Genomic DNA, 57,224 nt, shown 5'->3' with positions numbered 1-57,224 from the left:
GCGCGCTGTACGGTCTGCCGGAGGACGAGGTGCGGGTGGTCGCGGGCCGGGTGGGCGGCGGCTTCGGCGGCAAGCAGGAGATGCTCACCGAGGACGTCGTGACGCTCGCGGCGCTGAAGCTGCGGCGGCCGGTGAAGCTGGAGTACACCCGCGCCGAGCAGTTCTACGGGGCCACCACCCGGCACCCCTTCACGATCGGCGTCAAGGTCGGGGCCCGTGCCGACGGGACCCTGACAGCCGTGCGGATGCGGGTCGTCTCCAACACCGGCGCGTACGGCAACCACGGGCCGGCCGTGATGTTCCACAGCGTCGGCGAGTCCTTCGCCGTCTACCGCGCCCCGCACAAGAAGGTCGACGCCTGGTCCGTCTACACGAACGCGGTCCCGGCCGGCGCCTTCCGCGGCTATGGCCTGGGGCAGGTGACCTTCGCCGTCGAGTCCGTCATGGACGAACTGGCCCGCCGCCTCGGGATGGACCCGCTGGCCTTCCGCGAGAAGAACATCATCGGGCCGGGCGAGGCCATGCACAGCCCGATCGGCGAGGAGGAGGACCTCCACATCGCCTCCTACGGGCTCGACCAGTGCCTCTCCGTGGTGCGCCGGGCGCTCGCCGAGGACCGCAGCGCAGAGGAGGTCCCGGAGGGCTGGCTCGTCGGCCAGGGCACCGCGATGGCGATGATCGCCACCGGGCCGCCCGGCGGCCACTACGCCGACGCGCGGGTCTCCCTCCTCTCCGACGGCACGTACGACATCGCCGTCGGCACCGCAGAGTTCGGCAACGGCACCACCACCGTCCACCAGCAGATCACCGCGGGCGTCCTGAACACCACCGCGGACCGCCTCACGGTCCGGCAGTCCGACACCGACGTGGTGCGCCATGACACCGGGGCCTTCGGCTCGGCCGGAACCGTCGTCGCCGGCAAGGCCGTCCTCCTCGCCGCGCAGTCGCTCGCGGAGCGCCTGCGCACGCTCGCCGCCCGGCACTCCGGCGTCGCCCGGCACCTGTGCGTGCTCGGCGCCGAGGCCGTCGACTGCGCCGGCCGTACGGTGACGCTCAAGGAGCTGTACGAGGCGGGGCACGCGCTCGGCGCGGCGGAGGAGCTTGCGGCGGACGGGCACTGGGGCGGCTCGCCGCGATCGGTGGCCTTCAACGCCCAGTGGTTCCGGCTCGCCGTCGACCCGGACACCGGGGAGATCCGGATCCTGCGGAGCGTGCACGCCGCGGACGCCGGCAAGGTCATGAACCCGATGCAGTGCCGCGGCCAGGTGGAGGGCGGGGTCGCCCAGGCGCTCGGCGCCACCCTCTTCGAGAACGTGCGGATCGACGAGCGGGGCGAGGTCACCACGGCCGCGTTCCGCCGCTACCGGCTCCCGCAGTACGCCGACGTGCCCCGCACGGAGGTCCACTTCACCGAGACGTCCGACGCCATCGGGCCGCTCGGCGCCAAGTCCATGAGCGAGAGCCCGTTCAACCCGGTCGCCCCCGCGTTCACCAACGCCCTGCGCGACGCGACGGGCATCCGCTTCACCGAACTGCCCGTCACCCGGGACCGGGTGTGGAGGGCGCTCGACCGCCGGGCGCGGGGCCTTGGTGAATGAACCTGGCGGATGCGTCCGGGTGTCTCGTAGCAAGCTCACAATTGCACGGAGAAAAGGCCGATGTGATGGGCAATCACGGTTCCCGCCCCGCGTGGTCGGGTATCACTGGGCGCAGTCGCCGGACCGCTCGCCCGAGGGAGATTGACGATGAGTCGCCGCACCGGAGCCTTCGCCATCTGGGGAGACGTGGCCCTCCCGGCCACGCTCACCGTCGCGGACCTGCGCAGGGACTGGATCCAGCGCCGGACCGAGGTCGTCTTCGACTGTGCGACGGACGGTCCGCAGGAGCACACCTTCGAGGGCCCGCTCCTGCGGGATGTCGTGGCGGCGGCGCGGCCGGGCTTCGACCCGGCGCGGCGCAAGGAGCGGTCCCGGTTCCTGCTCGCGGTCAGCGGCGGCGACGGGCATCACGCGCTGCTGTCCTGGGCGGAGATCGACTCCGACTTCGGTGCCGCCCCCGTGCTCCTCGCGACCCGGATGGACGAGGAGTGGCTGGACACTCCGGGCACGCAGCTCGTCGTCCCCTCCGACCGCTGCGGCGCCCGGTACGTCAGCGCCGTCACCGGCATCTGGATCGGTGCCTTCCGGGCACCGCGCGCCCCGGAGGCGGGCGTCACTCGCGTATCCGGTAGAGCCTGATGTCCCGGTTGACGAACAGGTGGACGTAGCCGCACGTCCAGCAGATGAGCCCGGTCGCCGACTCGTTCGCCCACGCCATGTTGAAGAACTCCATCCCCGTGCTGTTCAGCTTCACCTCCCGCTCGCGGAAGGTGTCGTTGTCGCACACCTGGCAGCGGATCGGCTTCTCACCGATCGCCGCGTGGACCGGCTTGGCCATGCTGGTTCTCGCTCTCTCCGCCGGTTCCGGCGGGGTTGGGGGAGGGGTGGCGCGCTTCGGTCGCGCGGGTGATCGCCGTCTCGACGGCCGTGACGCGTTCGGCCAGCAGGACGAGGGCGTCGACCGCCCGGACCAGGGGGTCGCCCTCGGAACCCCCTGGTGAGAGGGCGCGCGATCGGGCGGCGGTCAGCTCCGTCCGGCGCGCGGCCTGTTCCGGCGTGAGCGTACCGCGCAGGGCGGCGAGCCCCAGAAGGTTGGCCTCGGCCTCGGTCGTGAGCGTCTGGGCCTCGGCGGTGTAGTGGTCGTCGAGCAGGGCCGCGAGTTCGGCGTCGTCCATGACGGGCGAGATGCGGGCCGTGATCTTGTTCATCGTCCGGTACGACCCCTGGAGCCGGAACGGCGGTTCGGTCCGGGCCTCGTCGGCGGTGGCGGCGGAGGCGATGTAGGCCTCGTTGACGGCGAGGACCGTCTCGCGGGCGGTGAGGAGGTGCCGGAGGACGGCGAGGACCTGGTCGAGTCCGGCCGGGTCGTAGGGGTGGGTGAGCCGGTCGCGGCGCGCCGCCGGGTCCCCGGCCGCGAGGCGGGTCAGCAGCTCCAGGTCGGCGCGGTCGCGGCCGGCGAGCGGGGCGAGGACGGGGTGGGAGGTGAGGGCGTTCTCGACGAAGCTGAACGCGAAGGCCTCCTCCTTGCCGGTCAGGACGTCTCCGAGGTTCCACACGTCGGCCCGGTCGGCGAGCATGTCCGGGACGCGGAAGGCCCGCCCCGACTCGGTGTACGGGTTGCCGGCCATGCAGACGGCGAAGCGCTTGCCGCGCAGGTCGTGCCCGTTCAGGGACCGCGTGGCGTCGCAGAGGGGGATGAACCTCTGCAGGAACTCCGGCGAGGTGTGCTGGATGTCGTCCACGTACAGCAGCACGTTGTTGGCGGCGGCGAGGGCGAAGGCGATCTTCTCCAGCTCCCGGCGTGCGGTGGCGTCGGGCGCCGCGGCGGGTTCGAGAGAGGTCGTCCGCCGGCCGAGGGCGGGGCCGTCGACCTTGACGAGGAGCAGGCCGAGGCGTTCGGCGACGTACTCGATCAGGGTGGTCTTGCCGTAGCCGGGCGGGGAGAGGAGCAGCAGCAGCCCGTGGGAGTCGGTGCGCTTGGCGGCTCCGGCCGCGCCGAGCTGCTTGGCGAGGTTGTCGCCGACGAGCGGGAGGTAGACCTCGTCGACGAGCCGGTTGCGGACGAACGAGGACATGACGCGGGGGCGGTACTCGTCCACGCGGAGCCGGGCGCGCTCGGCCGCGAGGAGTTCCGTCCGCCGCCGCTGGTAGGCGCGGAAGGCGGGCACGTCGGCGGCGGCGAACTCCGTGGTCCTGGCCAGGAACTCGTCGAGGCGCAGCTCCAGTGACCGGGCTCGCACCCTGGGGTGGCCGCCCAGGAGTCCGGTGACGGTCGTGGTGGTCGGGGCGGCGATCTCGTAGCGGTCGAGCCCGGGGCACAGTTCGAAGGCGACGGCCTCGGCGAGCACGCCCGCGTCGTGTCGCTCCCCGGACACCGCCGCGTACGAGGTGAGCCAGGCCTCGACGAGCTGACGGCGTGCGGCCGGTTCGGTGACGGCGGCGAGGGCGTCGTCGTAGGCGGAGGAGCCGACGGTGCGGCGGAACTTGTCGAGGAGCGTGCGTGCCTCGTCGGAGACGGCGAAGCCCGGCGGACCGGAGGCCAGTTCGGCGATCAGGTACGCGGCCGCCGCCGGGTCGCCGAGCTCCTCGGTCAGCTCCTTCCTCAGCCCGTCGAGGGCCGCGTCGGTGCCGAAGAGCTCGCGGGCCCGGGTCAGCCCGACCGCGCGGTGGGTCCACTGCTCGCGGGCTTCGGCGGTGGTGGAGTGGGCCCAGAAGATCTGGGCGGCGGCGCGCGCCGCCCCGGGGTGACCGAGCGGTCCCGCGCCCTCGCTCAGCGCGAGTACGGATGCCAGGATCAGTGCGGCGTCGTGGTCGTGGACGCCGCGCTCGTAGCCCTCGTCGTGGGCGGTCTCCGCCGCCCGCCGGGCGAGCGCGCCGAGGTCCGCTCCGGCCAGTCCGTCCGTACCGTGCTCGGCCAGGAGGCGTGCGGCCAGGTGTTCGGACCGGTAGACCTCCGGGGACTCGGAGGGCAGCGTCCGCCCCCAGTGGGGGCGGGTCGCGGTGAAGTCCGGGTCGGTGACGGGTGCGCGGTAGTCGGTTCCGGTGAGGGCGAGCGCGAGGGTGTCCTCGTGCGGTACGAGGGTGAGCTCGGGGGCCTGCCGGGTGACGGCGAAGCGGTGGCGGCCGAGCCGGATCGTGTCGCCGCCGTCGGAGAACAGCTCGGTGCGGTCCCGCAGCGCCCGCCCGGCCTCCTGCCGGGCGGCGCCGAGGCGGCTCTCCAGCTCCTCCGCCCTGACCTGGTCGCCGAGTTCCCGCAGCTCGGCGGCGGTGCGCCGGATCCTGGCCACCATGGGGTCGGAGGCGAACCAGGTGTGCACCTCGTCCAGGTCGGTCAGGCTCGCGGTACGCCGGGCGACGGCTTCCAGGACCCGGCCGGCCGACGCGGCGAGCCGCTCGGCGCGGCGGGCGCGGTCGTCCTGGAGGGTCTGCCTGCGTGCGGTGAGGGCGTCGTGGATCTCGGTGCGCCGCTCGGCGACGGCGGCGAGGAAGCCGTCGTGTTCGGCGAAGCGGGACTCCAGGTTCTCCAGTTGGAGCAGGAGCCGGCCGAGCTGCTCGTCGCAGCCTTCGGGGGTGTCGGCCGCGGCCAGCGCGCCCGTGACGGCCTGGCCGAGCAGGGCGAGCTCGGCGGCGAACTCCGCCCGGCCCTCCTCGTCGAGGAGTTCGGCGCGACGGGCGGCGAGGAGGGCCCGGGCGCGGTTGAGGGCGCCGAGGACGTCGGCGATCCGCGCCAGGATCGAGGCGCGGACGGTCGCGTCGCCGATGTCGAGGCCGGCGATGACCTCGCTGAGCGTGCGCAGTTCGTGGACGGCCGCGTCGAGCCGTTCGCCGGCCGGGCCCGTCGCGGCGACGGTGGCGAGCGCCCCGGCCTCCACGGCGAGCCGTTCCGCCTCGGCGTGGTGGGCGGTGAAGGCGTCCTCGCCCCGGAGGAACGCGACGGCCCGCCGGGCGGCCGAGACGATGTCGGCCTCGACGTCGGCGGCGAGGGTGTCGATGCCGTCCGTGTCCGCGTACCGCAGGTCCCTCAGGGTCACCAGGTGTCCCTGTGCCCGGCGGAGTTCGCCGATGCGGGAGATCCACTCCCCGGCCGTGGCGGGTGCCTCGCCCCGGATGCGCCGGACGAGGCGGCTGATCTCCTGCGCGGACTCGGCGAGGGCCTCGGCGGCCCGCCGGGTGAGCGCCGTCACGGTCCGGAGCTCGTCGAGGACCTGCTCGGCGGTGGCCCGCAGCGCGGTCAGCGGTGCCGCCAGGTCGCCGGCCTCCGGGTCTCCCAGCCAGTGGTGGGCGTCGGCGGCGCGCACGCAGGCGGCGGCGAGGGCCTCGTACACCTCTCCGGCCGGTGCCGGCTCGGTGGCCTGCCGTGCGATGGAGAGGCAGTCGGCGATCCCCCGGACGAGATCCGCGTTGCCGACGCGGGTCAGGGGGCTGTCCCCCGCGGGGCGGACGTGGGTGTCGGAGACGTACGGTGTGCTCCAGATCTGCACCGGATGGACCCGGCCGGGCTCGCCGGACCCGTCGCGGAGCACGGCCATCGTCCCGTCGTCGAGCAGGGCGTACCCGCGGCAGACGACCGGGTTCGTGATCTCCTTGCCGATCACGTCGTACGGGAGGAGCAGGGTCCGGCCCTCCGCCGGTGCGCGGAAGACGTGGAGGAGGTGCTCCCCGTCGGGCGAGCGGACCACCCGGTCGAAGGCCAGTCCCGCCGTGTCGGTGCCGAAGGTCTTCACGGTGCCGGAGGCGAGGCAGTAGCCGCCGGGGAACACGATCCCCTCGTCCTCGGGCAGCCGCAGACACGCCTGTCCGATGCCGTCGAGCCTGACGACGGCACCGGTCAGCGTGTTGAGGACGAGGTGGCGGCGGACCTCCTCCTTGTACGGGCGGACGCGCACCAGGACGAGGGCGCCGACGACCGCGTACGCCACCTCGGCGTCGGCGAGGGACTGCAGCGGCTCGTCGACGGGCTCCCTGTGGATGCCCCCGGCGGTGTCGGTGTCGTCGTCCGTCCTCAGCGTCAGCGACCCGCCGACGGTGGAGACGAACAGGTGCCCGCCGAGCGAGATGTGCGGGTGGCGGCCCGGCACGTGGTCGTCGCGGGTCGTCTCCACCCAGTCGACGTCGTCGGAGGGCGGCAGGACGTGGTCGCGCTCGCCCCGGGCGTCGAGGAACCGCGTCTCGCCGGAAGGTCCGACGGACCAGCGGAGGACCCGGAGGTCGTCGCCCTGCTCCCCCGTGCGGAAGACGGCGAGGATCCGGTTCTCCACCCTCCGCAGCCGGAGCAGCCGCGCGTCCCGGTAGTAGCGGTGCAGCGCGGAGAACTCCCTGAGGAAGTCGGGGTCGTCGAGCAGTCCTGGCACCGTCCGCGCGGGCAGCGCGTTCAGGTCGCGGTCGTAGAGGGCGAGGACGTCGGCGACCGGCACCTCCTCGGTCCCCGTGCCGGACGGCCGGGAGCCGAGGAGCAGCAGGTCACCGACGGCGACGAGGTCCTGGGGGACGCAGGCGCGCCCGGTGGTGATGCGGCGCGTGCCGGCGAGGGCGAGCTCGCCGGATCCGAAGGCGGCGATCCGGGCCTCGTTGAGGGCGCCGGCGCGCCGGGCGAGTTCGGCGGACTGCGCGGTCAGCCGGTCGCGCAGCACCGTGTACGTGTCCTGGTCGATTCCGGCACCCATCTCGTCCCGTTCCTTGTACCGTGGTGACTACGGGTCCGGTGCCGCCAACTCCCCCGTTTGCCGGCACCGGACCCTCTGCGACCGCTCCCCCGGGGCGGTCAGCCCTTGGTCGCACCGTTCAGCGCCGCCGTCTCGGCCGGGGCCGCCGCGGCCGGGCCGGGGACGTGCGCGTCGAGCACACCGGACTTCATGACCTTCGCGAGGAGCGCGGAGACGCTGAGGTTCTGCACGTCGGACGTGGACAGCGAGCCCAGCACCTGGGTCAGGTCCTCGGTGAAGGACGCCGAGCCGTTCAGCCACGGGCCGGCCAGCCCCCGCGCGGTCGCGGAGTGGTCCATGAACCCGTCGACCGACCTGCCGAGCGCGATCGACTCCACCAGGCGGTCGAGGAAGACCGACTCCCCGCCGACGATGCTGATGTCGGCGTGCTCCAGACCGGTCGCGAGGACGGTGGCCTGCGCCTCGGCGACCTGCCGCTGGACATCGAGCCCCGCGAGCCGGATCTCCTTCTCGGCCGCCAGGCGCAGCCGGTACTCCTCGTGGGTGCGCGAGGCCTCGTCCAGCGCGGCCATCGCGGCCGCCTTCTCGGTCAGGCCCGCGGCCTCGGCCTTGAGCTTCTCGCCGATGGCCGTGGCCTCGGCGAGCGCCTTCTCCCGGGTGCCCGCCGCTTCGGCCAGCGCCTTCTCGCGGGCTCCGGCCGCCTCCGCGCGCAGCCGTGCCTCGGTGGCCTCCGCCTCGGCGCGGCCGGCCTTCTCGATGACGTCGGCCTCCATGTCCCGCACGCGCACCGCGGCGAGGCCCTCGGCGGCGGCCTCGGCCTGGACGCCCTCGGCGAGGCGGATCTTGGCACGGGCGTCCATGTCGGCCGCCCTGTTCCGGGCCTCGGCCAGGGTGAGCTGCTCCGCCGCCCGGTGGACGGCGGCCTGCTCGGCCGCCTCCGCCGCCTTGATGTCCTTGACCAGCCGCTCCTGCGCCTCGGCCTCGGCGGCGATGACGACGGCCTGCCGGGTCCGCTCGGCCTCCTCGACCGCACGGAGCCGCTTGATGGACTCCTCCTGCTCGGCGACCGTACGGTCCACGGCGACCCGCTCCCGGATCACCTCGGCGATCTCCCGGCGCTCCGCCTCGACCTCCTTGTCGGCCGCGATGCGGGTGAGTTCGGTCTCCCGGTCCCGGGCGATGACCTCCAGGAGGCGGTCCTTCTCGATGCGCTCGTTCTCCACGGCGATGACCCGCTCGCGGTTCTTCTGCGCGACGGCCACCTCGCGGGCCTGGTTCTCGCGCTGGACGCCGAGCTGCTCCTCGGTCCTGAGGAAGGCGCTCTGCGCCCGCAGCCGCTCCTCCTCCACGACGCGCGCGGTCTCCGCCTCCTCGCGGGCCCGCGCGGTGTCGATCTCCCGCCGCTGCCTGATCTCCGCGTCGGCCTGACGCCGCTCCAGTTCCAGGATGGCCTCGCGGGCGTCGACGTTCTGCCGGGTGATCTCCTTCTGCTCGTTCTGCCGGTACTCGTTGGTCCGGATGTTCTCCACGGCCGTCAGCTCGGTGATCTTGCGGATGCCCTGGGCGTCGAGGATGTTGCCGGGGTCGAGCTGGCTCAGCGGCGTCTGCTCGACGTGGTCGATGGCGGCGTCCTCCAGGTGGTAGCCGTTGAGGTCGATGCCGATGAGCTCGATGATCCGGAACCGCAGTTCCTCGCGCTTGGTGTAGAGGTCGGTGAAGTCGAGCTGCTTGCCGACGGTCTTGACGGCCTCGGAGAACTTCGCGTGGAACAGCTCCTCCAGGGTGTCCGTGTGGCTGGCCCGGGCGGTGCCGATGGCCTGCGCGACCTTGATGACGTCCTCGACGGTCTTGTTGACCCGTACGAAGAACGAGATCCGGATGTCCGCGCGGATGTTGTCCCGGCAGATCAGCCCGTCCCGTCCCATCCGGGAGATCTCGAAGGTCTTCACCGAGATGTCCATGACCTCGGCCTTGTGCAGGACGGGCAGGACGATCTGCCCTGTGAAGGTGACGTCCACCGTGCGCGCCTTGGAGACGATCAGTGCCTTGCCCTGCTCCACCTTGCGGAACAGCCGGCCGACGACGAGGAGCACGGCGACGGCGACGAGGAGGACGACGGCGACCAGCACGCCGATGCCTCCGGTGATGGCGTCCATGAGAATCCCCCCGTGTCCATGTGTCGTGGCGTCGCGGGAAGGGGCGGGTGCCGCTCGTGGTTTCCGGCTCCCGGCATCGGGTCCGCGCCCGTGCCCTCCCGTGGGGCCATCCTGAAGCGTGATCACCTTCGGGGCACTGCCGTGGTCCGGCAGTCTTCGACGACTTCTCGATGCCGGTGGCAGACCTCCGCGACCCGCATGCCACTCTTGATCACCGCGCGTGGGGAACGTGTGGGGGACGTGTCGGGAACGGGGAGGGACCGTGACGGTGAGGGAGCCGGCGGAGGAGTACCTGGAGGGGTACGCCGAGATCCTGGCGGCCGTGTGCGCCACCCGGCGCAGGCTCACCCGGGAGGAACGCGAAGCCCTGGGCTCGCTCGGGGAGCGGGCGGCGGAGGCCGGAATCGGACTGCGGGCCGGGGTCCGGGCCCACCTCGCGGCCGCCCAGCGGGTGCGCCCCGGCCTGCCGCCGGCGGTCGCCGACCACCTCCTGAGCGCTGTCGAGCAGGCCGTGGACGCCTTCGCCGAGGGCCACGAGCGGGCCCAGCATCTGGCGATACGCCAGGAGGAGGCGGCGCGGCGGGAGTTCATCGAGGATCTGCTCTACGGCCGGAGCGACCTCGGCCGCCTCGCGGAGCGGGCCGAACGCTTCGGGCTGCTCCTGTCCCACGCCCACGCCGTGGCCGTGGCCCAGGGCCCGGAACCGTACGGCGACGGCCACCCGGTCTTCCGTACCGTCGAATCCTCGCTCGTCGCCCGCTTCGGCAACCGCCGGATCCTGCTCACCACCAAGGACGGACGGCTGATCTGCGTCGCCCCGGCCGACGAGCCCGAGGTGATCACCCACTTCTCCAAGCAGGCGTACGCGGCGACCGACGGCGGCCGGGTCGCCCTCGGCCGCGCGCACCCCGGCGCGGGCGGCGTCGTCCACTCGTACGAGGAGGCCCTCAACGCCCTGGACCTCGCGGACCGCATGAACCTGGACGAACCGGTCCTGCGCGCCGCCGACCTCCTCGTCTACCCCGTCCTCGCCCGCGACCGGCAGGCCATGGCCGACCTCGTGCGCACGGTGCTCGGCCCGCTCCGGGAGGCCCGGGGCGGCGCGAAGCCCCTGCTGGACACGCTCACGGCGTACTTCGACACCGGCTGCGTCACCGCCCAGGCGGCCCGCGCCCTCAGCCTCAGCGTGCGGGCGATGACGTACCGCCTCGACCGCATCCACCGGCTGACCGGCGCGGACCCCGGCGATCCCGTCCAGCGCTACACCCTCCAGACGGCCGTCATCGGCGCCCGCCTCCTGGACTGGCCGGACCAGCCCCTGTAGACCGCCTCAGCGGCCCCAGAAGGATCGTTCCTTTACGCACGTGATCCCGAACTGATCGTCAAGCATGGAGAGTTGTCGGTTTCCGGCCGTCCGTGGCGGGCAGGTTTGGAGAGCCGCAGGACGGGCAACGCCTGCCTCGCGGCGCACCGGTGCGGGTCGAGGACAGAAGGAGGCCGGTCCCCATGACAGTACGTACCGTCGAAGCCCCCCTGCTGTGGATGCCCTACGCGCTGCGGGTGAATCCGCATCTGCCGGACCTGCACGAGGAGAGCGAGTCCTGGGCGCGCGCGATGGGCATGCTGGACGGCCACCCGGGGCCGTCGGCCCAGCCCGCCATCTGGAGCCGCTCGAAGTTCCACGCCATGACCGTCGACCAGCTGACCGCATGGACCCTCCCCGACGCCTCGCTCGCCGGCCTCCGGCTCAACCACCGGTTCAATGTCTGGGCCCTGGCCTGGGACGACTACTTCGCCACCGCCTTCAAGCAGACCGGCGATCTCCCCGGGGCACGGACCTTCACCACCCGGCTGCACGCCTTCCTGCGGCCCGAGCGCGGCGCCCGCATGCCCGAGCCGACGAACGCCGTCGAGCGCGGGATCGCCGATCTCCAGCGGCAGCTCTTCCCGCCGCGGCTCGCGCACTGGCGGGTGGAGTTCAACCGGGCCCTGGCGCGCTACATCGACGCGGGAGTCGAGGAACTGGCCAACAGCCGCAGCGGCCGCATTCCCCATCTGATCGACTACGCCCCGTTCCGGCGGGAGAGCTTCGCCGCCTATACGGCCCCCTACTCCGTCGAACTGGCCACCGGCGCACGGATACCCGAGCGGATACGGCACAGCCGGACCGTCCGCGCCCTGCTCGACGCCTTCATGGATTTCATGGGACTGGCGAACGACATCGCCTCCTACGAGAGGGAGGTGCACGAGGAGAAGGACGTCAACAATCTGGTTCTCGTCGTCGCGACGTCCCTGGGCATCTCCCTCCACGACGCCGTACCCGCCGCCCTGCACCTGGTGAACGCCCGGCTGCGGGACTTCGAGCACCTCCGGCGGGACGAACTGCCGCCCCTCGTCCGGCGGGCCGGCCTCGACCGCGACGAGCGGGACGAGCTGGAGACCTGGCTCCGGGGGGCCTGCGGCTTCCTCTCCGGCCTCCACGCCTGGTACACCGGGGCGCCCCGCTACGCCTCCTCCGACGGATCGTTCACGGAGTGAGCGCGGCGGGGCCGCCCCGGCGCGGGCCTACCGCCTGCGCAGGAAACGCCTGACGCGCGTCAGCCACGAGGCACGGGGCTCGAGCCTCAGGGCCGGCGCGGGCTCGGCCGCCGGCCGCGGAACCGCCGCGGGCCTCCCGTCGCTCTGCGCCGGCGGGGCCGGGAGCGGGGCCGGGACGTCGTCGGCCCGGGGCGGGCGGGCGGCGAAGGTCACGGGCAGGGCCGTGAGGTGCCGGGCCCAGGTCGAGGAACGCCAGCTGAGGCTCTCCTCGGGGACGGCCAGGGCGATGTCCGGCAGCCGGGTGAGCAGGACGTCGATGCCCGCGTCGGCGATGATGCGGCCGATGTCCTGGCCGGGACACTCGTGCGTACCGGCGCTGAAGGACAGGTGCGCGCGGTTGTGGTGCACAGGGGTCGCGGCATCCGGGCGGATCGCCTGGTCGACGTTGCCCGCGGCCAGACCGAGGAGGAGCATGTCGCCCGCCTTGATCTCCTGTCCCCCGAGGGTGGTGTCACCGTTGGCCCAGCGGCCCGGGCACACCATGAGGGGCGGCTCGTCCCAGAGGACCTGCTCCACCGCCTCGGGCAGGGTCATCTGGCCGCCGGCCAGCGAACCGCGGAACCGGGGGTCGGTGACGACCATCCGCATGACGTTGGACATCAGGTTGGCGGTCGTCTCGTAGCCGGCGAGCAGGATGAGCCGCAGGTGGTGCTGGACCTCCTCGTCGGTGAGACCGGCCGGGTGGGCCATCAGCGCGGAGGCGATGTCGTGGCCGGGGCGGGCGCGCTTCTCGACGACGAGCTGTTCGAGGCACTCCAGCACATAGGCGTTGCTGGCGAGGGAGGTCTCGGTCGCCTTGAAGAGGTCACGGGCGGCGTGCACGAGCTTGGGGGCGGACTCGTCCGACATCCCGAGCAGATGGGTGAGGGTGAGCATGGGCAGGTGCTCGGTGAACCGCTCCACCAGCTCCGCCTCACCGCTCTCGCAGAAGGTGTCGATCAGCTGGTGCGCGAAGCGGGTGATGAGGCGGCGGACGCCACGGTGGTCGAACTGGCTGAGGCCGGCCGTGACCGCGCCGCGCAGCCGCTGGTGCTCCTCGCCGTCCGCGCAGACGCAGTCGGGGCGCCAGCCGATCATCGGGACGAGCGGGGAGGTGGCGGGGTCGATCTCCCCGCTCCGCCAGCCGTGCCAGACGCGGGGGTCACGGGAGAACTGGGTCGGACGGCTGGCGACGTCGCGGTTCTCCAGGTACCCGAGGACGAGCCAGGCGCGGACGTCGCCGTCGAGCAGCACGGGCGCCACCGGGCCGTGGGCGGCGCGCAGCTTCTCGTACAGCCCCATCGGATCCGTCGCCGCGGCGGGGCCGTAGAGACGGGTGGCGCCGCCGGGTCCGTCGGCGATGTGGGCGGGGCAGCCCGGGGGCGGGATCGATCCGGGCTGTGCGGTGTCGTGTTCGGTGGGTGGGACGGTCATGCGGTCTCCTGGGCGGCGGCGAGGGTGCACAGGTAACCCATCAGCGAGAGCAGGGCGTCGCGGCAGGACGCCCGGTCCCGTGCGTCACAGGTGACGATGGGCACGGTTTCGCTGAGGGCCAGAGCGGTGCGCAGATCTGCTACGGGGTACTGCGGGGCCTCCGGGAAGGTGTTGACGGCCACGACGAAGGGGACGCGGCGGTCCTCCAGCCGGGTGATGACCTCGAAGGAGACCTCGATCCTGCGGGTGTCGACGAGGACGACGGCGCCGAGCGCGCCTTCGAAGATGCCGTTCCACAGGAACCAGAAGCGCTCCTGGCCGGGGGTCCCGAACAGATAGAGGATCAGCTCCTCGTTGATGCTGATCCGTCCGAAGTCCATCGCGACGGTCGTGCTCTTCTTGCCGCGGACGCCGGGGTTGTGGTCGATCCCGACGCCGGCCTGCGTCATCGTCTCCTCGGTGGTCAGCGGCGGGATCTCGCTCACCGCGCCGACCATGGTCGTCTTGCCGACCCCGAAGCCGCCGACGATCACGACCTTGACTCCCCTGGCGCCGTGCGGCAGCGGCAGGTCGATGTCGCGCCGGCCGGCATCGAGTACGTCAGAGCTTGCGTAATCCATGGATCACCGCCTCCAGTAGGCCGCGTTCGGGATAGGCCGCCACGGGCACGGGCGCGATGGCCTCGACCCGCTCCTCCTCGACGAGTTGGGAGAGGAGCGCGGTGACGACGCTGAACGGAAGACTGAGGTGGGCCGAGACCTCGGCCACCGAGAGCGGGTACGAGCACAGCGTGAGGATGGCCGCCTGCTCGGGCTGCATGGCGGGGTCGGGCTCGGACCTCGTCGCGATGAGGGTGACCAGGTTGAAGGTCCCTGCCGAGAGGTCCGGGCCACCGGTAATGACGTAGAGCGGGACGGGTGTGCCTTCATTCCAGGGGCCCTGGTTCTCCGATGTCACATCGCCTGCCCGACGTCCTCACGAGGCGGGCTGGTCATGTGCTGACCGATCCGGATCACCAGCGTCCGCATGCGGTCTCCGAGGAGACCGGCGTCCACCTCCTGGTCGGCGAGGACCGCGAGATAGGCACCGGGGCCGGCCGCCATCAGGGAGAAGTAGCCGCCGTCGGCCTCGATCCCGACCATCCGCGTCGATCCGTCCCCCAGCGGGAACATCTGCGCGATGGCCCGCGCCAGGCTCTGGATGCCGGAGCAGGCGGCGGCGATCGCGTCGGCCGTGTCGGGGGCCGTGTTCGCCTGACCGATGCACAGGCCGTCCGACGAGAGGACGACCACGTGGCGCACGTACGGGACGCTGCCCACGAGCTCCGTGAGCATCCAGTCCATGTTCGGCAGTGGCTGCATGTTACTCGTCCTCATCTGACGGCTCGCTGGGGGAAGGGGAGGGTTCGGCGACGGCTCTCCTGTCGCCTCTCTTGTCGCCGTTGAACGCCTCCCACATCAGACCCGGCTGACGGGTGCTGCCGGAGGTGCCCCGGGAGGCCGCCGGATCGGCGGAGGGCGCGGGCCCGGTCTGGACGACGGGGGTCGGAACGGGCGACTCGCGCCGTCGCTGCGGGAGCGCGGGCGACTCGCCTCGTCCCTGCGGGAGCACGGGCGACTCCCGTCGTCGCTGCGGAAGTCCGTTGGCGGTCTTCCTGACCTCGACGGAGCCCGTGGCGGCGTCGGGCGCCGGGGTCGGCCGGGGCAGGAGGGGGCCGCCCACACGCCTCCGGAGGAGCTCCGGGGTCCGCAGGGCGGACTTGGGCACCGTGGTGATCAGACGCCGCGGGACGAGCACCACGGCCCGAACGCCTCCGTAGGCGGAGGTGCGCAGGTCGACCTCGCAGCCGTGCTCGCGCGCCAGCCGGCTGACGACGGGGAGGCCGATCTGCGTGAGCTCGCCCAGACCCGACAGGTTGATTCCGGTCTGCGACTGCGCCATGACGCGTTCGACGCGCTGCCGGACCTCTTCGGTGAGGCCGACCCCGCGGTCCTCGATCTCGATCGCGATGCCGGAGGGCACCTCGCTCGCGGTCACCTCCACCGGGGTGTGCGGCGGCGAGAACGTCGTGGCGTTGTCGAGGAGTTCGGCGAGCAGGTGCATCAGCGGCTCGGCGCCGGGACCGATCACCGCCACCTCGGTCACCGACTGCAGCTTGACCCGGGGGTAGTCCACGATGCGGGACATGGCCCCGCGCAGCACGTCGTAGAGCGGGATCGCCTTCGACCACTGGCGTCCGGGCCGGGCGTCGCCGAGGACCGCGATGCTGGCCGCGAGGCGGCCGATCAGGGCGTTCCGGTGGTCGACGTCCTGCAGGCCGCGGGAGACCACGAGGTCGGTGCCGTGGAGGATCTGCATCGCGTGCAGGTCCTTGGCGAGCTGGTGCACGATCGCCTGGACCCTGCGCGCCACCGCCACGAGGGCGCGCTGCGAGGCGTCCCGGGTGTGCTCCTCGGCCTCCACGGCCTCCAGGAGCGTCCGGAGCGCGTCCTTGAGCGCCACGGTGTAGTCGGGGTCGAGGTGCTTCCCGAAGGTGACGGCGTTCAGGATCTCCGACGGGGGGTCGCCCTTCTGCAGCCGGGCGACGGCGGCGGGGAGGAGTTCCTCGGCGAGCCAGACCACGGTGGCCCGCTGGTCGGCCAGGCGCCCGAGCAGGGCGGCCTCGCGCTGGGCGTGCTGCTCCGCCGCCTCGACCCTGGCCCGCGTGTGCCGCTCCGCCTCCGCCGCGCGTGTTCGGCGCGCGGCGGAGGCCGAGGTGGCGACCGTCAGGAGGACCGCGGCGAGTCCGCACCAGGCGACCGGTGTCCGTATCTGCGCAGGAGAGACGAGCAGCGCTATGGCGGTGGATACGGCGAGAACTCCGGGCGGGAGGAGCCATACCCGGGCGACCGCGGTCGGCCGGGGTCTGGAAAGTGAGCCTGCACGAACCATCAGGGGGTCCCTAAACCGTCTGAAATGAACGGACTGAGGTGATGCGGTGCGCGACGGGTCGCTCCGGAATCGCACGGATGACCGCTTCTTTTCGCGGGCCGCGCTCCGTCCACGCGCTCGCAGCGTTCATGACTCGCTGTGAGCGCGGCGCAACACATCGGGGAGCATAGTCAGTTCGTGTTCGCCATGTGACCTTGCTGGAAGGACAGCCTCCAGCGGTCATTCCGGGCTCATAAAACGACCTAACGCCGAACGAAAATGCAATGAACCGATCACGTTCTGGCGTTCACGCAGACGAATCCGCCCCCGACCCGCCGCGTGGTGCGACGGAATCGGGGGCGTGGACCTCTCCGGTACGGGCGGGACACCCGCGCGTGCTTCAGACGGACGTGCGGGCTCCCCTCGCGCGCCGGCGGAGGTGGACCGCGCCGCCCGCCACGGCACCGGCGAGCAGGACGCCGCCCACGGCGAGCGGGGTGCTCGTGGAACCCGTCGAGGGCTCCGCGGCCGTCGCCTTCGTCGCGGCCGGGCCCGCGGCGCCGGCCGCCCAGCCGAAGCCGGCCTCGACGCCGCCGTGGGGGCGGCCGGAAATGCGGTAGGTGACGGTCTGCTTGATCCGCGGCGGGCACTTCAGGGTGACCGTGTCGGTCCCGGACGTCGCGCCCTCCGGCACCACGAACTCGCCCACCAGGACACCCTTCCGGTTCCCCGGCAGGAGGTGGAACTTGCCGCCCGCGTCCGACTCGCCCTTGCCGTACGTCTCCTTGCCGCAGGCGGTGGTGGTGACGGTGACCGTGGTGCCCGGAGCCGCGTTCAGCGGGCTGATCCGGACATCGGGTTCCCCGGCGGCGGCGAGTGCCGTGGGGGCGGACAGGACGACGGCGCCGACGATCAGGGTGACCTGCAGACCGGCACGTGCGCGACGCATGCTTCTCTCCTTAGGTGGAGCGTCCCGGCCGGCTTCTGCGCGCGGCACCTGTGCTGTGCTCCGAGCACGAGGCAAATGCCGGTGCGCGGTCCCCGCAACGCGGGGACCGCGTTCGGCCGTCCTCCGGTCGGCCGCACGACCGCGACCGCCCGGAACCGTCACAGCAGGTCACCGTGGTGGGGATACCGCCCCCCGGGTGATCCCGGCCGGCACGCGAACGGACCAGTGCCCGTACGGCCGCGCGCCAGGGGCCCTCGGTCGGCCCCGGCCCACCCGGGGGATCAGCGGTGGCGGGCCGGAACACGCGCTCATAACTTCGCGATATGACGAAACGACAGATCGCCCTCCTGGCGTGCACCGCGGCCCTCACGGCATCGGGGCTCGGCGCCGCCGCGCCGGCGGCCCACAGCCGGTCGGTGCACCGCGTGAAGCCGGGCGAATCGATCCAGAAGGCCGTGGACGCCGCGCGCCCCGGCGACACGATCATCCTCGCCCCGGGCACGTACCGCGAGAGCGTCCGCATCACCACGTCGAACCTCACGCTCCGCGGTTCGACCGTCTTCCCCACCGTCATCGTTCCCGCCGCCACCCCCGGCACCGACACCTGCGCGCAGGCCGGCAACGGCATCTGCGTCACCGGCACCGAGAGCCGTCCCGTCGAGAACGTGACCGTGCGCTCGCTGACCCTCAGGGGCTTCGCCAAGAACGGCCTGTGGGCCAAATGGACCGACCGCCTGGTGGTCCAGCGCGTCACCGCCGAGTCCAACGGCACCTGGGGCATCGCCCAGGAGCGGTCCGTACGGGGCGTGCTGCGCCACAACGTCGCCCGGGGCAACGGGGACGCCGGGCTGTTCCTGGCCAACACCGTCACCGAGGAAGGAGGAGCCACCGACACCCGGGGCACGGTCGTCAGCGGCAACCGCGTGTCCGACAACCGGATCGGCATCACGGTGCGGCGCCTGCGGAACCTGACCGTCGACCACAACGAGGCGACGGGCAACTGCGCCGCCGTGTTCGTGGTCGGCGACGAGTCCACGCCGCGCGCCGGGGCGATGACCCTGCGCCGCAACCACATCCACGAGAACAACAAGCTCTGCCCGAAGACCCCCCGCCTGCCCGCCCTCCAGGGCTCGGGCATCGTGCTCACCGGCGCCGAGGACACGGTCGTCGCGCACAACCGGGTCGAGGACAACGTCGGCAGCTCGCCGCTGTCGGGCGGCATCGTGCTCTTCAAGAGCTTCGTGGGTGTCCCCAACGAACGGATCGAGATCCACGACAACGTGGCGCTGCGCAACGGCACCGCCGACCTGGCCGACCGGGACACCGGGAAGACCAACACCTTCCGGGGCAACACCTGCGGCGTCTCCGAGCCCGCGGGCATGTGCTGACCGCCCCCTCCCCTCCCCCACTCGTAGGGCACGACAGCAAAGGCAAGGCGAAACAGATGACGACCGTCGATTCCGCTCCCCCGCCGCCCATGCGGCTGAGAGAACTCGTCTTCGGCGCGGCCTGCGCCGCCGCCGTGCGCGCGGCCGCCCGCCTCGGCGTGGCCGACGCGCTGGGAGACACCCCCATGACCGCGGAGGACCTCGCGGCCGCGGTGAAGACCGAACCGCGCACCCTGCGGCGGCTGTTGCGCGCCCTGTCCTGCCAGGGCGTCTTCGCGGAGCAGCCCGACGGCACCTTCGCCCACACGGAGATGTCCCGTCTACTGCGCGAGGACGACCCGCACAGCCTGCGCTACATCGCGCTGTGGTGCACCGAGCCCTGGACGTGGGACGTCTGGCCCAAGCTCGACGAGGCCGTGCGCTCCGGCCGCAACGTCTTCGAGGACGTGTACGAGCGGGAGTTCTTCTCGTACCTCAACGAGGAGGCGCCCGAGTCCGCGTACGTGTTCAACCGGGCCATGACGACGTCGAGCCGCCAGTCGGCCGAGGACGTCGCCGAACTCCTCGACCTGCGCGGGGCGTCCTCGGTCGTGGACATCGGCGGCGGTCAGGGCCACGTCCTGGCGAGTCTCCTGGAGAAGCACCCCACGCTCCACGGCACGCTGCTCGACCTGCCGGCGGTGGTCGGCAACGCCGATCCCCGGCTCCGCGACGGCGGCTCGCTGGCCTCCCGGGTCCGGATCCACCCCGGCGACTGCCGGGAGGACATCCCCGTCGAGGCCGACGTCTACATCATCAAGAACATCCTGGAGTGGGACGACGACAGCACCCGCCGGTGCCTGGCGAACGTCCGCAGGGCCGCGAAGCCCGGTGCCCGCGTCGTCGTCATCGAGAACCTCGTGGACGACACCCCGTCGATGAGGTTCACGACGGCCATGGACCTCCTCCTGCTGCTCAACGTCGGCGGTGCCAAGCACACCCGGCAGAGCATGGTGGAGCGGCTCTCGGACGCCGGTCTCGTCATCGGCGAGATCCGTCCGGTCAACGCCTACCTCCACGCCTTCGAGTGCACCGTGCCCGGCTGATCCCGGCCGGCGCAGAACTCAGGCCGCCCGCTCCGCGTCGTACGCGGGGCGGGCGGCCTCGGGTTTCACCGGGTTCCCGGCTCAGGAGCCTGCGTCCCGCTCCCAGCGGTAGAAGCAGTGCGCCATGGCGTCCTTGGGACCGCGCCAGGTCGTCGGGTCGTACGCGCTGACGTACGCCGACAGGCGCTCGCTGACCCCGCGGAACTCGGGGTGTCCGGCCAGCCTGGCGACGTTCGGCGCCGGGTCCTGCTCGGACTCGATGAGGTGCAGGTAGACGTCGCCGAACTGGAACAGGCTGCGCCGGGCGACCCCCACCAGGTGCGGCAGTTCACCGCGGTCGGAGTCGGCGAACACGTCCGCGATCGCGGGCGCCGAGCCGGGCGCCATGCGGGCGACGATCAGTGCGTGGTGCATCGTTTTCCTTTCTGGGGGTGCCCGTCAGGCGGGCCGGACCGGCGCGCTCCGGCCCTCATTCGCGGCCTGGACGAGGCGGTCCCGGATGAGGGCCATCTGGGTGCGGGAGTTGCGGTTGATGTTGTCGGTCATCCACGCGTCGTCGACGGGGGCGTCGGGCTTCATCGCGAAGTCCTGGACCCAGCGCATCTGGACGCCGCCGGGCAGCTCCTCGTACTCCCAGGCGATGTTCATGTGCGCGAACGGCCCCGTCTCGACCCGGTGGGCCCGCACCTTCCGGTTCACGCGGTCGGTGGTGCGCTCCGACACCCAGCTCCAGACCTTCCCGTTCTCGTCCGGGTGCATGGTCAGGCGGAACTTGGTGGTGTCGCCCTTGCGTTCGAGGACCTCGACGGAGGCGTACTCGCTGAAGAGCTGCGGCCAGTTCTCGATGTCGTTGGTCATGTCCCAGACGAGGTCGAGGGGGGCGGCGATGGTGATGCTGTTGTCGGTGTGTCCGGACACGTCAGACTCCTGCGAGGGCGTTGTTGACGAGAGCGATGAACTCCGCCGGCGTCTTGCAGCGCTCGGCGTCGGTGGGCAGCGCCACCCCGTGGCGGTTCTCCAGCTCACCGACGATGCCGAGCAGGCCGAGCGAGTCGACGCCGAGGCCGCTGAAGGGCGTCTCGGGAGCGTCTTCGAGCTGGGAGGGGTCGACGGTGACGCCGGCCGACTGCTTCATCAGCGTGGCCAGTTCACCGAAGGTGAGTTCCGTGGTGATCATCTTCGATTCTCCTTCCTCGCCCGGTCCTACCGGGCGAGTCCGCCACCGCGGCGCACGACGAGCGCCGCGTTGGATCCCATGAGTCCCCGGCTGAGGACGAGGGCCGTGCGCAGCTCGGCGGGCCGAGCGCGGGACATGACCACGTCGAGGTCGCAGTCGATGTCGAACACGTTGGGTGTGGGGGGCACCAGGCCGTGCTCCATGGCGAACACCGCGGCCGTGACGTCCAGGACGGGCGCCCCGCAGTAGGCCCGGCCGTAGCCGGTCTTGGGTGCCGTCACCGGGACGCGCGTGGCGTGCGCGCCCAGGACGTCCGCGATCGCCAGGGCCTCGGCGCGGTCCGCCTCCGGTACGCCCAGGGCGTCGGGGAAGACCACGTCGATCTCCTCCGGGGCGCAGCCCGCCTCGTCGAGGGCGACCCGGATGGCGCGGGCGAGCCCCTCCCGGGACTCCTTCCAGCGGGAGGCGCCGGTGAAGGTGGCGCCGTGGCCCGCGATCGTGGCCCGGACGGTCGCGCCCCGGTCGAGGGCGCGGGCCTCGTCCTCGACGACGAGCATGGCACCGCCCTCGGCGGGGACGAAGCCGCAGGCCTTGGCCGTGAAGGGACGGTAGGCCCGGTCCGGGTCCTCGACGGTGCTGAGCTCCGGATAGCCGAGCTGGCACACCATCGAGTACGGGGCGAGGGGCGCCTCGGCGGCTCCCACGACCACGGCACCGGTCCCGCGCCGGACGGCGCGGGCGGCGTGGGCGAGGGAGTCCAGACCGCCGGCCTCGTCGCTGGCGACCACCCCGCACGGGCCCTTGAACCCGTGCCGGATGGAGATCTGGCCGGTGCTCGCGGCGTAGAACCAGGCGATGGACTGGTACGGGCCGACGAACTTGGAGCCCTGTCCCCACAGCTTCTGCAGCTCGCGCTGGCCGAACTCGCCGCCTCCCGACCCGGCGGCGGTGACGACGCCGATGGAGAAGGGCTCCTCGGGGTCGTCGTCGTGGCCGAGGCCGGCGTCGTCGAGGGCGAGCGCGGCCGCCGCCATGGCGTAGTGGGTGAAGCGGTCGGTCTGGACGAGGAAGCGCTCGTCGATGAGGTCCGAGGCGTCGAAGCCCTCGACCTGCCCCGCGACCTTGAGGGGCAGGTCCTCACAGCCCTCCCGGCTGATCCGGCCGAGAACGCCGAGGCCCTCCCGGACGGACTTCCAGTACGCGTCGGCGCGCAATCCGTTGGGCGCGATCACACCGATCCCGGTGACGACCGCCCGCCCTGGCCGCTGTGTGCTCATCGTGTCCTCCCGCCCGGCCCGGTCAGGAGCACGGCGGACTGGAAACCGCCGAAGCCGCTGCCGACGGAGAGCACGTTCCTCAGCTTCCGGGGGCGGGCGGTGCGCGGCACGTAGTCCAGGTCGCACTCGGGGTCGGGAATCTCGTAGTTGGCGGTCGGGGGCACCACCTGGTGCTTCAGGGCGAGCACACAGGCGGCGACCTCTATCGCGCCGATCGCGCCGAGCGAGTGGCCCACCATGGATTTGATGGAGCTCATGGGCGTGTCGTACGCGTGGGAGCCCAGGGACCGCTTGACGGCGGCGGTCTCGTGCCGGTCGTTCTGGCGGGTGCCCGAGCCGTGCGCGTTCACGTAGTCGATCGACGTGGGGTCGAGCCGGGCCTGGTCGAGCGCGGTGTCGATCGCCCGGGCCATCTCCAGGCCTTCGCCGGTGAGACCGGTCATGTGGTAGGCGTTGCCGTAGGTGGCGTAGCCGCCGATCTCGCAGTAGATGTGCGCGTCGCGGGCCCTGGCGTGCTCGTACTCCTCCAGGACGAGGACCGCCGCGCCCTCACCCATGACGAAGCCGTTGCGGCGGTTGTCGAAGGGCTTGGAGGCGTGCTCGGGGTCGTCGTTGTCGGGGGACGTGGCCTTGATGGCGTCGAAGCAGGCCATGGTGATCGGGGAGATCGGCGAGTCCGACGCCCCGGCTATGACCACGTCCGCCCGGCCCTCCTCGATGGTGTGGAAGGCGTAGCCGACGGCGTCGAGGCCGGAGGTGCAGCCCGTGGAGACGGTCTGCACCGGGCCGCGGGCGCCGAACCGCTCGGCGACCACCGCGGCGAGCGTGCTGGGCGAGAACGCCAGGTGCAGCTTGGGGTCGGCCGCGCGGTGGTCCACGTCCCACCGCTGTCCGCGCTCGCTGACCAGGACGTAGTCGTGCTCCAGTCGGGTCGTGCCGCCGACGGCGCTGCCGAGGCTGACGCCGACGCGCCAGGGGTCCTCGGTGGCGGTGTCGAGCCCGGAGTCGCGTACGGCTTCGCCGGCGGCGACCGCGGCGAACTGGACGTACCGGTCGGTGTGTTCGATCAGGTCCACCGGCAGCCCGTGGTCGTACGGGTCGAAGTCGCACTCGGCCGCTATGCGGGAGCGCAGGCCGGCGGGGTCGAACAGGGTGATGCCGCGGGTCGCCGTACGTCCCTGGGCGAGGAGGTCCCAGAAGGCCGCCGTTCCGGCGCCGCCCGGGGCGACCACGCCGATGCCGGTGACGGCCACGCGCCGGGTCACTCGAGGGCCCCCTCGACAGCCTCCTCGGTGTCGACGTGGCCGAGGCTCGGGTGCGGGGCGAGGGGGCCCAGGTGGAAGACCATGCGGGCCTCCTCGTCGCCGACGTTGCGGAAGCGGTGCCGTACCCCGATGGGGATCAGGAGGCCCTGATCGGCCACGAGCTCGTGCGTCTCACCGTCCAGGTCCACCTCGAACCGGCCCGAGACGACGTACACGAACTCCTCGGAGTACGGGTGGTAGTGCTCGGCGATGCGCTCGCCCGGCTGGGCGATGGCCATCCCCATGAAGCCGCTGGTCGACTTCACCGTGGCGGGCGTGAGCATGGCCCGCACGTCACCACCGCGTCTGCGGTTTGGCTCCGTGTCGCTCAGGTTCACGATGAGCCGAGTCTGCTCGAGCATGGTTGATACCTCCGGGTGTTGCGGTGAGATGTGCTGGACGGCGGGGGCCGTCGGCCTCCCGGGGCGGTCGGGCCGGTGGCCCGGGGCCGTCCTCTCAGGAGTCGCCCGAGCTGCGGTCGGTGACCGGCAGCATGTCGGCGTGCGACAGGAGCCGGTTGAGGTTGCGCTCGGAGTCCAGGGACCCCTCGACACCGATCGCGGCACCGTCGAGGAGACGCTCGAGCACCTTGGCCTTCCTGGCGCCCTTGACGCCCAGGGCGGCCACGGGGTCGAGGTCGAGGTCGCCCTCGACGTCGACGAGGCGCACCACGACGTCGTCGCGCTGGAAGACCGTGCTGCCGTACACGGGGCTGTCGGGGTCGACCGCCGCCTCCGCGTCCTGCTGGGCGAGGAGCCTGGCCAGGTCCGTGCCGCGGCCCTGCTTGGCCGGGTAGTACAGGGCGTGGCGCCTCAGCTCGGCCGGCTCGGGGCGGGCGGAGACCACGTGGTGCACGGCCGGGAGGGCCGCCCGGGTGAAGAAGACGCGGGCCGACTCGGGGTCCGAGAGGTCCCGGTCCTGCTCCAGGTAGGGGTTGATGGCCTCCTCGACCGCCCGGACCCCGGGCTGCCGGGCGACGTGCCGCAGCGCGGACAGGAGGTCGCCCTCCACCTCGACGGCCCGCACGACGCGGTTGCCGTGCATGAACAGCGACGTGCGGCGCAGTCGCGTGTTCTCGTCGACCTGTGCGTCGGGCGACTCGTAGTTCGCCAGGAGCTCCGCGACCTTCGACTCGGAGCCGGGCTTGACGGTGAAGGTGAGCGCGTGGCGCGTCACGCCGTCGCCCACGCGGGCCGCCACCTGCTCGTTCGAGGCCGTCTCGGGCGTCAGCGGCCGCTGGGCGCCGGTCTCCCGGAGGATGCTGTAACGCATGGACCGGGTGTCCCGGACGCAGCTGTGCATCGGCTTGACCATCTCGACGTGTTCTTCGCTGTTCACCCAGGCGAGGAAGGGCGGGGCGCTCTCCCACTCGCTGGTGATGAGCCACTGCGAAGGGTTCTCGATGGACTGGCAGAGCTGGTCGCTGACGTGACCGGGGACGCCGGCCACCTGCTTGCGCATGACCTCGTACGCCTCGAGGAACTGCTGCTGGGCTCCGTCGTACAGGTCGAGCAGCAGGATCACCCGCAGCCTGGACCCGTCGAACACCGACTGCGATATGCGTGCCGTGCTGGTCATTCGGCGCACCTCTTCTCGTAGGGGAGAGCGGGGAGGGACCGCCTGGCTGGGAGGGCCGGGGTCGTCATGTACCGAACGTTGGCTCGGGCGCACGTTCTCCGCGAGCCCCACGGAGCGGATGAGTGAACCGCGCGTCATTCGGGTGCCCTCCGCGCACGGTCCGGGGCTCCACCGGGCAGGCATGTGCATCCCATCCCCGACCCGCGTCACCGGTGACGCTGGAGGCCATCGATGAACCGAAGCGAAGCGACCGGTGAGATCGGACACCGCACGCCCGTCCTCATCGTGGGCGGCTCACTGGTGGGCCTGTCCACCTCGCTCTTCCTGGGACGCCTCGGGGTGCCGCACACGCTCGTCGAGCGTCATTCGGGCACCTCGATCCACCCGCGTGGACGCGGGAACAACGTGCGCACCATGGAGGTGTTCCGCAGCGCGGGTGTCCGGCAGCGCATCCACGAGGCCGCGAAGGTCCTGTCGGCGAACAACGGGATCCTGCAGGCGCCGACCCTGGTGGGCGACGCCGGCGAGTGGCTGTTCCGGCAGATCGACCCCGGCGGCGGTCTCGCGCGGTTCAGCCCCGCCGAATGGTGCCTGTGCAGCCAGAACGATCTCGAACCGGTGCTGCTGGAACGCGCCCGGGAGCTGGGCGGCGATCTGCGCTACTCGACCGAGCTGATGTCGTTCGAGCAGGACGCCGAAGGGGTGACGGCGCGGGTCAAGAGCCGGGAGACCGGCGAGCACACCACCATCCGGGCGGACTACCTCGTCGCGGCGGACGGCCCCCGCAGCCCCGTGCGCGAGGAGCTCGGCATCGGGCAGACCGGCCCGGGCGACCTGTTCCACAACGTCAGCGTCACGTTCGAGTCGCGCGACCTCGCGGCCGTCGTCGGCGACCGGCGCTTCATCGTCTGCTACCTCACGGACCCGGAGGGGGACGGCGCCCTCCTTCCGGTGGACAACGAGACGCGGTGGGTGTTCCACGCGCCCTGGCATCCCGAACACGGGGAAACCCTGGAGGAGTTCACCGACGAGCGGTGCAGGGAGCACATCCGGCGCGCCGTGGGCGTCCCGGATCTGGACGTGGAGATCACGGGCAGGGCCCCGTGGCACGCGGCCGAGCGGATCGCCGAACGGTACGCGGACGGGCGGGTGTTCCTCGCCGGCGACTCGGCCCACGAGATGCCGCCCACGGGCGCCTTCGGCTCCAACACCGGTATCCAGGACGCGCACAACCTCGCCTGGAAGCTCTCGGCGGTCCTGGACGGCTGGGCCGGCTCCGGCCTGCTCGCGTCGTACGACGCGGAGCGCCGTCCGGTCGCCGAGGCGACGAGCGCCCGCGCCTCGACCCGTTCGGTGGAGCACAGCCACCCCGGGTACGCCCCCGGGCCGGGGGCCGGCGGCCCGGGCGGGAAGCGGGGCGGGATCCTCAACGTCGCTCTGGGCTACCGCTATCCGCGCGGCGCGGTCCTGGGCGCGGACCCGGCGGTGCCGGTCGTGCCGGACGGACTCCGTCTGACGGGCGAACCCGGCAGTCGCGCGCCGCACCTGTGGCTGGACCGGGCGGGTGAACGGATCTCCACCCTCGACCTGTACGAGCGGACTCCCGTGCTGCTGAGCTCGGCGGGGGCCGTCGGCGGCTGGCACGGCGCGGCGGCACGCGTGGCCGAGCGTCTCGCCGTGCCCCTCGTCGCGTACCGGGTCGGCGACGGGCCGGACGCCGACCTGTCCCCCGCGGACGGCGCGGACTGGGCGGAGGCCCACGGCGTCACCTCGGGCGGTGCGGTCCTCGTCCGCCCGGACGGGTTCGTGGCCTGGCGGTCCGAGGGGACGTCGGAGGACCCGGAGTCGGCCTTGCGGGCGGCCCTCACCGCCGTGCTGGCCCTGGACTCCCGGCCCGACGCCCACTGAGACGGACGGCGGGGCGGTCCGCGAACCTTGGCGAGCGGACCGCCCGGCCGAGGTGCATCGCCCCCGGCAGAGGTGCGCGGACCCCGGGCCGGGGCCCCGCGTTAGGGTGTGGGGTGCTTCCGCGAACCCTCCTCACCGGCCCGTCGCTCGCCGACGCCGCTCTCCTCGGCCATGTGGAGCAGGGGCGCGAGTGGCCGCTCCTCGTGTGGGCCCCGGGCCCGGGCGTCCGCATGGTGTCGAGCGCCGTCCTCGGCGGAGGCATCGGTGAGCGGCAGTGGGTCGTGAACGCCCAGGTCCCGCCCGGCTACGCCCGCCTCGACCCCGTCGCCCACCTCCGTGACCTGGCCTCCGGGGCGGGTCTTGAGGGCGAGGGCGTGGGGCTGATGACGGCCGCGTCGGTCGCGGACCGCCGCCACGCCGTCGACGGCGGCGTGCGGGCCCTGGTCACCGCCGGGATCGGGGTACGGGGCTGGGCCGCCGCCCCGGGGGCGGGCGCCGTCGCGGCCCCGCGGCCCGGAACGATCAACATCATCGTGTCCTTGCCGGTGCCGCTGACGGACGCCGCCCTCGTGAACGCCGTCGCCACCGCCACCGAGGCCAAGGTGCAGGCCCTGGTCGAGCTGGGCGCCGACGCCTCCGGCACGCCGACGGACGCGGTCTGCGTGGCCGCGCCCTCGCCGTGGGGGGGCGCCGCCGAGTCCTTCGCCGGGCCGCGATCCCTGTGGGGCGCGCGGCTCGCCCGCGCCGTGCACGCGGCGACCCGGGCCGCGTGCGCGGAGCTGGTCCCGGCCCCGGTCGCCCCGCGCTGATCCAGGCCGGTCTCGGCGGTTCCCGGCCGTTCCCGGCTGTCTCGGCGGTGCTCAGCCGTGCGAGAGGAGCGCCGCCGTCAGCTCGGCCGCGCGCCGGTGCCAGAGGTCCGCGCCCCGGAGCATCGCGTGCCCGCCGGTCGGCATGGGGATGCCCGCCGCGTCGGCGCCCGCCTCCCGGGCGCGGCGGACGAACTCCCAGGACTGGCGGGCCGAGGTGACCCGGTCGGTCTCGTCGTGGAGCAGGTAGAGGCGGCGGCCTCCGAGGTGGTCCACGGGCTCGTCGGCGGGGCACCACGGCGCGAGCGCGACGACCCCGCGCACGGCGGGGTCACCCGCCACGCGGAGCGCGGCCCGGCCGCCCATGGAGTGGCCCAGGAGCACGACGGGCACCGGCCCGGCCTGCTCCCGGAGCCGCCCGAGGGCGGCCTCGGCGTCCCGGGCCGCGTCGGCGCGCGCGCCGTTCCAGCCGCGGTGGCGGTAGCGCACCTCCGCCACGAGCACGCCCCGGCCCCGGACGGCCCGGGTCACGGCCCCGGCGAAGGGGCGCATGCGCAGCGCCGGCAGGTTGAGGGCGGGCGGCGGCTCGGGCCCCTCGGCGCGGCCGCCGTGGAGCAGCAGCACGGCGGCGGTGGGCACGGCGGGCGCACTGCGGACGAGGAGCGCGGTCGGGTCGGCACGGCGGGTGCGGCACAGGGTCATCGCGCGGCCTTCCCGCTCGCGCGCCGGCGCGCCCGCCGGGGGACGTGACCGCTCGCGCGGGCCGGGTGACCGGGCCGCTGCGCCATGGGGCCTCCAGAAGTCGTGGGAACGGGACGACCGTGAGGGGCGAAGTCTGCCAGGCCTCGGTGGCCGCCAGGTATACCGCGTCCCCTTCTGCCCGCACGCGCGCACCCGCACGGATGAGCGGCGCCGGTCTCCCGGCTCCGCTTGCGCGGCCCGGGGCCCCGGGCGTCGGACAGTGGTCGCCCCAGGGCCCGCCACTCGGATCGGGCCGGATCAGGGCCTCGCGAGCCCTCCGTGATCCGAGCGGCAGGCCCTGTCCCGCAGTCCCGTTCGAGCAGGGAGCCAGATGGGCAGCCACCCGATCCGCCGTCGCCGCACCACCTTCGTCCTCGCGGTGCTCGCCGCCGTGACCGCCGCCGCGCTCGGTGTGCCGGGCCCGCCGGGCACCGCCGCGTCCGCCGCCGCGCCCGCCTTCGACCCGACGCCCGCGCGGGCGGGCCTGGAGCGTCTGCTGGACGACCGGGCCGCGCAGTTCACCCTGATCCCCGTCGAGGAGCCGGAGTCCGGAGACTACTTCTCGGTCTCCGGCCCAGCGGGCGCGATCCAGGTGCGGGGCACCTCGCCCGCCACGCTGCTCACCGGTGTGGGCTGGTATCTGGAGCGGGTCGCCGGGGTCGACGTCGGCTGGCCGGGCGACAGTCTCGGCCGCTTGCCGGCCACGCTCCCCGCGGTGTCCGGCACGATCACCCGTGCGGCGAACGTGCCCCACCGCTATGCCCTCAACGACACCGACGAGGGCTATTCGGGCGCGTACCGCGACTTCGCCTCCTACCAGCGCGACATCGATCTGATGGCGCTGCACGGTGTGAACGAGGTCTTCGTGCCGACCGGGGCCGAGTACCCGTACTACGAGGCGCTCCAGGGGTTCGGGTACGACGCGGCCGAGCTGCGCGCGTGGATCCCGGGACCGGCTCACCAGGCCTGGTGGCTGCTGCAGAACATGTCGGCCTTCGGCGGGCCGGTGTCCGAGCGGCTGATCCAGGAGCGGGCGGCGCTGGGGAGCCGGATCGCGGGACACCTGCGCGCCCTGGGGATGACGCCCGTGCTGCCGGGCTTCTTCGGCACGGTGCCACCGGGCTTCGCCGCCCGGAACCCGGGCGCGGTCACCGTCCCGCAGGGCAAGTGGGTGGGGTTCGCCCGGCCCGACTGGCTGGATCCGACGGGACCCGTCTTCGGCGAACTGGCCGCCGCCTACTACCGGGTGCAGCGGCAGCGGTTCGGTGACAGCGACATGTTCAAGATGGACCTGCTGCACGAGGGCGGCACGCCCGGCCCCGTCGACGTCACGCGCGCGGCGGAGGCCGTCCAGCGGGCCCTGGACAGCGCGCACCCCGGGGCCACCTGGGTGATGCTCGGCTGGCAGAACAACCCTTCCGCGGCGCTCCTGAACGGCGTGGCCCGTGACCGGGTGCTGATCGTCGACGGCCTCTCCGACCGGTACGAGGGACTCGACCGCGAGAAGCAGTGGGGCGGAGCGCCCTACGCGTTCGGTTCGATCGCCAACTTCGGCGGGCACACCAGCCTGGGCGCCAACACGGGCGTGTGGGGAGACCGTTTCCGGGCGTGGCTGACCCGGTCCGACAGCGCGCTGCGGGGCATCGCGTATCTCCCGGAGGCCACCGGCGGCAACCCCGCCGCGTTCGACCTGTTCACCGAACTCGCCTGGCAGCCGGACCCGGTCGACCACCGCGCCTGGTTCGCCGCGTACGCGGCCCGGCGCTACGGCGGGGAAGACCCGCACGCGGCCGCCGCGTGGGAGCAGCTCCGCCTCGGCCCGTACAGCGGGGCCTCCGGCACGTGGAGCGAGCCGCAGGACAGCCTCTTCACCGCGCGGCCGAGCCTGACGGCGAACAAGGCGGCACGCTGGAGCCCGACCGCCATGCGGTACGACGCGGGCACCGTGGAGCGTGCCCTGGCGGAGCTGCTCGAGGTGGCTCCGGCGCTGCGCACCTCGGACGCGTACCGCTTCGACGTGGTGGACGTGGCGCGTCAGGCGCTCACCAACCGGGGCCGGGTCCTGCTGCCGCGCATCAAGTCCGCGTACGAGGCGAAGGATCTGCAGGGCTTCCGGGCGCTGGTGCGTGAGTGGAACGCCGACGAGGAGCTGCTCGGACGGCTCGTCGCCTCCGACCGCCGTCTCCTTCTCGGCCCGTGGCTCGCCGACGCCCGTTCCTGGGGCGCCGACCCCGAGGAGCGCGACCGGCTCGAGTACGACGCCCGCTCGATCCTCACCACCTGGGCCGACCGGGGACCGAGCGACACCGCCGGTCTGCACGACTACGCCAACCGCGAGTGGGCCGGTCTCGTCCAGGACGTGTACGCGCCGCGCTGGGCCGCGTACTTCGCGAGTCTCGACACCGCGCTCGTACGGGGCACGGCACCGGTCGCCATCGACTGGTTCGCCAGGGACGACGCCTGGGCGCACGGCCACCAGGCCTACCCGACGGTGCCGACCGGTGACCCGGTCGCCCTGGCGGGCGAGGTCGCCACGGCTCTGGCGCTGTCGTAGCCGGAGCGTAGGCTTCGGTCGAACGGAGACAGGGCAGGGGGGCGCACATGACTGCTGGGACGGCGCGGAGGTGGGGGTCGGACCTCGACTCGGTCGTGGTGTACGCGCAGGGCGCGCTCTGCCGGCGCCTGGCCCGGGGCGCCGTGCCGCCGGACGGCCGGGTGCGGGTGACGGGGCTGCCCCGCTCGCTCGACCCCGGCTCGCTGCGGGCCCGGGTCCTGGGCACCACCGGGGTCCGGGTCACCGAGGCGCGCGTGGAGGTCGAGGCGGAGCCCCGCGGCACCGGCGCTCCCGACGACCTGCGGCGCGAGGTCGACCGGCTGAGCGAGGCCCACGCGGCGGCGCGGGCGCGCCGTGACCGGCAGCGGGCCCTGATCGGGGAGGTCGGCGGCCTGCGCCCGGTCCCGCCGCCCCGCAAGAAGGACGATCCGCACCGCCGTACGCCGGTCGACGCGTGGCTGGAGCTCGCCGACTTCGTCGACGAACGGCTGACGGGGCTCCACGCCCGGCTCGTCGAGCTCGACGAGGCACTCCTGCGGGCCGAGCACGAGTTCGACGTCGCCCACGACCGGCTCTCCCGCGCCTCCTCCGACGCGCCGCCCGCTCATGTCGAGACCACGGTCTGCGCCGTGCTGACCCTCGACGGCGCCGACGGCGCGGAAGACGTGGAACTGGAGCTGGAGTACGGCGTGCCCGGTGCCGTCTGGGTGCCGACGTACCGCCTCACCCACCGTCAGGGCGACGGCAGCGGCCGGCTCGTGCTGCGCGCCTCGGTCGCCCAGCGCACCGGCGAGGACTGGACCGGGGTGCGCATCGCGCTGGCCACCGCCGACCTGCGGCGCCGCACCGATCTCCCGGCGCTCCGCTCGATCCGCATCGGCCGCCGCCAGTCCGCGCCGGCGCCCTCCGGCTGGCGCGAACCCCCCGCGGGGCTCGCCGGGCTGTTCACGGGGTACGAGGCGGCCGGCCCGGCACCGGAGCCCTTCGCCGCCGGTGCGGCGGTGGGCGGCGGGGTGCCCGTCCCGGTGGCGGCGCCCGCACCCGTGCCGCCGCCCCCGCCGGCGCTCGCCGGCCCCCCTCAGCCCGCCGGCGGGTACGGCTCCGCTCCGGAGTACTTCGAGAGCGCGACGCCGGACTTCGCGGGCCCGGCCGCCCCCCGCACGGGCGGCCGGCGGCGTGCCGGTGGCGCGGCCTTCCCCGGTGCCCCCGCCGCCCCGGCCCCCGCCTTCATGGCCCCGGCGGCCCCCGGCTCGGCGGCACCGCCCCCGCCCCCGCCGCCGGCCGGTCCGCCGCAGCCGAGCGGCGCCGAACTCGACTACGCCGCCCTCGTGCTGTCCGGCCCGGACGAGCCGGGCGGCCGCCGCGGCCGCCTGTTCCCCGGCTCCTCCTTCGACGCGGTCGCGGCCGAGTACCGCCGCCGCGCCGAGGCGGTGGCCGCACTGCCGCTGCCCGAACACGCGGTGCGTCCCCGCGAGTCGGCCGGCTCGTTCGACCACCGCTTCGACGCCGCCGCCCGCGCGGACGTCCCCTCGGACGGCACCTGGCACACCGTCACCGTCGGCGAGATCGCGGTCGGTCTGCGCACCGAGCACCTCTGCGTGCCGTCCGTCGAGCAGACCGTCTACGCGACGCTCGCCGTCTCCAACGCCACCGGTCAGGCGCTGCTCGCCGGCCCGGTCGAGGTCACCGCCGACGACGACTTCCTGCTCACCGCCGCCCTGCCCACGCTCGCGCCCGGCGGCGTCCGCCGGCTGGGGCTCGGGCCCGCCGAGGGCGTCCGCGTGACCCGTCGCACGCACCTGAAGGAGTCGACCGCGGGCCTGCGCAACAACGTCACCGTGCTCGACCACCGCGTCCACGTGGAACTGGCCAACCGCCTCGCGGGGCCCGTCACCGTCGAGGTCCACGAGCGGGTGCCGGTCTCCTCCGAACCGGACGTCCGCATCGAGGAACGCGCCGACTGGAAGGCGCCCGACGACGGCGCCGCGCCGGAGCGGCACGCCCCCGGCACCCGCGTCTGGCGTGTGGACCTGCCCGCCGGCGGCACCGCCGTGCTCGACGGCGGCTTCGAGATCCGCATCCCGGCCGGCAAGGCCCTGGTCGACGGCAACCGCAGGAGCTGACACCCACCATGCCCACCGACCTTCGGCCGATCGCCCTGCCCGTCACCGCCGTCACCTGCCTGGAGGACCGCGCCCACGTCGAGCGCACCGCCCTGCTCGACCTGGAGGCCGGCGTCCAGCGCCTGCGCCTCGGGCCGGTCAGCGCGCTCGCCGTCGACCGCACCCTCCACGCCGAGCTGACCTCCGATCACCCGGCCACCGTGCTCGACGTGCGGATCGTCCGCGACTGGACTCCGCGCGGACCCGTGCCGCCCGCCGAGGAGGACTCCGCCCTCCGCCACCGCGAGCACTCCCTCGAGGAGGAGCGCCTCGCGGCGGAGCAGCGGCGCGAGCGGCTGCGCGCCCGCCTCGACCTGCTCGGCCGGCTCGCCGGCGACCTGCTCCGGGAGATCGGCGAGGGCGCCGGGTCCGGAGAGTCCGAGGGCCCCCGCTGGAACCGCGAACTGGACCGCGTGGACGCCGAGCGCGACACGTACGGCGAGGAACTCCGCGCCGTGGAGGCCCGGCTGGCGGTTCTCACCGCCGAACTCACCGAGGTCCGGCGGGCCATGGAGCTCGCCGAGGAGGAGCCCGCCGAGCTCGTCGCCCATGTCGAGCTGACCGTGGAGGCCGCGGCCGCCGGGCCCGTACGGCTGCGGTTGAGTCATCTCACCCCGTGCGCCCTGTGGCGGCCGGCCTACCGTGCCGTGCTCGACGGGGACTCCCTGACCCTGGAGACCGACGCGGTGGTCTGGCAGCGCACCGGCGAGGACTGGTCGGACGTGCGGCTCACGCTGTCGACCGCACGGTCGGCGCTCGCCACCGAGCCGCCGCGGCTCACCGAGGACCGGCTGACGCTCAAGGACCGGACCGCGGCGGAGCGCCGCACCATCGACGTCGAACTGCGCGAGGAGGAGATCTCGGCGCTCGGGCCGGCCGCGGTGCTCGGGCTGCCCGGCGTGGACGACGGCGGCGAGGCACGGGTCCTGCACTCCCCCGCACCGGTCTCCGTGCCCGGCGACGGCCGGGCCCACCGGGTGCCGGTCTCCTCGTTCACGACGGCCGCGAGCAGCGAGTACGCCTGCTCGCCCGAACTGTCGCCGCTGGTCACCCAGGTGGTGCGGTGCGACAACCTCTCGGGCCACGCGCTGCTCGCCGGACCCGTGGACCTGGTCCGCGGCAGCGGCTTCACCGGCCGCGGCACGCTGGACTTCACGGCCCCCGGCGCCGCCTTCGAGCTCGCCTTCGGCAGTCGCGACGACCACCGGGTGATCCGGGACGCCGAGGAGTCCCGCGACACCACCGGCCTCACGCAGCGCACCGTGGTCACCCGTACGGTCCGGCTGCACCTGTCCCGGTTCTCGCCGCCCGGCGAGCAGGGCGACCGTGTGGTCGTCCTGCGCGAGCGGATCCCGGTCTCCGAGGTGTCGGCGGTGGAGGTGCGCCTGCGGAAGGAGGCCTGTTCCCCCGCGCCCGACACGGTCGACGACGAGGGCATCGTCCGCTGGGACGTCTCCCTGCCGCCCGGCGGCCGCCGGTCGGTCACCCTGGTGTACGAGCTCTCGGCGACGGCCAAGGTCGCGGGGCTCTGAACCCCGGGGGGAACGGCGCCGGGCACCTTACCAGCGCAGCGCCTCCCCCATGCCGAACTCCCGCTACTCTCCACAACCGCGCGGACGCGTGCGGTAGTCATGAGGGCGGGAGGAACACCTTGGTCTTCAGTCTGGGTCGCCGCCGCAAGGCCGCCGTTGTCAGCACCTGTCCGTTCACGCCCGCGCCCGCGCCCTCGCCCTCGGCCGGCGCGTGGCCGGGCCCGGCGCACTCACCCGCGCCGCGGGCGACGGACCGCCGGGAGGCGGAGAGCTTCGTCCGGCAGTTCCATCACGAGCAGCCCGACGCGGGGGACGTCGTGCGCCGGGTCCGCGAGGTGCTCGCCGAGATCGACCGGACCGGCACGTACGAACACACCCCGGCCGAGCTCGCGTTCGGGGCGCGGGTCGCGTGGCGCAACGCGGCCCGCTGCATCGGCCGGCTCTACTGGCGCAGCCTCGTGGTCCGCGATCTGCGGCACGTCACCTCGGCCGACGACATCGCCGCCCACTGCTTCGAGCATCTGCGGCTCGCCGGGAACGGCGGCCGGATCCGCCCGGTGATCTCGGTGTTCGCCCCCGACCGGCCCGGCCGGGCCGCGCCGCGGATCGTCAACGACCAGCTGGTCCGCTACGCGGGGCACCGCACTCCCGAGGGCCGCTGGGCCGGCGATCCGCGCGCCGCCGCCTCGACGTCCCGGGCTCTCGGCCTGGGCTGGAAGCGGGACGAAGAGCCTTTCCAGGTGCTCCCGTTGATGGTCGAGGAGCGTCCGGGCGCGCGGCCCGAGTGGTACGAGCTGCCGGACGACTCCGTCATGCAGGTGCCGCTCCGGCATCCGGACCACGGGTGGTTCGCGGAGCTGGGGCTGCGCTGGTACGCGGTGCCGGCGATCAGCGACATGACGCTGGAGATCGGCGGGGTGCGCTATCCGGCGGCGCCGTTCAACGGCTGGTACATGGGGACGGAGATAGGCGCCCGCAACCTCGCCGACGCCGAGCGCTACGACCTTCTTCCGGTGGTCGCCGACCGGTTGGGCCTGGACCGCTCCTCGGAGCGCACCCTGTGGCGGGACCGGGCGCTCGTCGAGCTCAACGTGGCGGTGCTGCACTCCTTCCAGCGGGCGGGGGTGACGATGGCGGACCACCACACCGAGTCGGAGCGTTTCCTGCGGCACATCGAGCGGGAGAGCCGGCACGGCAGGCCGACGCCCGCCGACTGGAGCTGGATCGTCCCGCCGGTGTCCGGCTCGACGACTCCCGTCTTCCACCGGTACTACGACCCCGTGGACGTGTCCCTGCGGCCCGCGTTCCTCGCCCGGGAGCGGTGAGACCGGCTTCCCGCCGCAGCGCGCCGACGGTGGCACCCCCGGCCCGGTGCGGCTGCAGATCACGGCCGCACCCTGACCGGCGGGTCCGCCGAGTGGTCCCGCCGGGAGGGAAGGGGGACGCTGGAACTGAGCGCGTCCGGGTCCCGGGCGCCCCGAACGGAGCGCCCGCCCGGCCGGGAAAGGCCGCGTCATGCGCATGCTGCTGAAGGTTCAGATGGACACCCCGGCCTCCAACGAGGCCATCAAGCAGGGCAAACTGCTGGAGCTCATGGAGAGCTCTCTCAAGGAACTCCACACCGAGGCCGCGTACTTCACCGTCGAGGACGGCTGTCGGACCGCGTACCTGTTCTTCGACCTGACCGACCCGTCCCAGCTGCCGAAGATCTCGGAGCCGTTCTTCATGAACATCGGGGCCAGGATCCACTACTCGCCGGTCATGAACCCGGACGACCTGCGCAAGGGCCTCGCGGCGATCATGCCCTCCTGAGCCTCACGCGGGCTTCCGACGCCCGACATGACGGACGACCTCGCAGGCGTCCAGGACCACCAGGCCCTCGTCGACCAGTTCGTCGAGCTGCGGCAGGAAGGCCCGGATCTTCTCCTCGGTGTCGACGACGACCACGGCCACGGGGAGGTCCTCGCTCAGCGAGAGCAGCCGCTGCGTGTGGATCAGCGAGGAGGCGCCGAACCCCTCGATGCCGCGGAAGACGCTCGCGCCCGCGAGCCCGGCCTCGCGCGCCCGGCCGACGATCTCGGTGTACAGCGGCTTGTGGTGCCACAGATCGGATTCGCCCACGAAGACCGTCACCCGCAGGGCCCTGCCCGTCAGCCTGGTCATCGCCGCCTCCCTGCCGTACGGGGCGCCCCTCGCGGCCGCGAGGCGGGCCCGCACTTCGAGTCTACGGTCGTGCGCCACGCGGAGGGGGCCGGCCGGGACGCCGGCCCCATCCGTGAGCGGCCCTGGGTCAGCAGCCGCTCGTGAGCCAGCGGCAGGCGGTGATCAGCGCGGCGGCGTGCTCCTCGCCACGGGCGTCCTCCGTGCGGACCTCCTCGGGCAGGACCTGCAGGGCGTCGATGTCGTACTCCGTCATGACGGTCTCCATCTCTCGTTCTTCGGATACTTCGGTGGAACGCCGACGGCCTGCGGCCGCCGGACACTCAGGGGTGGGACGGGCCGTCCTCCGGCAGCCAGGCGCGCGGGCCTCCGGACCGCAGGCGCAGCAGCAGGGAGAGGCTCCCGGCGAGGCCCGTGGCGTACTCGGCGAGGACGGTCCTGCGGTTCTCGTCGGGCACCAGGAGCCGCCCGTCGCGCAGCACGGCCTGCGCGGCCAGGTGCTCGACGAGGAGCTCGGCGGCGGCGCGATGGCTGTCGTCGCCCGTCCGCACGGCGGCGTCGAGGAGGAACTCGGCGTTGCCCGCGAGCCCGTGACAGGTGGCCGGCGAGTCGGTCACCCTGCCCGCCCGCACCGCGCGGGCCGCGCCGTCCACCAGGTCGCGTACGCGCGTGTCGGAGGCGCCGGTCGCCGCCCAGAGCCGCACCAGGAAGGTGCCGACGCCGGAGGAGCCGCTGCACCAGTGCCGGGCGAGCTCCGGGGAGTCGGAGAGGTGCCGGGCCCGGTCGACGGGCCAGAGCGCACCCGCCGGTCCGCTGCGCGCCGCGGCCGTGAGCGTGGCCCCCGCCTCGGTGGCCGCGCCGAGGAACCGTGCGTCCCCGGTGGCCTCCGCCGCCAGCAGGAGGAACGTGCCGACCCCGGCCACGCCGTGCGCGAAGCCGTAGTGCCAGGCTCCGGCGAGCGCCGACCCGAAGTCCTCCGGCACGGGCCAGAAAACCCCTTCAGGGGTGCGCCGCGCCGCGTCGAGCAGTCCGTCGGCGGCCTCGGCGGCGCGGTCCAGGAACCGCGCGTCGCCGGTGGTGCGCCAGAAGTGCAGCTGCGTCAGGCCGGAGCCGGCGACCCCGTGGCAGACATCGGGGTTGGGCCCTCGGACGGGCAGGCGGAGGGCCAGGGCGACGGCCCGGTCCGCCAGGGCCGTGTCGTCCAGGGCTCGCGCGGCGTCCAGCAGGGCCCAGGCGGTGCCCGAGCGGCCGAAGTGCAGCCCCGGGAGGTCGCTGGGCAGCGCGTCCTGCCGCTCCGCCGTCCAGCGGGCCGCGGAGCGGAGGCCCGCGGTGAGCGCCTCGCGGGTCACGGGCGGCACGGAGCCGGTCGCCGGGAGGCCGGACCCGGCGTCCCCGTGGCCGAGGACCCGGGCGAGGAGGGCGACACCGCCGGCCGATCCGTGCTGGAGCGCCACCGGGTCGCAGGTCTCGCCGAACGAGTCGGAGACCCAGAGGCGTTCGGGATCGTGCGGTCGCATCGTGGCGAGCAGGTGGGCGACGCCGTCGTGCAGGAGACGCGCGCGCGTGGCCGCCGCGTCCGCGTCCTGCCCCGAGGGCGAGCCCACGGCCGCCTGCACCACGGTTTCCCGGCCCTGCCCCGGAGGCGAGGCCACGGCCGTCGGCACCGCGGATTCCCGGCCCTGCCCCGGAGGCAGGCCCGCGGCCGTTCCTGCCGGGCCTTCCCCGGGTTCTCCCGCGAGGAACTCCCGTGCCCTGTCCAGGGTCCAGCGGTCCTCGGGTGCGTCGCGGGCGAGCCCCAGGATCAGCGGCGAGAAGCGCCGTACGTGTGCGTGGTCGCGGGCCAGGAGGTCCACGAGGCCCGCGAGGCGCTGTTCGTCGGGCCGTGCCGTCTCCCGTGGGAGGTCCTCGGCGAAGACCGGATCGGCGCCGCTCAGGGCGTGCAGGACGGTGGCCCCGAGGGCGTACAGGTCGACGCCGGGCGGCAGGGCGGGGGCCACCTGGTCGACGGCGCGCAGTTCGGGGGCGGTGTAGCCGGGGGTGGCACCGAGCACCCACCGCTCCCCCTCCGGGGCCGCCATCTCCAGGTCGATGAGGACGAGCCGGCCGTCCGGGGTGACCATGACGTTGTTGGGGTTGAAGTCGTGCAGGGTGACGCCCAGTTCATGGGCGGTGGCGACGAGTTCGACGAGCTGCCGGACCAGGGAGCCGGCCGTGCGGTCGTCGGGGCAGCCGCCGCCGTCCCGGGCCAGGCGCTCGGCCGCGGTGCGCCGGAGCGTCGCTCCCGGGACCGATTCGGTGGCCAGGAACACGCTGCCCTGCTGTTCGAACACCTCGACGAGGCCCGGGACCCGGTCGGGGCGCGCGCGCCCGAAGCGCTCCAGCAGCGCGGCCTCGCGGCGCAGCAGGTCCCGGACGTCCAGGCCTTCGAGGCCGGCACCCACGTGGGGCCGCGCCTGCTTGACGACGACCTGCGCGCCGGTGCGGGTGTCCTCCGCCCGGAACACCCCGCCCTTGTTGGAGTGCTGGATCGCTCCCCGTACGAGGAAGCGGTCGCCGAGGAGGACGGGCCTGGCCGTGGCCGTGCTGCGGGCGGGCGCGGCGGGGCGGTCGGGGAAGGGGTCACCGGCCCAGGCCGGCGGGCTGAACCAGGCGTTGCGTTCGTCGGCGACCGGCCGGCCCTCGGGGTCGGTGAGGCGGGCGGCGAAGGCGCCGTCGGCGGTCAGTTCCCGGACGCCCTTGAACACGCCGTACCGGTAGAAGACCTGGCTGTCGGGGCGGTAGCGCCGGTCGGAGAGGACGGCGGGGCCCGGCAGTCCCCCGGTGGCCCGGTGGAGTTCCTCGGCGAGGCGGCGGAACCGCTCGTCGTCGGCCGGGTACACGGTGAGGAACTTGCCGCCTCCGCCGCGGGCGAAGCGCCCGGACACCAGCGCGGCGACGTTCGCCGGGCTCCCGGCGAACTTGAAGGCCGCGCGGTGGGCTACGAGGACCTCGGCGCACCGGGCGAGGACGAGGGGTGCCGAGAGCGGGGTGGCCGGGACGTGGAGCTTCCAGCCCTGGGCCCGTGCGACGGTCCCGCCGGGCACGACGTGGCACCAGAACGGGCCCGGTTCGACGCTCCAGTCCGCTCGCTCCGGTGCCCCGGCTTCCGGTGCCACCGCCTCCGGTGTGCTCCGGGCGATCACGGCACGCACGATGTCGGGCAACAGGGCCCGGTCCGCGCGGCTTTCGGCGCGCGAGCGCCGGGGGCCGGGGGCGGACGGGGAAGGGTTCCCGGTGGGTGACGACACGCTCTTCGTCCTCGCGTTTCGCAGGGGTGACGAGTGGGCGGGCGGCAGCGGGCCGTGCCTACTGCAAGGGCCGCTCGTAGTCGTCGCCCCAGCTCGTGTCCAGGAGGTCGGCCGCGACCGTCCGCGTCGTCTCCGGTGCGCCGTCCGCGGTGGCGACGGCCGCTCCGCCGGCGAGCAGGACGGTGAGGAGAAGCAGACAGCGGACGGCAGCGGACATGGTGCGGCTCCTGGTTCGGGAGGGGGAAGGGCGGGCGGGAAGCTCCGTGTCTGGCGGGTTCACGCCGTATGTCGGCCTGATGGGGTTTCCCTCGGCCGGACACCACCAGTCCATCCCGGCGAGCCCGCTTGGTCCAGCGCCATGACCTGGCAATACCCTGCATGGCACGGAAGTAGCAGGGCCGCATCACGGGGGATACAGGTGACTACTGGGGTGGATGTGGACGGAATACCTCGGCTCGACGCCGGGGCCGTCGCCGTCTTCGCGTACGCACTGGAGCACGGCGGCCTCCCGGACCGGACACCGGACGGGCTGCCGGCCCTCGGGCTCGGCCACGAGGAGGTGGAGACGGCCTGCCGCACCCTGCGGCGGCTCCGTCTGCTCCGCCCGGCGCCCGGCCGGCCCGGGGAGCTGATCCCGGTGAGCCCGGACGCCGCCGCGGCGGAGGTGGTCGGCCCGCTGGAGGCGGAGCTCGCGCGGGCCGCCGCGCACGCCCAGTCCCTCCGGGACGATCTGCACTCCCTGATGCCGCGCTTCCGGGCCGCCCGGCGCGAGCAGGGCCGCCGGGAGGGCTTCGACGTGCTGCCCGACATGGCGTCCGCCTCGGCGATGCTCACCGAGGAGTCGGCGCGCTGCCGGGAGGAGGTGTTCAGCATCCAGCCGGGCGGCGGGCGGGCGCCGCACCGCCTGGGGGACGCCGTCGAGCGGGACGTGGCGATGCTCGACCGGGGCGTGCGGATGCGCACGCTGTACCAGCACTCGGCGCGGTCCAGCCTCTCCACCCAGGGATACGTGGAGCGGCTCACCGAGGCCGGGGCCGAGTACCGCACCGCCGCCGAACTGCCCGACCGGGCCGTGGTCTTCGACCGGTCGGTGGCCTTCCTGCCCCGTCGTGCCGACGGGGGTGCGGGCGAGGGGGCGGTCCTCGTCCGGGACCCCGACGTGGTGGCGTACCTGTGCCGGGTCTTCGAGCAGCACTGGTCCGGGGCGGTCCCCTTCCGGGGCACCAGCGAGGCCGCGTACAAGGAGGTCGGCCCCAGTCTGCGGCGGGCGCTCGTGGGGCTGCTCGCGGAGGGCGCCAAGGACGAGGTGATCGCCCGGCGCATGGGGATGTCGCTGCGCACCTGCCGCCGTCACATCGCCGATCTGCTGGAGGAGTTGGGGGCGGAGAGCCGCTTCCAGGGCGGTGCGCTCGCGGAGCGCGCCGGGCTCACGGGCACGGAGGTCACGACGGACGCGGCCGGGGCCGCCGCCCGCCGGTAGGGTGCCGTCCGGCAAACAGTGTTCTGCGTGGGGAGACATGGGCTCATGGGCGGTCAGCAAGCGGACCGGGGCGGCTCCGAGGTGTTCAAGCCGCTGGCGGCGGACGACCCGACGACGGTCGCCGGATACCGGCTCGCCGCCCGGCTCGGCGCCGGCGGCATGGGCAAGGTGTATCTGTCGTACACGCCCGGCGGCCGGCCGGTGGCCATCAAGCTGATCCGTCCCGAGTTCGGCGAGGACGCGGAGTTCCGGCGCCGCTTCGCCCAGGAGGTGCGCTCCGCGCAGCGCGTCCAGGGCCTGTTCACCGCGCCCGTCATCGACGCGGACCCCGACGGCACGCAGCCGTGGCTGGCCACCGCGTACGTGCCGGGGCCCTCCCTCGCCGACGCGGTCGTGGCGCACGGCGCTCTGCCGGTGGAGACGGTGCTGCTGCTCGTCGCGGGCATGGCCGAGGCCCTGCACGTCATCCACGGCGCGGGCATCGTGCACCGCGACCTGAAGCCGTCCAACGTGCTGCTGGCCGCCGACGGTCCCCGCGTCATCGACTTCGGCATCGCCCACGCCGCCGACGCGACCTCCCTGACGGGCAGTGGGGTCACCATCGGGACGCCGTCGTTCATGGCGCCCGAGCAGGCGGCGGGGCAGCGGGTCACCGCGGCCACCGACGTGTTCGCGCTGGGGCAGGTCGCGGCGTACGCGGCGACGGGCGTCCCGGCCTTCGGCGAGGGGACCGGGCACGGCGTGCTGTACCGGATCGTGCACGAGGAGCCGGACCTGAGCGCCGTCCCGGAGCGGCTCACCGAGCTGGTCACCCGCTGCCTCGCGAAGGACCCCGAGGTCCGGCCGACGCTCTCCGAGATCATCGGGCTCTGCCAGGCCGCGAACGCGGCGACGGTGCTGCGTCGGCCCGAGGACTGGCTGCCGGGTGCGGTCTCCGCCGAGATCACGGCCCGGGCCGCGGCGCCCGCGCCCCCGCAGACGCCTCCGCCGCCGACGACCGCCCCGCCGGCCGCCCCGCCGGCCGCGCCTCCGGCGTACTCGCCGACGGTGCCGACCGCGCCGTCGACCCCGCCGCCTGGCTACGGACCCCCGCCGCACACGGCTCCCGCGGCTCCGCCGGCCGCCGGCGTCCCGTCCGGCCCGGTGGCTCCCCCGGCCGCCGCCGCTCCGGCACCCGCCTTCGCGTACGCGCCGACGCAGGGCCCCGGCGCTCCCGGTTACGCCCCGCCGCAGGGCCCGGGTGGTCCCGCGTACCCGCAGCGGCCCTGGCCCGGCCGGCCGGACCAGGCCGGGTACCGGCCGCAGCCGCCCCAGCAGCCGAAGAAGGGCGGCGGGCGCGGTCTGGTCGTCGCCGTGGCCGCCGTCCTCGCGTTCGCCGTCGCGGGCGGCGCGACCGCCTACGTCGTCCTGAAGGACAAGGACGGACCGACCTCGTCGAACGCCGGCGGGAAGGGTTCGGCGGGCACGCAGGGCAGCGGGGGCACGGGGACCGGGACCTCCACGCAGAAGCCCACGACGGCGCCGGCCCCGCAGGCCGCGACGTACAAGGACATCAACCTCACGGCCGGCTATCACCTGACCCTCGGCGACAACGACGTACGCCCGCAGGACGGCGAGGACAACAACTACGAACTCTCCTACGACACAGGCGGCTACCTCGACGCCGAGAGCAGCGGCGGCAATCTGGTCCTGCTCGACCCGGGCCAGGAGGGCTCCCTCGAAGCGTGCCGCGCGGAGACCCGGTTCACCCAGAACATCTATGTGAACAAGCTGTCGCCGGGCCGTCAGGTCTGTGTCACGACGGGTACGGGCCATCTCGGTCTGGTCACGGTCAAGGCCTTCTCCCCGGAGGACTCGCCGAGCACCTACCTGACCCTCGATCTGACGGTCTGGCGGAACGCGGCTCCTTCCTCGTCGTCGAGCTGATCAATTCGGCAACATATTCCGTGATCTGAATACCGATCCGATCAAGAGTGGTTCCACACCGATCAAGATCGGCTCTATAGTGCCGTCGTTACGACTCCCCACCCCCGCGTGCCTGTTCTCGAGAGTCTGGTTGATGTCGGCGCCGTCCACCCCCTTCCGCCCTGCCCTGCTCGCCTCGTTGCTGACAGCCGCCGCGGGTGGTGCGCTCGCCGTCGCGGCGACCGCCGCGGCGCCGGCCGAGATCCGTTCCGCACTCGGCTGGTTCGCCGGCGGCGGCGTGCTGCTCCTCGCGGCCGCCGCCTTCGCGGTCACCTGGTACGGGCGGACCTCGCGCTCGCTGAGCCGGCGGGTCGAGGCCCTCTCCGCCGAACTCGCCTCCCTGGAGGCCCGGGCCGCCCTGCACACGGCCGGAGCGGCGCGCGAGACGGCCGCGCTGAAGGAGCGGTACGAGGCGGAGGCCGCCGCCTCCGAGGCGGCCCACACGGCCCGGACCGAGGAGCTGGTCCGCGCCCACACGGCCCGGACCGCCGAGCTGACCCGGGCTCAGGCCGCCGAGGAGCGGCGGCTCGAAGGCCTGCTGCGCCGCGCCGAGTCCGCCCGGTCCGCCGCCATGGCCGCCGCCGCCAACGCGGCCGGCCGCATGCAGGCCCTCGCCACGAGCATGCTCGCCGACCTGCGCGAGATGGAGCACCGGCACGCCGACGAGGACGTGCTGACCGATCTGCTCCACCTCGACCACCGCACCGCCCAGGCCGGCCGGCTCGCCGACTCCGTCGCCGTGCTCACCGGCGCCCGCTCCGGCCGGCGCTGGGCCCGCCCCATCGTCATGGAGTCGATCCTCCGCGGCGCCATGGGCCGGATCGGCGGCTACCAGCGGGTGCGGCTGCACTCCAGCAGCGACGCGGCCGTCGCCGGGCACGCGGCCGAGGGTGTCATGCACGCCCTGGCCGAGCTCATGGACAACGCGGCGAACTTCTCGCCGCCCACCGCCGAGGTCCACGTCTACGTGGAGGAGGTCCCGGCCGGGGTCATCATCGCGGTCGAGGACAGCGGTCTGGTCATGAGCGACGTGCAGCTGCGCCGTGCCGAGGCCGCCGTCGGCTCGACCGCCCAGGACCTGGCCGGCCTCTCCGGCACCCGGCTCGGCCTGGCCGTCGTCGGCCGGCTGGCCCGCAAGCACGGTCTCACCGTGTCGTTCCGCCCCTCGGCGCGCGGCGGCACCGGCGCCCTGCTGATGCTGCCTCAGGAGCTCATCAGCCACGCGCCCGCCGAGTCCCCGGCCGCCCCCGCCCCCGTCCCGCCGTCCGCCCCGGACCGCGCTCCGGCGGCGCCGGCCCCCGCCGCGGCGCCGGTCCCCACCGCGGCCGACGAGCCCGAGACCACCCACGACAGCGCTGCCGAGAGCACCGGCGAGCACCCGGCGTTCGGCGAGAGCGGACTGCCGCGGCGCCGTCGCGGCCGGGCGATGGCCGCCGCCCACCCCGAAGGCCCCGAGGCGGCCCCGAAGCCGCGCGCGGCGAGCCCGCGCGGCGGCGCGGCGGCCGGGGCGGCCACCCGCTTCGGCACCTTCCGCCAGGCGGTCCGCGGCACCGGCGCCCCGGCGGCCGAGGCGCGGACGACGACCGACGACGAGCCTGCCGCCGAACCCCCCGCCGCCGCCGCCCCGAGCGACGGCACACCCACCACGAACGCACCGCACCCGGAAGGCACCCCGTCATGACCGGCACCACCACCGACGAGAAGCTCAGCTGGCTCCTGGAGGGCCTGCTGGAACGCACCCCGGGCACCCGCCACGCCCTGGTGCTCTCCCGGGACGGCCTCAAGCTCTGCCGTACCCCCGAGCTCTCCGTCGACCAGGCCGACCAGCTCGCCGCGATCGCCGCCGGCATCCAGAGCCTGTCGCACGGTGCCTCCGTGGAGTTCGGCGACGGCACGGGCGGCGTCCGCTCCGCGATGGCCGAGTTCTACGGCGGCATCCTGTTCATCGTGGAGGCGGGCGAGGGCGCTCACCTCGCCCTCGTCGCCGACGAGGACGCGGACGCCGGCCTGGTCGGCCACAACATGTCCGAGCTGGTCGAGCAGTTGGGCGAGCACCTGGTCGCGAGGCCCCGGGGATGAGCCGCGGCAGGCCGGGCCGGGACGACTCACCCGACCGGCTCTACACCCTGACCGGCGGCCGCAGCCGTGCCGGGTCCGACGCCTTCGACCTGGTCACGCTCGTGGTCTCCGAGAGCGATCCGGTCGCCGGCATGCAGTCCGAGCACGCCGCGATCCTGCGCATGTGCCGTTTCCCCACGGCCGTGGTGGAGGTGGCGGCGGGGCTCGGTCTGCCCGTGTCGATCACGCGGATCCTCCTCACCGACCTGCACGACACGGGCCGGATCAGCGCACGGCACCCCCGCGCCTCGTACCGCCTTCCCGATCACGACATCCTGGAGCAGGTGCTCGTTGGACTCCGTAACCTCTGAACAGCGCCAGACCCTGCACAGCACCGCCGACAACGGACTGAAGATCGTCGTCGTCGGCGGTTTCGGAGTCGGCAAGACCACCCTGGTCCGCTCGGTCAGCGAGATCCGTCCGCTGAACACCGAGGAGACCATGACGCAGGCCGGCGAGGACGTCGACGACACCGTCGGCGTCGCCGCCAAGACGGCCACCACCGTCGCCTTCGACTTCGGCCGGATCTCGCTGGACGCGCACAACGTCCTCTATCTGTTCGGGGCGCCCGGCCAGGAGCGGTTCTGGTTCCTGTGGGACCGGCTGTTCTCCGGGACGCTGGGCGCGGTCGTCCTCGTCGACACCCGGCGGCTCGCCGACTCCTGGTACGCGATCGACCGCCTGGAGCACCACGGCACGCCGTTCGTCGTCGCCTGCAACGACTTCGGCGGCCCCGCCCACACCCCCGCCCAGATCCGCGAGGCCCTCGACCTCGCCGACGAGGTGCCGCTGGTCCTCTGCGACGCGCGGTCCCGCGAGTCCAGCAAGCAGGTGCTGATCTCACTCGTGGAACACCTGCGGACCGTCGTCGCCGCGGCCCCGCGGCCGACCCCCCACCCGATCCCGGAGCCCACCCCGTGACCCTCCCCGAGCCCCAGCCGGTCCCGCTGAGCGGGCCCCGGTTCCAGACCGACCCCACCGAGCTGTACCGGCAGATACGACGCGAGCACGGAACCGTCGCCCCGGTCGTGCTCGACGGGGACATACCCGCCTGGCTGGTCCTCGGCTACCGCGAACTGCACCAGGTCACCAGCGACCCGGTCCTCTTCTCCCGCGACTCCGACCTGTGGAACCAGTGGGACGCCGTCCCGGCGGACTGGCCCCTGCTGCCCATGATCGGCCGCAAGCAGCCGTCCATCCTCTACACCGTCGGCGAGCGGCACCGCGAGCGGGCCGGGGTCGTCTCCGACGCCCTGGAGGCGATCGACCCCTTCGTCCTGCGGGAGCGGGCCGAGCGCTTCGCCGACGAGCTCATCGACGTACTGTGCGGCAAGGGCTCCTGCGACATCATCGCCGAGTACGCGATGCTGCTGCCGGTACGGGTCCTCGCCAGCTGCTACGGCTTCGCCGACGAGCAGGGTCCCGGCCTCGTCACCGCCATGAACGACATGATCAACGGTCAGGAGGGCGCGCTCGAGGGCCAGCGCCACCTGGCGGAGTCGATGTTCGCGCTGCTCGCCGCCAAGTCCGCGGATCCGGGCGACGACGTCGCCTCCCGGATGCTCGCCAACACCGCCGGGTTCACCGTCGAGGAGGTCGCCCAGGACCTCATGGTGATGATGGCCGCCGGCCACCAGCCGACCGCCGACTGGATCGGCAACTCGCTCCGTCTGATGCTCACCGACGACCGGTTCGCGGCCTCGCTCGCCGGCGGCCGGCACAGCGTCGGCGAGGCGATGAACGAGGTCCTGTGGGAGGACACCCCCACCCAGAACGTCGCCGGGCGGTGGGCCTCGCGCGACACCCACCTCGGCGGGCGCCGGATCGGCAGCGGCGACCTGCTGCTGCTCGGCCTGGCCGCCGCCAACTCCGACCCGCACGTGCGCACCGACTCCGGCGCGTTCACCGGCGGCAACAACGCCCACCTCTCCTTCGGTCACGGCGAGCACCGCTGCCCGTTCCCCGCCCAGGAGGTCGCCGAGACCATCGCCCGGACGGGGATCGAGGTGCTGCTCGACCGGCTGCCCGACGTGGATCTCGCGGTCGCCGAGGGCGCCCTCGCCCGCCGGCCCTCCCCCTGGCTGCGCGGCCTGACCGCGCTCCCCGTGACGTACACCCCGACCCCCGCCCTTGGAGCCCTCGGATGAGCTGCCCGTACGACCACACCGCCGCGTCCGGCACCGATGTGATCGAGCTGGACCCCTTCGTCGCCGACCTCGACGGGGAGAGCGCGCGGCTGCGCGCCGCCGGGCCACTGGCCCGTGTCGTCCTGCCCGGCGGGGTGGCCTGCTGGGCCGTCACCCGGCACGCGGAGGCGCGCAAGCTGCTCACCGACGCCCGTCTCGTGAAGGACATCGACGTCTGGGGTGCCTGGCAGCGCGGCGAGATACCCCTGGACTGGCCGCTGATCGGACTCGCCAACCCCGGCCGGTCGATGCTGACCGTCGACGGCGAGGAGCACCGGCGGCTGCGCACGCTGGTCGCCCAGGCGCTGACGGCGCGCCGGGTGGAGCGGCTGCGCGCGGGCATCGAGTCCCTCACCGAGGGGATGCTGGACCGGCTGGCCGAGCGCCCGTCCGGGGAGGTCGTGGACCTCAAGGCGGAGTTCGCGTACCCGCTGCCGATGAACGTGGTGGGCGAGCTGATGGGCGTCGACCCGGCCGACCACCCGCGGATGAAGGCGCTGTTCGACAAGTTCTTCTCGACGCAGACGCCGCCCGAGGAGGTGCCGCAGATGATGGCGGACCTGGGCACGCTGTTCGCGGGGATCGTGGCGGGCAAGACGGAGAAGCCCGGCGACGACCTCACGAGCGCGCTGATCGAGGCGTCGGAGGGCGGCGACCGGCTGACCACGGAGGAGATCACCAACACCCTCCAGCTGATGGTGGCGGCCGGGCACGAGACGACGATCAGCCTGATCGTGAACGCCGTGGTCGCCCTGGAGACCCACCCCGAGCAGCGGGCCCTGGTGCTCGGGGGCGAGGTGCCGTGGGAGAACGTGATCGAGGAGACCCTGCGCTGGTCGACGCCCACCTCGCACGTCCTGATCCGGTTCGCGACCGAGGACATCGAGGTCGGTGACCGGGTCCTGCCGAAGGGCGAGGCCCTGATCGTCTCGTTCGGCGCGATCGGGCGGGACGAGGAGCAGCACGGTCCGACGGCGGGCGAGTTCGACGTGACCCGGACGCCGAACCGGCACATCTCCTTCGGTCACGGTCCGCACGTCTGCCCGGGGGCGGCGCTCTCCCGCCTGGAGGCGTCGGTGGCGCTCCCCGCCCTGTACGAGCGCTTCCCGCGGCTCCGCCTGGCGGTCTCCCGCGAGGAGCTCCGCAACAAGCCGGTCGTCACCCAGAACGACCTGTTCGACCTCCCGGTCGTGCTGGCCTGACGGCTCCCGTTCGCCCAGCCGCCCGGCGGTTCGGCTCGGTGAGGTCGCGGCCGACCGCGAAGTCGAGGGCGCGGCGCCCCGTGGTCCCGGCCACGGGGCGCTATCCTTGTCCCATGCATCTGTCGTCGTGCCTCAGCTGGTGGCGCTCCTCCTAGGAGCGGCCACCTCTCACGCACGACCGGGCCGTTCGGACGAACGGCCCTTTCGCATTCCCTGGTTCATGGGTCCTGTCGTCCCGACGGCGCCACCGACCCACACCCAGGAGACGTCATGACCACCCTCGCTCCCGCCTCCCCGTCCACCGACGCGCTCGGGACGGCCGCCGCCCGGACGCGCGGCGCGGCCCTGGAGGAACGGATCCTCGAAGACCCGGGGCGCTTCCGCGTCCTGACCGGTGACCGGCCCACCGGGCGGCTCCACCTGGGGCACTACTTCGGCACCCTCCACAACCGGGTCCGGCTCCAGGACCTCGGGGTGGAGCTGTTCGTGATCATCGCGGACTACCAGGTCCTGACCGACCGCGACGTGGCGGACAGGCTCACCGAGCACGTCGAGGAGCTGGTCCTCGACCACCTCGCCGTCGGCGTGGACCCGGAGCGCAGCACGGTCTTCACGCACAGCGCCGTCCCCGCCCTGAACCAGCTGCTGCTGCCCTTCCTCAGCCTGGTGTCCGTGGCCGAGCTGAACCGCAACCCCACCGTCAAGGACGAGATCGCCCACTCCCGGCAGTCCGCCGTCAGCGGCCTGATGTTCACCTATCCCGTCCACCAGGCCGCCGACATCCTGTTCTGCAAGGCCGATCTCGTCCCCGTCGGCCAGGACCAGCTCCCGCACCTGGAGATCACCCGCACCGTCGCCCGCCGGTTCAACGACCGCTACGGCAGCGGCGGCACCGTCTTCCCCGAGCCCGAGGCCCTGCTGTCCGAGGCCCCGCTGCTGCTCGGCACGGACGGCACCAAGATGAGCAAGAGCCGCGGCAACGCCCTCACGCTGGCCGCCGACGCCGACGAGACCGCCCGGCTGATCAAGGGCGCGAAGACCGACTCCGAGCGTCACATCGCCTACGACCCGGCCGGCCGGCCCGAGGTGTCGTCGCTTCTCCTGCTCGCCGGCCTCTGTCAGGGCCGCACCCCCGAGGAGGTCGCCGCCGACATCGGCTCGGCGGGATCCGCCGCGCTGAAGCGGACCGTGACGGAGTCGGTCAACGAGTACCTGGCGCCGATCCGGTCCCGCCGGGCGGAGTACGCGCGGGACCGCTCGTACCTCCGCCGGATCCTGCGCGAGGGCAACGAGCGGGCCCGGGCGGTGGCCGACGCGACCCTCGCCGAGGTGCGGGCGGCGATGAACAGTCACTACTGACGTATGTTTCCGGCATGGGAATGACGGAGGGGACCGTGGACGCCATCGACCGGGCGCTGCTCGCAGAGCTCCAGCGGGACGCCACGCAGGCGTACACGGTACTGGGCAAGGCGGTCGGCCTCTCGGCGGGTGCGGCGCACGAGCGGGTGCGGAAGCTGCGGGAGCGCGGCATCATCCGCCGCACGACCGTGGACGTCGACCCGGCCGCCCTCGGACAGGACGTCCTCGCCTTCGTCATGGTCGACTCGTCCGCCTGGATCGGGGACTCGGCGGCGGCGTTCGCCGCGATCCCCGAGATCCAGGAGGCGCACGTCATCGCCGGCAGCGCCTCGGTGCTGCTGAAGGTGCGCACCGCGACCACGGTCCGACTCCAGGACGTGCTGCGCCGGTTGTACGCGATCGAGGGCGTGAGCGGCACGCAGGCGACGGTGTCCCTGGAGACCTTCTTCGAACGCCCGGTCTCCACGGACTGACCTCCGCCGTCCCGCGTCAGCCGGCCACGCCGCTCTCCAGGATGCCCTTGAGGGTCATCTCGTCCCTGGGCATCTCCTTCCGCACGTGCGGCCGGACGACGAGGGGGACGAGCGCCTTGCCGATGCCGTGGCCCTCGAAGTCGAGGGAGAGCGTCAGCCGGGAGCGCTCGCCGTCGTCGAGCGGCTCGATGGTGCCCCGGACATCACCGCGCACGGGGCCGTCGATGCCGTGCACGTGCCAGTGCCTCGGCGGCTCCAGCTCGATGACCTGCATGGTCGCGGTGAACTCCCGCTTGCCGAGCCTCCGTGTGACCGCGACCTTCGAGCCGACCGCGAAGGGGGCGTCGCCGATCCTGCGGACCGAGACCGCGCTCTCCTGCCACTCGGGCAGGTGCGCCGGGTCGGTCACGTAGGAGAAGACGTCCTCGGGCCGGCGGGAGATGTCGATGGTTTCCGTGATGGCAGGCATGTCGCCTTCTTCGTCCGCCGGGGACCTCGCCGGGCGCGGACACGCCGGCGGGGGCCCGTTGTCGCTTCGTACAAATCGTCCCACCTCGCGCGGCGCCCCGCCAGCCTCTCCCCGCGCCACACCCCCCTCACGGAGAGTGACTTCCTCGCGGAGTCGCCGCCGCACCCGGCACCGCCGCCGAGGAGGGCGGCGCCGGGGGCTCACCCGCTTGCCGGTCCCCAGGTTGCAGCTAATGTCGATATATAGGCCATATGTACATCCTCGTTCCCGCGCTCACGAGGTGAGGGACAGGGGGCGTACGAAAGGAGCCTCCGATGACCCGTACATTGCGGAGCGCGATCGCCCTGGCCGGAGCCGCGGCCCTCTCCCTGGGAGTGGCGGCGACGAGCGCGACGGCCCTGGGCGCGGGGAGCGAGAAGCAGGGGGACATCAAGATCGGTCTGCTGCTGCCGGAGAGCAAGACCACGCGGTACGAGAAGTTCGACCGGCCCTACATCGAGCAGAAGATCAAGGAACTGGCGCCCGACGCCCAGATCGACTACTACAACGCCGCCGAGAGCGCCACCACCCAGCAACAGCAGGTCAACACCGCTCTCGCCAAGGGCGACAAGGTCCTCATCCTCGATGCCGTGGACGCCAAGTCCATCCAGTCCTCCGTGCAGAAGGCCCATGACGCGGGCGTCAAGGTCGTCGCCTACGACCGGCTCGCACAGGGCCCCGTCGACGCCTACGTCTCGTACGACAACCACAAGGTGGGCGAACTGCAGGGCAAGGCGCTCCTCGACGCGCTCGGCGACAAGGCCGAGAGCGGCGAGATCGTGATGCACAACGGGTCGCCGACGGACCCGAACGCGGCCGAGTTCAAGGCCGGCGCCCACTCCGTCCTCGACGGCAAGGTGAAGATCGGCAAGGAGTACGACACTCCCAACTGGGACCCGAACAACGCCAACCAGCAGATGTCCGGAGCCATCAGCGCCCTGGGCAAGGACAAGATCGTCGGTGTCTACTCGGCCAACGACGGACTGGCCGCCGGCATCGCCACCGCCCTCAAGGCAGCCGGCATGAACGTGCCGCTGACGGGTCAGGACGCCCAACTCGACGCGATCCAGCGGATCCTGCTCGGCACGCAGACCATCACGGTGGAGAAGCCGTACAAGCCGGAGGCCGACATCGCCGCGACGATGGCCGTCGACCTGGCGGAGGGCAAGAAGCTGTCGTCCGACCTGATTCCCACCACCGTCACCAGCGGCAGCGACCACAAGGTCGCGGCCCAGCTGCTCGACCCGGTCGTGGTGAACAAGGACAACATCAAGGACACCGTCGTCAAGGACGGGCTCTACACGGTCCAGGAGATCTGCACCCCGACCTATGCGGCGGCCTGCAAGGACGCCGGTCTCGAATAACCGGCCCCGAGCAGCCCGTCCCGGACAGCCGCGGAGCGGTTCGCGCGAGCGGAGGAGGCGGTTCCTTTGCCGGAGCCAGCCGTGCTCACACTGCGGGGGATCTCCAAACGGTTCGGCGCGGTCCAGGCGTTGAAGGACTTCGATCTGGAGGTCCACGCCGGTGAGGTCGTCGCCCTCGTCGGCGACAACGGCGCCGGCAAGTCCACCGCCGTCAAGTCGATCGCCGGGGTGAACCCGCCCGACGAGGGCGTCATCGAATGGGAGGGCCGGGCGGTCAGCATCAACCGGCCGCACGACGCCCAGAACCTCGGCATCGCCACCGTCTACCAGGACCTCGCCCTCTGCGACAACCTCGACGTGGTCGGCAATCTCTTCCTCGGCCGCGAACTGCGCCGCCTCGGCGTCCTCGACGAGGTCCGGATGGAACAGCGCTCGCGCGAGCTGCTCAACACCCTCTCCATCAGGATCCCCAGCGTGCGGATCCCGGTCGCCTCCCTCTCCGGCGGCCAGCGCCAGACCGTCGCGATCGCCCGCTCCCTGATCGGCGACCCGAAGGTCGTCATCCTGGACGAGCCGACCGCGGCCCTGGGCGTGGAGCAGACCGCCGAGGTCCTCGACCTCGTCGAGCGGCTCCGCGAACACGGTCTCGGCACCATTCTGATCAGCCACAACATGGTGGACGTGATGGCGGTCGCCGACCGGATCGCCGTCATGCGCCTCGGCCGGAACAACGGCTTCTTCGACAAGCGCTCCACGACCACCGAGGAGATCATCTCGGCCATCACCGGGGCCACCGACAGCGCCGTCACGCGCCGCCAGGCCCGCAAGCGGGAGGAGGAGCGATGAGACGCGACCGCGCCCCCGGCGACTCCGCCGCCCAGGAACCGGCGCCCGACGCCGTACCGGCGGTCGACTCCCGGCTGCTCGTCCGCGAGGAGGGCATCCGGGGATACCTCGGGGAGTTCCGCCGCAAGCTGCGCAGCGGAGAGCTGGGTTCCCTGCCCGTCGTCGTCGCCGTGATCATCATCTGGACGGTGTTCGGCAGCCTCGACAGCACCTTCCTGTCGGCCCAGAACCTCTCCGACCTCAGTCAGCAGATCGTCGGCACCGGCATGATCGCCGTCGGGATCGTCTTCGTCCTGCTGCTCGGCGAGATCGACCTCTCCGTGGGTTCCGTCAGCGGCCTGTGCGCCGCCATCTTCGCCGTGCTCAACGTCCTGAACGGCATGAACCAATGGCTGGCGCTGCTCGTCGCCCTCGTGGGCGGAGCGGCCGTCGGGCTCATCCAGGGCTTCTTCTTCGCGAAGGTCGGCGTGCCGGCGTTCGTGGTCACCCTGGCGGGCAACCTCGCCTGGAACGGCCTGATGCTCCAGGTCCTGGGCACCAGCGGCACGGTCAACATCCCGAGCGAGAGCATCGTCTCCAAGCTCTACTCGACGATCTTCCACAGTCCGGCCGCGGCCTATGTGACCGCGGCCGTGGGGGTCGGGCTCTTCCTCGCGGCCTCGCTCCTGGACGCCCGGCGCCGCCGGACGGCCCGGGTGCCGTACCGTCCGGTCGCCGAGATCGTGCTCCGTACGGTCGTCATCGCCGCGATCGCGTTCGTCACGGCGTACATCCTCAACCAGTACCAGGGGCTCCCGCTCGCGCTCCTCATCTTCCTGATCGTGCTGGTGATCCTGGACTTCGTGCTGCGCCGTACGACGTACGGGCGGCGGATCTTCGCCGTCGGCGGCAACATCGAGGGCGCGCGCAGGGCGGGCATCAGCGTGCCGTTCGTCCGGATGTCCGTCTTCTCGATCTGCGGGTTCATGGCGGCGGTCGGCGGCATCTTCCTGGCCGGGCAGATCCAGTCCGCGAGCCAGACCTCCGGCGGCGGCAACCTGCTGATGAACGTCATCGCCGCCGCCGTCATCGGCGGTACGAGCCTGTTCGGCGGACGCGGCTCGGTCTGGTCCGCGCTGCTCGGCGCGCTGGTGATCGGGTCGATCCAGTCGGGCATGAACATCATGGGTGTCAGCAACGCCGTCCAGTTCATGATCACCGGATCGGTCCTGCTGGCCGCCGTGGTCGTCGACTCGCTGTCCCGCCGGAGCCAGAAGGCCGCGGGCCGCGCCTGATCCACCGGGCCGCGGAAGGGAGACGTCCATGGAGGCGGACCGGAAGCCGCGGAAGGAGCTGCGGCACGGCCGGAACGAGACCGAGGAGGAACGTGCCGACCGGCGCTGGACGGAGCTCATCCAGGAGATCCGCGTGGCGCAGACCGGCGTGCAGGTCCTCCTCGGCTTCCTCCTCACCGTGGCGTTCACCCCGCACTTCCAGACCCTCCACCAGACCGACAGGACGATCTACCTCGTCACGGTCGTCCTCGGATCGCTGGCGACGGGCGCGCTCATCGGTCCCGTCGCCTTCCACCGGATCGTGTCGGGCCGCCACATGAAACCCCGGGCGGTCGTCTGGGCCTCGCGCCTGACCCTGGTCGGTCTCGTGCTGCTCCTGGCGACCCTGACCTCTGCCCTATTCCTGGTGCTGCGGGTGGTCACGGACAACTCGTACGTGCCCTGGCTGGTCGCCGGCGTCCTCGCCTGGTACCTGGTGTGCTGGTTCGCCCTGCCCCTGTGGATCCGCCTCCGCTTCACCAGCGAGGACTGACGCCCGGTTGCGTCAGGGGCGGGCGTCCGGGTCCGACGAGCCGGGGCCGATCCTCAGCTCGAAGTCCCCGTCGTACTTCTCGTGCCCCGCGATGACGGCGAATTCGACGGCCTCCTCCCCCCTCTCGCCCCGGACGATGAGCGGGTCCTTGCGCAGGTCCCGCATGAGCGCCACGCACATCCCGATCATCACGAGCACGAACGGCGCCGCCACCAGGATGGTGAGGTTCTGCAGACCGGCGAGCGCGTCGCCCTGGCCGTCGCCGATGAGCAGCATGATCGCGGCGACCGCGCCGGTCACCACGCCCCAGAAGACCACCACGGGACGGGTGGGTTCGAAGGCACCGCGCTGCGAGAGCGTGCCCATGACGATGGAGGCGGCGTCCGCGCCCGAGACGAAGAAGATGCCGACCAGGATCATCACGAGCAGGCTCATGACACCGGTCAGCGGGAACTCCTGGAGGACTCCGAAGAGTTGCCCCTCGGGCGTGCTCTCCCCCGCGAGCCCGCCCTGCTCGCTGAGCTTCATCGCCGTCCCGCCGAAGACGGCGAACCAGACGAGGCTGACGGTGCTGGGGACCAGGATGACCCCGCCGACGAACTGCCGGATGGTCCGGCCTCGGCTGATACGGGCGATGAACATGCCCACGAAGGGCGTCCAGGAGATCCACCACGCCCAGTAGAAGACGGTCCAGCTGCCCAGCCAGTCGTGGATGTCGTCGCCGCTGGTGGCCTCGGTGCGGCCGGCCAGCTGGGGCAGGTCCCCGAAGTAGGCGGCGAGGGAGGTGGGCAGCAGGTCGAGCACGATGATGGTCGGGCCCGCCACGAAGACGAAGACGGCGAGCACCGCGGCCAGCACCATGTTGATGTTGGAGAGCCACTGGATGCCCTTCTCCACCCCGGAGACGGCGGACAGGACGAACGCCACGGTCAGGACGGCGATGATGGCGACGAGCAGACCGGTGCCGGTCTTCTCCATCCAGCCCAGCTCCTCGAAGCCACTGCCGATCTGGAGGGCGCCGAGGCCGAGGGAGGCGGCGGAGCCGAAGAGGGTGGCGAAGATGGCGAGGATGTCGATGACACGGCCGGGCCCTCCGTACGCCCGCCGCTCGCCCATCAGGGGGACGAAGACGGCGCTGATGGTCTGGCGGCGCCGCCGCCGGAACGTCGAGTACGCGATGGCGAGTCCGACGACGGCGTAGATCGCCCACGGGTGGAGCGTCCAGTGGAAGAGCGTGGTGGCCATGGCGGTCTGCATCCGCTCGGCCGAGTCGACGGGGTGGGTCCCGGGCGGCGGGGTGCCGTAGTGGGCGAGCGGCTCGCTCACGCCGTAGAACATCAGCCCGATGCCCATGCCGGCACTGAACATCATGGCGATCCACGACACGGTGCGGAACTCGGGGCCCTCGCTCTCCTGGCCGAGGGTGATCCGGCCGTAGCGGCTGATGGCGAGCCACAGCGCGAAGACGACGAAGCCGGAGGCGGCCAGCATGAACGCCCAGCCGCCGTTGCGGATGAGGCCGTCGAGGAGGGAGGTGGAGGCGTCCTCCAGGCTCTCGGTGGCCGTGGCTCCCCAGACGACGAAGGCCACGGTGAGGACGGCGGTGACACCGAACACGATCCGGTCGGTGGGGGCGTGGCGGTGCTCCTCGGGGCGGCCGGGAAGGTCCGC

Annotated in this window: 50 protein-coding genes (2 of these 50 cut by a window edge); 27 read left to right on the top strand and 23 right to left on the bottom strand. The window is 73.2% G+C overall.

Annotation, left to right across the window (positions count from 1 at the left end; genetic code table 11):
- Positions 1 to 1,598: the 3' portion of a molybdopterin-dependent oxidoreductase gene (locus IE237_RS17240; RefSeq protein WP_189802845.1), read on the top strand. 1,186 nt of this gene lie to the left of the window's left edge; only the last 1,598 of its 2,784 coding nucleotides appear in the window; its start codon lies beyond the left edge, outside the window; its stop codon occupies positions 1,596 to 1,598.
- A 147-nt stretch (positions 1,599 to 1,745) separates the two neighbouring features.
- Complete coding sequence (locus IE237_RS17235) at positions 1,746 to 2,237, top strand: molybdopterin-binding protein (RefSeq protein WP_189802844.1); 492 nt, start codon at positions 1,746 to 1,748, stop codon at positions 2,235 to 2,237.
- On the opposite strand, the gene IE237_RS17230 is transcribed toward IE237_RS17235, so the two are convergent.
- The 3 genes from IE237_RS17230 to IE237_RS17220 form a co-directional block, all read right to left on the bottom strand.
- Positions 2,212 to 2,436 carry a hypothetical protein gene (locus tag IE237_RS17230; RefSeq protein WP_189802843.1) on the bottom strand — a complete coding sequence of 75 codons (225 nt, stop codon included), beginning with the start codon at positions 2,434 to 2,436 and terminating at the stop codon, positions 2,212 to 2,214. The two genes, IE237_RS17235 and IE237_RS17230, sit on opposite strands and share 26 nt — an antisense overlap.
- Entirely contained in the window at positions 2,405 to 7,261 is a 4,857-nt protein-coding gene (locus tag IE237_RS17225; protein ID WP_189802842.1) for a DNA repair ATPase, read from the bottom strand. The genes IE237_RS17230 and IE237_RS17225 overlap by 32 nt, the downstream gene beginning before the upstream one ends.
- A gap of 98 nt (positions 7,262 to 7,359) precedes the next feature.
- Positions 7,360 to 9,417, bottom strand: a complete 2,058-nt coding sequence (locus IE237_RS17220) for a flotillin family protein (protein ID WP_189802841.1) — start codon at positions 9,415 to 9,417, stop codon at positions 7,360 to 7,362.
- A gap of 262 nt (positions 9,418 to 9,679) precedes the next feature.
- Here IE237_RS17220 and IE237_RS17215 point away from each other — a divergent pair, with 262 nt between their 5' ends.
- On the top strand, positions 9,680 to 10,741 hold the full coding sequence (locus IE237_RS17215) for a PucR family transcriptional regulator (protein ID WP_189802840.1): 1,062 nt from the start codon (positions 9,680 to 9,682) through the stop codon (positions 10,739 to 10,741).
- A gap of 182 nt (positions 10,742 to 10,923) precedes the next feature.
- Positions 10,924 to 11,955, top strand: a complete 1,032-nt coding sequence (locus IE237_RS17210; protein WP_189802839.1) for a terpene synthase family protein — start codon at positions 10,924 to 10,926, stop codon at positions 11,953 to 11,955.
- Positions 11,956 to 11,982: 27 nt separating this feature from the next.
- Here the strand turns inward: IE237_RS17210 and IE237_RS17205 are convergent, their stop codons facing one another.
- The 6 genes from IE237_RS17205 to IE237_RS17180 all read right to left on the bottom strand — a co-directional run bounded on the left by IE237_RS17205 (position 11,983) and on the right by IE237_RS17180 (position 17,287).
- The gene (locus tag IE237_RS17205; RefSeq protein WP_189802838.1) at positions 11,983 to 13,428 is read right to left on the bottom strand and encodes a cytochrome P450; all 1,446 of its coding nucleotides are present in this window, start codon (positions 13,426 to 13,428) and stop codon (positions 11,983 to 11,985) included.
- Entirely contained in the window at positions 13,425 to 14,048 is a 624-nt protein-coding gene (locus IE237_RS17200) for a GTP-binding protein (protein WP_189802837.1), read from the bottom strand. Before IE237_RS17200 ends, IE237_RS17205 begins: the two co-directional genes overlap by 4 nt.
- Complete coding sequence (locus tag IE237_RS17195; RefSeq protein ID WP_189802836.1) at positions 14,029 to 14,385, bottom strand: DUF742 domain-containing protein; 357 nt, start codon at positions 14,383 to 14,385, stop codon at positions 14,029 to 14,031. Before IE237_RS17195 ends, IE237_RS17200 begins: the two co-directional genes overlap by 20 nt.
- Complete coding sequence (locus IE237_RS17190) at positions 14,382 to 14,789, bottom strand: roadblock/LC7 domain-containing protein (RefSeq protein WP_229842725.1); 408 nt, start codon at positions 14,787 to 14,789, stop codon at positions 14,382 to 14,384. The genes IE237_RS17195 and IE237_RS17190 overlap by 4 nt, the downstream gene beginning before the upstream one ends.
- A gap of 1 nt (position 14,790) precedes the next feature.
- Complete coding sequence (locus IE237_RS17185) at positions 14,791 to 16,359, bottom strand: sensor histidine kinase (protein ID WP_189802835.1); 1,569 nt, start codon at positions 16,357 to 16,359, stop codon at positions 14,791 to 14,793.
- A gap of 379 nt (positions 16,360 to 16,738) precedes the next feature.
- Complete coding sequence (locus IE237_RS17180; protein WP_189802834.1) at positions 16,739 to 17,287, bottom strand: sortase; 549 nt, start codon at positions 17,285 to 17,287, stop codon at positions 16,739 to 16,741.
- Positions 17,288 to 17,610: 323 nt separating this feature from the next.
- Between IE237_RS17180 and IE237_RS17175 the strand changes: the two genes are divergently transcribed.
- Together IE237_RS17175 and IE237_RS17170 are read left to right on the top strand one after the other, a co-directional pair.
- Positions 17,611 to 18,675 carry a right-handed parallel beta-helix repeat-containing protein gene (locus tag IE237_RS17175; protein WP_189802833.1) on the top strand — a complete coding sequence of 355 codons (1,065 nt, stop codon included), beginning with the start codon at positions 17,611 to 17,613 and terminating at the stop codon, positions 18,673 to 18,675.
- A gap of 56 nt (positions 18,676 to 18,731) precedes the next feature.
- Positions 18,732 to 19,760: a methyltransferase gene (locus IE237_RS17170; protein WP_189802832.1), complete on the top strand. Its 1,029-nt coding sequence runs from the start codon at positions 18,732 to 18,734 to the stop codon at positions 19,758 to 19,760.
- An 81-nt stretch (positions 19,761 to 19,841) separates the two neighbouring features.
- On the opposite strand, the gene IE237_RS17165 is transcribed toward IE237_RS17170, so the two are convergent.
- The 7 genes from IE237_RS17165 to IE237_RS17135 all read right to left on the bottom strand — a co-directional run bounded on the left by IE237_RS17165 (position 19,842) and on the right by IE237_RS17135 (position 25,096).
- Complete coding sequence (locus tag IE237_RS17165; RefSeq protein WP_189802831.1) at positions 19,842 to 20,174, bottom strand: TcmI family type II polyketide cyclase; 333 nt, start codon at positions 20,172 to 20,174, stop codon at positions 19,842 to 19,844.
- A 24-nt stretch (positions 20,175 to 20,198) separates the two neighbouring features.
- Positions 20,199 to 20,678: an SRPBCC family protein gene (locus IE237_RS17160; protein WP_189802830.1), complete on the bottom strand. Its 480-nt coding sequence runs from the start codon at positions 20,676 to 20,678 to the stop codon at positions 20,199 to 20,201.
- A gap of 1 nt (position 20,679) precedes the next feature.
- A complete protein-coding gene (locus IE237_RS17155; protein WP_189802829.1) occupies positions 20,680 to 20,937 on the bottom strand; it encodes an acyl carrier protein in 258 nt (85 codons plus the stop codon).
- Between the two features lie 26 nt (positions 20,938 to 20,963).
- A complete protein-coding gene (locus tag IE237_RS17150; protein WP_189802828.1) occupies positions 20,964 to 22,214 on the bottom strand; it encodes a ketosynthase chain-length factor in 1,251 nt (416 codons plus the stop codon).
- A complete protein-coding gene (locus tag IE237_RS17145; RefSeq protein ID WP_189802827.1) occupies positions 22,211 to 23,479 on the bottom strand; it encodes a beta-ketoacyl-[acyl-carrier-protein] synthase family protein in 1,269 nt (422 codons plus the stop codon). Before IE237_RS17145 ends, IE237_RS17150 begins: the two co-directional genes overlap by 4 nt.
- On the bottom strand, positions 23,476 to 23,880 hold the full coding sequence (locus IE237_RS17140; protein WP_189802826.1) for a cupin domain-containing protein: 405 nt from the start codon (positions 23,878 to 23,880) through the stop codon (positions 23,476 to 23,478). Before IE237_RS17140 ends, IE237_RS17145 begins: the two co-directional genes overlap by 4 nt.
- Positions 23,881 to 23,974: 94 nt before the next feature.
- Positions 23,975 to 25,096 (bottom strand): SchA/CurD-like domain-containing protein, encoded by a 1,122-nt coding sequence (locus tag IE237_RS17135; RefSeq protein ID WP_189802825.1) that lies wholly within the window; start codon positions 25,094 to 25,096, stop codon positions 23,975 to 23,977.
- A 231-nt stretch (positions 25,097 to 25,327) separates the two neighbouring features.
- On the opposite strand from IE237_RS17135, the gene IE237_RS17130 reads away from it, so the two are divergent.
- Together IE237_RS17130 and IE237_RS17125 are read left to right on the top strand one after the other, a co-directional pair.
- Positions 25,328 to 27,004: an FAD-dependent oxidoreductase gene (locus IE237_RS17130; RefSeq protein WP_189802824.1), complete on the top strand. Its 1,677-nt coding sequence runs from the start codon at positions 25,328 to 25,330 to the stop codon at positions 27,002 to 27,004.
- Positions 27,005 to 27,117: 113 nt separating this feature from the next.
- Positions 27,118 to 27,813 (top strand): adenosylcobinamide amidohydrolase, encoded by a 696-nt coding sequence (locus IE237_RS17125; protein ID WP_370468195.1) that lies wholly within the window; start codon positions 27,118 to 27,120, stop codon positions 27,811 to 27,813.
- Between the two features lie 51 nt (positions 27,814 to 27,864).
- Here IE237_RS17125 and IE237_RS17120 read toward each other — a convergent pair whose 3' ends face one another.
- Positions 27,865 to 28,512, bottom strand: coding sequence for an alpha/beta fold hydrolase (locus IE237_RS17120; RefSeq protein ID WP_189802823.1), 648 nt, complete (start codon positions 28,510 to 28,512; stop codon positions 27,865 to 27,867).
- Positions 28,513 to 28,882: 370 nt separating this feature from the next.
- Here IE237_RS17120 and IE237_RS17115 point away from each other — a divergent pair, with 370 nt between their 5' ends.
- The 5 genes from IE237_RS17115 to IE237_RS17095 all read left to right on the top strand — a co-directional run bounded on the left by IE237_RS17115 (position 28,883) and on the right by IE237_RS17095 (position 36,611).
- A complete protein-coding gene (locus IE237_RS17115; protein WP_189802822.1) occupies positions 28,883 to 31,105 on the top strand; it encodes an alpha-N-acetylglucosaminidase in 2,223 nt (740 codons plus the stop codon).
- A 47-nt stretch (positions 31,106 to 31,152) separates the two neighbouring features.
- The gene (locus tag IE237_RS17110; protein ID WP_189802821.1) at positions 31,153 to 33,228 is read left to right on the top strand and encodes a DUF4139 domain-containing protein; all 2,076 of its coding nucleotides are present in this window, start codon (positions 31,153 to 31,155) and stop codon (positions 33,226 to 33,228) included.
- Positions 33,229 to 33,236: 8 nt separating this feature from the next.
- A complete protein-coding gene (locus IE237_RS17105) occupies positions 33,237 to 34,799 on the top strand; it encodes a mucoidy inhibitor MuiA family protein (protein WP_189802820.1) in 1,563 nt (520 codons plus the stop codon).
- 119 nt (positions 34,800 to 34,918) lie between these two features.
- A complete protein-coding gene (locus IE237_RS17100) occupies positions 34,919 to 36,124 on the top strand; it encodes a nitric oxide synthase oxygenase (protein WP_229842724.1) in 1,206 nt (401 codons plus the stop codon).
- A gap of 190 nt (positions 36,125 to 36,314) precedes the next feature.
- Positions 36,315 to 36,611, top strand: coding sequence for a hypothetical protein (locus IE237_RS17095; protein WP_189802819.1), 297 nt, complete (start codon positions 36,315 to 36,317; stop codon positions 36,609 to 36,611).
- A gap of 3 nt (positions 36,612 to 36,614) precedes the next feature.
- On the opposite strand, the gene IE237_RS17090 is transcribed toward IE237_RS17095, so the two are convergent.
- The 4 genes from IE237_RS17090 to IE237_RS17080 all read right to left on the bottom strand — a co-directional run bounded on the left by IE237_RS17090 (position 36,615) and on the right by IE237_RS17080 (position 40,463).
- On the bottom strand, positions 36,615 to 36,962 hold the full coding sequence (locus IE237_RS17090) for a DUF190 domain-containing protein (RefSeq protein ID WP_189802818.1): 348 nt from the start codon (positions 36,960 to 36,962) through the stop codon (positions 36,615 to 36,617).
- Positions 36,963 to 37,089: 127 nt separating this feature from the next.
- Entirely contained in the window at positions 37,090 to 37,215 is a 126-nt protein-coding gene (locus tag IE237_RS41350) for a hypothetical protein (protein WP_255325155.1), read from the bottom strand.
- Positions 37,216 to 37,282: 67 nt separating this feature from the next.
- Positions 37,283 to 40,141, bottom strand: coding sequence for a class IV lanthionine synthetase LanL (lanL, locus tag IE237_RS17085; protein ID WP_189802817.1), 2,859 nt, complete (start codon positions 40,139 to 40,141; stop codon positions 37,283 to 37,285).
- 163 nt (positions 40,142 to 40,304) lie between these two features.
- Entirely contained in the window at positions 40,305 to 40,463 is a 159-nt protein-coding gene (locus IE237_RS17080; RefSeq protein WP_189802816.1) for a hypothetical protein, read from the bottom strand.
- A gap of 219 nt (positions 40,464 to 40,682) precedes the next feature.
- Here IE237_RS17080 and IE237_RS17075 point away from each other — a divergent pair, with 219 nt between their 5' ends.
- From IE237_RS17075 to IE237_RS17030, 10 genes are all read left to right on the top strand, one after another.
- Positions 40,683 to 41,726, top strand: a complete 1,044-nt coding sequence (locus tag IE237_RS17075; protein WP_189802815.1) for a hypothetical protein — start codon at positions 40,683 to 40,685, stop codon at positions 41,724 to 41,726.
- A 45-nt stretch (positions 41,727 to 41,771) separates the two neighbouring features.
- Entirely contained in the window at positions 41,772 to 43,652 is a 1,881-nt protein-coding gene (locus IE237_RS17070; protein WP_189802814.1) for a serine/threonine-protein kinase, read from the top strand.
- 133 nt (positions 43,653 to 43,785) lie between these two features.
- On the top strand, positions 43,786 to 45,372 hold the full coding sequence (locus tag IE237_RS17065) for a sensor histidine kinase (protein ID WP_189802813.1): 1,587 nt from the start codon (positions 43,786 to 43,788) through the stop codon (positions 45,370 to 45,372).
- Positions 45,369 to 45,770 (top strand): roadblock/LC7 domain-containing protein, encoded by a 402-nt coding sequence (locus IE237_RS17060; protein WP_030212242.1) that lies wholly within the window; start codon positions 45,369 to 45,371, stop codon positions 45,768 to 45,770. Before IE237_RS17065 ends, IE237_RS17060 begins: the two co-directional genes overlap by 4 nt.
- Positions 45,767 to 46,120, top strand: coding sequence for a DUF742 domain-containing protein (locus IE237_RS17055; protein WP_189802812.1), 354 nt, complete (start codon positions 45,767 to 45,769; stop codon positions 46,118 to 46,120). Before IE237_RS17060 ends, IE237_RS17055 begins: the two co-directional genes overlap by 4 nt.
- Entirely contained in the window at positions 46,101 to 46,730 is a 630-nt protein-coding gene (locus tag IE237_RS17050) for a GTP-binding protein (protein WP_189802811.1), read from the top strand. The genes IE237_RS17055 and IE237_RS17050 overlap by 20 nt, the downstream gene beginning before the upstream one ends.
- Positions 46,727 to 47,956 (top strand): cytochrome P450, encoded by a 1,230-nt coding sequence (locus tag IE237_RS17045; RefSeq protein WP_189802810.1) that lies wholly within the window; start codon positions 46,727 to 46,729, stop codon positions 47,954 to 47,956. The genes IE237_RS17050 and IE237_RS17045 overlap by 4 nt, the downstream gene beginning before the upstream one ends.
- Entirely contained in the window at positions 47,953 to 49,197 is a 1,245-nt protein-coding gene (locus IE237_RS17040) for a cytochrome P450 family protein (RefSeq protein WP_189802809.1), read from the top strand. The genes IE237_RS17045 and IE237_RS17040 overlap by 4 nt, the downstream gene beginning before the upstream one ends.
- Before the next feature lie 270 nt (positions 49,198 to 49,467).
- Positions 49,468 to 50,556 carry a tryptophan--tRNA ligase gene (gene trpS / locus IE237_RS17035; protein WP_189802808.1) on the top strand — a complete coding sequence of 363 codons (1,089 nt, stop codon included), beginning with the start codon at positions 49,468 to 49,470 and terminating at the stop codon, positions 50,554 to 50,556.
- Between the two features lie 35 nt (positions 50,557 to 50,591).
- Entirely contained in the window at positions 50,592 to 51,029 is a 438-nt protein-coding gene (locus IE237_RS17030) for an Lrp/AsnC family transcriptional regulator (RefSeq protein ID WP_189802982.1), read from the top strand.
- Between the two features lie 16 nt (positions 51,030 to 51,045).
- On the opposite strand, the gene IE237_RS17025 is transcribed toward IE237_RS17030, so the two are convergent.
- Positions 51,046 to 51,498, bottom strand: a complete 453-nt coding sequence (locus tag IE237_RS17025) for an SRPBCC family protein (RefSeq protein WP_189802807.1) — start codon at positions 51,496 to 51,498, stop codon at positions 51,046 to 51,048.
- A 314-nt stretch (positions 51,499 to 51,812) separates the two neighbouring features.
- Here IE237_RS17025 and IE237_RS17020 point away from each other — a divergent pair, with 314 nt between their 5' ends.
- From IE237_RS17020 to IE237_RS17005, 4 genes are all read left to right on the top strand, one after another.
- Positions 51,813 to 52,901: a substrate-binding domain-containing protein gene (locus tag IE237_RS17020; RefSeq protein ID WP_189802806.1), complete on the top strand. Its 1,089-nt coding sequence runs from the start codon at positions 51,813 to 51,815 to the stop codon at positions 52,899 to 52,901.
- An 81-nt stretch (positions 52,902 to 52,982) separates the two neighbouring features.
- Positions 52,983 to 53,747, top strand: a complete 765-nt coding sequence (locus IE237_RS17015) for an ATP-binding cassette domain-containing protein (protein ID WP_189802805.1) — start codon at positions 52,983 to 52,985, stop codon at positions 53,745 to 53,747.
- Positions 53,744 to 55,021 (top strand): sugar ABC transporter permease, encoded by a 1,278-nt coding sequence (locus tag IE237_RS17010; RefSeq protein WP_189802804.1) that lies wholly within the window; start codon positions 53,744 to 53,746, stop codon positions 55,019 to 55,021. Before IE237_RS17015 ends, IE237_RS17010 begins: the two co-directional genes overlap by 4 nt.
- A 28-nt stretch (positions 55,022 to 55,049) precedes the next feature.
- A complete protein-coding gene (locus tag IE237_RS17005) occupies positions 55,050 to 55,553 on the top strand; it encodes a DUF6328 family protein (protein ID WP_189802803.1) in 504 nt (167 codons plus the stop codon).
- A gap of 12 nt (positions 55,554 to 55,565) precedes the next feature.
- Here IE237_RS17005 and IE237_RS17000 read toward each other — a convergent pair whose 3' ends face one another.
- Positions 55,566 to 57,224: the 3' portion of a BCCT family transporter gene (locus IE237_RS17000; protein WP_370468194.1), read on the bottom strand. Its footprint extends 78 nt past the window's final position; only the last 1,659 of its 1,737 coding nucleotides appear in the window; its start codon lies off the right edge, out of view; its stop codon occupies positions 55,566 to 55,568.

The sequence above is a fragment of the Streptomyces tanashiensis genome, assembly GCF_014648895.1.
Classification (GTDB): domain Bacteria; phylum Actinomycetota; class Actinomycetes; order Streptomycetales; family Streptomycetaceae; genus Streptomyces; species Streptomyces tanashiensis.
This window is presented reverse-complemented; position numbering and strand designations above follow the sequence as displayed.

Coding starts and splice junctions, on each gene's coding strand:
- IE237_RS17235 (WP_189802844.1), top strand. CDS start 1,746: ATGAGTCGCCGCACCGGAGCCTTCGCCATCTGGGGAGACGTGGCCCTC.
- IE237_RS17230 (WP_189802843.1), bottom strand. CDS start 2,436: ATGGCCAAGCCGGTCCACGCGGCGATCGGTGAGAAGCCGATCCGCTGC.
- IE237_RS17225 (WP_189802842.1), bottom strand. CDS start 7,261: ATGGGTGCCGGAATCGACCAGGACACGTACACGGTGCTGCGCGACCGG.
- IE237_RS17220 (WP_189802841.1), bottom strand. CDS start 9,417: ATGGACGCCATCACCGGAGGCATCGGCGTGCTGGTCGCCGTCGTCCTC.
- IE237_RS17210 (WP_189802839.1), top strand. CDS start 10,924: ATGACAGTACGTACCGTCGAAGCCCCCCTGCTGTGGATGCCCTACGCG.
- IE237_RS17205 (WP_189802838.1), bottom strand. CDS start 13,428: ATGACCGTCCCACCCACCGAACACGACACCGCACAGCCCGGATCGATC.
- IE237_RS17200 (WP_189802837.1), bottom strand. CDS start 14,048: ATGGATTACGCAAGCTCTGACGTACTCGATGCCGGCCGGCGCGACATC.
- IE237_RS17190 (WP_229842725.1), bottom strand. CDS start 14,789: ATGCAGCCACTGCCGAACATGGACTGGATGCTCACGGAGCTCGTGGGC.
- IE237_RS17185 (WP_189802835.1), bottom strand. CDS start 16,359: ATGGTTCGTGCAGGCTCACTTTCCAGACCCCGGCCGACCGCGGTCGCC.
- IE237_RS17180 (WP_189802834.1), bottom strand. CDS start 17,287: ATGCGTCGCGCACGTGCCGGTCTGCAGGTCACCCTGATCGTCGGCGCC.
- IE237_RS17175 (WP_189802833.1), top strand. CDS start 17,611: ATGACGAAACGACAGATCGCCCTCCTGGCGTGCACCGCGGCCCTCACG.
- IE237_RS17170 (WP_189802832.1), top strand. CDS start 18,732: ATGACGACCGTCGATTCCGCTCCCCCGCCGCCCATGCGGCTGAGAGAA.
- IE237_RS17165 (WP_189802831.1), bottom strand. CDS start 20,174: ATGCACCACGCACTGATCGTCGCCCGCATGGCGCCCGGCTCGGCGCCC.
- IE237_RS17155 (WP_189802829.1), bottom strand. CDS start 20,937: ATGATCACCACGGAACTCACCTTCGGTGAACTGGCCACGCTGATGAAG.
- IE237_RS17150 (WP_189802828.1), bottom strand. CDS start 22,214: ATGAGCACACAGCGGCCAGGGCGGGCGGTCGTCACCGGGATCGGTGTG.
- IE237_RS17140 (WP_189802826.1), bottom strand. CDS start 23,880: ATGCTCGAGCAGACTCGGCTCATCGTGAACCTGAGCGACACGGAGCCA.
- IE237_RS17135 (WP_189802825.1), bottom strand. CDS start 25,096: ATGACCAGCACGGCACGCATATCGCAGTCGGTGTTCGACGGGTCCAGG.
- IE237_RS17130 (WP_189802824.1), top strand. CDS start 25,328: ATGAACCGAAGCGAAGCGACCGGTGAGATCGGACACCGCACGCCCGTC.
- IE237_RS17120 (WP_189802823.1), bottom strand. CDS start 28,512: ATGACCCTGTGCCGCACCCGCCGTGCCGACCCGACCGCGCTCCTCGTC.
- IE237_RS17115 (WP_189802822.1), top strand. CDS start 28,883: ATGGGCAGCCACCCGATCCGCCGTCGCCGCACCACCTTCGTCCTCGCG.
- IE237_RS17110 (WP_189802821.1), top strand. CDS start 31,153: ATGACTGCTGGGACGGCGCGGAGGTGGGGGTCGGACCTCGACTCGGTC.
- IE237_RS17105 (WP_189802820.1), top strand. CDS start 33,237: ATGCCCACCGACCTTCGGCCGATCGCCCTGCCCGTCACCGCCGTCACC.
- IE237_RS17095 (WP_189802819.1), top strand. CDS start 36,315: ATGCGCATGCTGCTGAAGGTTCAGATGGACACCCCGGCCTCCAACGAG.
- IE237_RS17090 (WP_189802818.1), bottom strand. CDS start 36,962: ATGACCAGGCTGACGGGCAGGGCCCTGCGGGTGACGGTCTTCGTGGGC.
- IE237_RS41350 (WP_255325155.1), bottom strand. CDS start 37,215: ATGACGGAGTACGACATCGACGCCCTGCAGGTCCTGCCCGAGGAGGTC.
- IE237_RS17080 (WP_189802816.1), bottom strand. CDS start 40,463: ATGTCCGCTGCCGTCCGCTGTCTGCTTCTCCTCACCGTCCTGCTCGCC.
- IE237_RS17070 (WP_189802814.1), top strand. CDS start 41,772: ATGGGCGGTCAGCAAGCGGACCGGGGCGGCTCCGAGGTGTTCAAGCCG.
- IE237_RS17065 (WP_189802813.1), top strand. CDS start 43,786: ATGTCGGCGCCGTCCACCCCCTTCCGCCCTGCCCTGCTCGCCTCGTTG.
- IE237_RS17060 (WP_030212242.1), top strand. CDS start 45,369: ATGACCGGCACCACCACCGACGAGAAGCTCAGCTGGCTCCTGGAGGGC.
- IE237_RS17055 (WP_189802812.1), top strand. CDS start 45,767: ATGAGCCGCGGCAGGCCGGGCCGGGACGACTCACCCGACCGGCTCTAC.
- IE237_RS17040 (WP_189802809.1), top strand. CDS start 47,953: ATGAGCTGCCCGTACGACCACACCGCCGCGTCCGGCACCGATGTGATC.
- trpS (WP_189802808.1), top strand. CDS start 49,468: ATGACCACCCTCGCTCCCGCCTCCCCGTCCACCGACGCGCTCGGGACG.
- IE237_RS17025 (WP_189802807.1), bottom strand. CDS start 51,498: ATGCCTGCCATCACGGAAACCATCGACATCTCCCGCCGGCCCGAGGAC.
- IE237_RS17020 (WP_189802806.1), top strand. CDS start 51,813: ATGACCCGTACATTGCGGAGCGCGATCGCCCTGGCCGGAGCCGCGGCC.
- IE237_RS17010 (WP_189802804.1), top strand. CDS start 53,744: ATGAGACGCGACCGCGCCCCCGGCGACTCCGCCGCCCAGGAACCGGCG.
- IE237_RS17005 (WP_189802803.1), top strand. CDS start 55,050: ATGGAGGCGGACCGGAAGCCGCGGAAGGAGCTGCGGCACGGCCGGAAC.